Origin of the sequence: Vibrio sp. 10N.222.47.A9, from assembly GCF_963872585.1 — a bacterium.
Taxonomy (GTDB): domain Bacteria; phylum Pseudomonadota; class Gammaproteobacteria; order Enterobacterales; family Vibrionaceae; genus Vibrio; species Vibrio splendidus.
The window spans coordinates 57,672-115,342 of the sequence record NZ_CAWNBB010000002.1 but is presented as its reverse complement, the minus strand read 5'-3'; the positions used below and the strand labels follow the sequence as shown (position 1 = coordinate 115,342).

The window sequence follows — 57,671 nt, the reverse complement described above, 5'->3', positions numbered from 1 at the left end:
CCATTTTTATCGTCAATGTATTGTTATCTAGGTCGTATACCTGTTTTTGCGTAGTGTAATAGAAGTAAAGGATAGTTAATGCTTCTCGATCACCTTGCTCAGCTTTTGGTTGAATACGTTTAAGCTTACGATAGATTTGATTGTGAATTTGTTTCAGGTTCCACACATAAAGCGCTTCTTTAAAGTAATTATGCCCTTTCACACGGCTCGCAATAAACGCATTCAAGGCGACTGACAAAATCACCCCGAATACATTCAAATGGAAATTACCCGTCGCTTCCCCAGTAACGGATCCAGCTGAACCAAAAAGCTCAATCAGAATGCTACCGAATACGATAGCAAACAAGGCGAGTGACCCAACCAATAAAACCAACAGTAGGTTCATCTTCTTTCTATATTCTTCTTTATTAATCTTCTGTAACTTCATCGACTACTTCCTTATGTAAGTCACCTAATAATTTGCGCATACTATCTATGTAAACCTTGCTTCGCTTCAACCTTTACCATCTTGTAATGTGGTCACTCTCTATTTAATACTTAGAGTTCTTCTGGTCAGTACTATACATAACTCCATTTGACTTCATTAATAGAAAAGAGTTACATACCGCCATAATTTTTAGTTATTCATCAATTCATGCTGATAAAGTCTGTTTCGCTTTATCACATACTGACAAGGTACATTCCATGCGTTCATTTGTATTACGCGCTCGCGCAGCCCCTACAGAGAGCAAACTTATCTTAGAAGGTGTTGGGCAAGACGCTCATACTGAGATTCTGGCTCATACTCTGATGAACACGATCTTCGTTGCTCAATCTCACCGTGAGAATGTCACCGTGCACCTTGTGCTAGAGAGTACTAAAGACTTTTCTCGTACCATTACATTCGATTCAAATGAAATCACCAACATTGGTGGCTTTCATGAATCTGCACTGTTATCTGCGGTAATAAGAGCGGTTGACGCTTCTCAAGGCATGACAAAAGAACAGACACGTCAGGTAGAACCGGGCATCACTGTTCGCACTATGAGCTTTGAAAAGTTGGTCAAAGAACTGGCCGAAGACCACCAGCTGTACATGATGGATAAGAAGGGTGACTTTATCCGTGATGCAGAGATTGCTGAAAACCCATGTTTCCTTCTTACTGATCACATCCCTATGCCGAAGAAAAGCTACAATAGCTTGAAGCGTTTAGGGACAGAGAAAATCAGCTTAGGTCCAAACATGTTGTTTGCTTCTCAGTGTGTTGTGTTGATCAACAATGAGCTTGATATAAGGGGGTTCTAACCTCCGAACTAATAGTCTAGACAAAAAAAGAGCTCAACTATGTGAGCTCTTTTAATTGTCTATCTCTTGGTATCTGTGGTGTTATCTCAGAATCAGGCCTGATTAACCAAAGATGAAGCTGTATAGGAAGCCTGCACCCATCGCCATGCTTAGGATAACGAATAGGAATGCTGCAATCATTTGGTTCTTGAAGATTGATTTAAGTAGGATAACTTCTGTCAAACTTGCACCTGCACTACCGATAATCAATGCCATTACTGAACCCAACGCCATACCTTTCTGAACTAGAGCAGCACTTAATGGGATTACCGCTTCAGCACGAATGTATAGTGGGATACCAATTACAGCGGCTACAGGAATCGCATACCACATACCTTCACCAGCGTACTGTGCAATTAAGTCTGTAGGAATGAAGCCGTAGATGAATGAACCAATCGCGATACCCATCATCAGGTAAGGGAAAACTTGTTTGAAGTCTTTCCAAGTTGAGAACCAAATTCTCATCCAACGGCTAGGTTCTTTCTTCTCTACGATTTCAGCTGTTACGCTTCCATCCGCTGAACAGCATGAAACAGTGACTTGTGGTTCTTCTTTTTTCGAATCGCAGCAAGATGTCTCCTTAGTCATTACTGGTGCAGGTTCGCCACATACACTTGTACCACATGAAGATTCCGCTTTAGCTGGCGCTGCTTTTCGAGGAGCAGAGTCACCACAGCTAGTACCACAGCTTGAAGCTGAACCTGTTGATTCATACGCTTCAGGTTTTACGTAACGCTCAAAGCCAAGCTTCTCAAGTGCGTAACCAGCCACTACAGACACCGTCATTGCTACAAGGAAGTAGAACACAGCAACTTGCCAGCCGAAGGTAATCACAAACAAACCAATGATCACTGGGTTCAATAGCGGGCTACCGAATAGGAACACCATCATTGGACCGAAACCCGCTCTTGCACGCAGCAATCCTTTTAAGAAAGGAATGGTCGAACATGAACAGAAAGGTGTAATTGCCCCCAGTAGTGCTGCTACTACATAACCCTTACCATTACGTGAGCTCAGGATAGATTGAATCTTTTCTGGTGTAAGGAACTCTTGAAGAATCCCAACAATGTAGCTGATCGCTAAGAAAAGGATAATTAGCTCTACTGCTAAGAAAGCGAACATATCAAGTGCGTCTTTTAGCATTGTTAACATTTCATTGCTCATAATTAACTCCAAACTGGATTGAAGGTCGGGCTCTATGAGAAAAGTAACCAACCCTTAATTTCGAATATTCTCGAATTATAGGAATAAACAGCTCCAGATCAAGCTTTATTTCGATAAAAATCGAAATGATTTTCTAAAACACATTTTTTCAATGACTTACACAGCCACCGTTTTTAAATTTGAATTCGACATACATTTCGACTAATATCGAAATTAAATCTTGAGGAGTTAATATGAACTTAGAAGTCGTTGCGAAAGCACTTAAAGAGTTGGGGCACCCTATTCGCCTAACCATTTATAAGAGTGTCGTTAAAGCTGGCTATCAAGGCATTGCAGTTGGCGGCCTACAAGAAGAACTAGGCATTCCCGGTTCTACCTTGTCTCACCACATATCAAGCTTGGCGTCTGCGGGCCTAATCAGCCAAAGACGAGAAGGAAGAACTCTATTCTGCGTGGCGGAGTATGAGTGTCTAGAAGGCGTGATTGATTTCTTACAAGACGAGTGTTGCGTAAATGAACAGTGCAACTGATGCACCTTTGAACGGGGCACCTTTGAATAAGGCACCTTTAAAGCTCGAACAAGTCTGGGCCGAATATCAGCAAGCATTAAAGTCATTCCTGCATTCAAAGATCAACAATTCAGCGGATGTAGACGACTTGCTCCAAGATATCTTGATTAAGACCTATCAGAACTTAGACAAGGTACAAGATGCGAGCAGTGTTAAGGCTTGGCTGTTCCAGTTAGCCAACAACACCATTATCGACTTCTACCGTAAGCATGCACGCCAACAACGCGATAGCCAAATTGATGCTGAAGATCTGTGGTTTACCGATTTAGACCACGACTCTGAATTTAAGCAGAAGCTCTCATTGTGTATTGAACCTTTTATTCAGGCACTGCCAGAACAAAGTTCATCGCTACTGCTTGCTGTCGATATCAAAGGCCAAAGCCAAAAAGAGATCGCAGAGGCTCAAAACATCAGCTACTCAACCGTTAAGTCTCGTGTTCAGAAAAGCCGCGGGGATCTTAAGAACTTGTTTGAAGAGTGCTGTAACTTGTCCCTTGATCAACAAGGCAATGTGATTGATTGCGAGCTTAAGCGGGACGCTAGCTGCGGCAAGTGTTAATCGCTACATCGAACCCGTTATTTCAATAGAACAAAGCCAGCAATTGATGCTGGCTTTGTTGTTTCATAATCTGCAAATCACGCTTTGTTTATGCGAATCGAGTGCTTAAGCGAACCTAGTGCTTGATCGAACCGAACTATGCTGCTTCCGCTTTTACCACAGGTTGATAGCGCCCCGGTTTATGATTCATTGCTAGAATCAAGTTGGTGACTATCGCACCAAGCACAGACAGGAGAACCAATGACACATCAACAATGAACAGAGAAAGCACAACAATCGTGCAGTCTAGTGCCATCTGAACCTTACCTGCTCGAATCCCAAAACGTTCTTGTAAGAACAACGCCAGAATGTTGAAGCCACCTAAGCTCATCTTATGACGGAAAATCACCAACATGCCGGTACCAATCAAGCCACCACCAATTAACGCTGCATACAATGCATGTATTTCGGCAATCTGAATCACGTGATACAAGTGATCCACAGCGAACGAAACAATCGAAACAGCGATAAAGGTATTGATGGTGAAGCGCCAGCCCATACGAGCAACCGACAAAATATAGAAAGGTAAGTTAAGTGCGAAGAACACTTGGCCAAAGCTTAGGTCTGTTACTTTGGTAATGAAGATCGCTAGACCAGCCGTGCCTCCGGTGAGCAAACCGACTTGGTTGAAAAAGATAACGCCGAGTGAAACCAGTGCGCTACCTAAGAGCAGTGCCAGTAAATTTTCGCGAAGGTTATGATCTTTATCCATGTGAATGACTCTCCCTGAATCTTTTAACATCGCGTTTCAGTAGTTTTGAAACGATTTATGCCCAAATTTACGATGTTTGACAGATAAGTCGAGTGAATGGCCAATGTTGATTAGTGATTAGTTTGTATATTAGTTTTTACAGTTTTGTGAAATCTTCAATTAAACAGACAGTTACAATCTTGCATTTGAGCTTTCATTCTTAATTACATACTTCTATCTATTAACCAGTAAACTTCGAGTTTTCCTATTTATTGGTCACGTTTCGCCCCAATTCTAACGACGCATAAATCTATGCGTAAAACGCATAGACTAAATCACAAATGGTCATTTGATACATACCCTACTCGTCATTATGATGCGCGACTTCTTACAACATTGAGCGCATGTAAACACCTTATGTTTTCACAATCTCTTTTTGCCCAACTGGCCAGAATGACGCTATTTCTCGTCATTAGTTTGGTTATTGTGCATCACAGTCAGCCATTGATTGATCTCTTGGCTCAGCATGCCGTGAGCAGTGGCTGCCACCAGCAATCAGCGCATGAGCATTCTGGGCACGAACATCACCATGAGATGACTGACCAACATATGTCAGCGCAAGACCACTCACATCACCACCATTAATTTAAGAGTATTAGAATGAGCATTTTCCGTTTTCCTTTACTGGTATGGCTTGGGATCGGCACACTTATTATCAGTCTAGGGATCAGACAATCATTCGGCATTTTCATGATGCCAATTTCAGAGCATTTCGGCACGGGGCGAGACTTTTTCAGCTTCGCGATTGCGCTACAAAACCTATTGTTTGGCGTGTTCCAACCTTTTGTTGGTATGGCTGCTGACAAATGGGGAGCAAGACGCATCATTATTGCTGGCGCATGTGCTTACGGTTTGGGTTTACTTCTTACCTCTATTTCTACCGAATCAAGCATGCTTTACGTTTCACTAGGCGCACTGGTTGGCCTTGGGTTAAGTGCGACGAGCTATGTGATCGTATTAGGCGCGGTAGCAAAAGTAGTACCTGCAGAGCACGCAGCGAAGGCATTTGGTTTAACCACAGCAGCAGGTTCATTTGGTATGTTCGCGGTAATTCCGGGCGCGCAATACATGTTGAACGAATTTGACTGGCAGAGTGCGATGCAAGTATTTGGCGTACTTTGTTGTTTCATGATCTCTTTTGCGCTGTTTATGCGAGCGCCGAGATCGGCAACCAATAAACAAGTAGAAGACACTCAGACACTAAAAGAAGCACTGTCTGAGGCGTTTGCGAACAAAAGCTACTGGTTAATTCACGCGGGCTTCTTCGTGTGTGGTTTCCACGTAATGTTCATTGCGACGCACCTACCAAGTTACTTAGCAGACAAAAACCTACCGGCGAGCAGCGCAGCAATGGCACTGGCTTACGTTGGCATCTTCAACATCTTCGGGTCTTACTTCTGGGGTGTAATGGGCGATAAGTTCAGCAAACGCCACGTTATGTCCGCACTGTACTTAGTGCGAACTGTGGTTATCGGTGCGTTTGTTACTCTGCCTGTGACTGAATCAACCGCGGCTATCTTCGGTGCGGCCATTGGATTCTGTTGGTTGGGTACAGTTCCGCTAACGTCTGGCTTAGTTCGTCAGATCTTCGGTGCTCGTTATCTGTCGACGTTGTACGGTTTGGTGTTCTTTACTCACCAAGTGGGTAGCTTCTTAGGCGCTTGGGTTGGCGGTCGTATTTACGATTACTACGGTTCTTACGAGCCAATCTGGTGGTCAACCGTGGTACTTGCATTTGCGGCAGCGCTTATCCATTTACCAATCAATGACAAGCCGATTGAGCGACTGAAATTGGCAATGGCTTAACGTTTAACGCTGACTCCCCCACTAGCGTAAACAACAAGTCGTTCCAATAAAGCGAGTGAGTATTGAAGGGAAACATCCTGATATACTCACTCGCTTTTTTGTTAGTCACTATTTCACCAATTAAAACGGCCGATATTTGCATAAACCTCACTGAATAATAAGACTATCCTTTTCGTTTTAATTTATAGTATCCACTCGCTCCTTTAAAACTAATCCGCAGGCTTATGGAATACATAGATCAGACTGTCCTTATCGCAATGGCACTCATTTTTGCTGGCTCATTTGTGCAAACCGCAATCGGCTTTGGTTTGGCTATTGTTGCAGCCCCACTACTGTTTTTGGTTTCACCAGACTATGTACCTGCGCCTATCTGCTTGGTTGGCCTGTTTATCTCTTTATTCAACGCCTTTAAACACCGTGCAAACATTTCTATTGGCGGGTTAAAAATCGCATTGCTGGGCCGCATTCCAGGCTCACTGGCAGGCGGAGCATTATTGGTGATGGTTTCAACGAGCGTGTTGTCATTGTGGTTGGGCTTATTGGTGGTATTTGCCGTGATTGTTAGCCTACTGCCATTCAGGCTCGAACCAACCCCAATCAAGATGGGTATTGCAGGGTTCTTCTCTGGGTTCTTTGGCACTAGTTCTGGTATTGGTGGTCCACCGATGGCACTGCTACTCCAACACCAAGATGCCAATCAGCTTCGTGGTAACCTTTCTGCGTTTTTCGTGTTTAGTTCGATCATTTCGTTGGTTGTACAGATCCCAATTGGCTTCTTCACGCTACACCACTTGATCATCACTATACCTTTGCTGCCTGCTGCTTGGTTGGGTTACAAAGTGGCGTTAATGACGACACAAAGCATCCCTAAAGAGAAGATACGCATTGGTTCATTACTGCTATGTTCTCTCAGTGGCTTTACGGCAATCTGGCAGGGTTTAGCTAGCTAGTTATTGGCGATAAAGACCGAAAAAGACATCTTAGAAAACCAACACAGTTCAAACTCCCAATAGATAAAAGGACGCTCTATGACTTACGACGAATTCAATGCATTCTGCGAGTCACTGCCTGCAACCAGTTATGTGATGCAGTGGAATAACTCGCACGTTTGGAAAGTGGGTGGCAAGGTGTTTGCGATTGGTGGTTGGGGACCGAAAGATGAGCCTGCGTTTATCTTCAAGGCGTCCGATCAGAACTTCGACTTTCTGAAAGAGGAACCCGGTTATAAACCTGCTCCTTACTTTGCTTCGCGTGGTATGAAATGGATTCAGCTGTTTGAAAGCACGCCAGAAAAGGATGAGGAGCTGAGATACTACCTCACTGAGTCACACCGAATTGTGTCCTTAGGTCTAACCAAAAAGAAACAAGCAGAGCTAGGGCTCAATCAATAACGTTTATTACGTACTGCTAATCTGAGCCCTTCTTTTGCAGTGAGGAAGGCTCCCTAAGAAGTCTGTTTCAAAAATGCAGGTATATAGCGTTCTATTTTTTGCTCTGAGATAAGCGGCACCAATAAATAGATCAAACCCGCAAAGGCAATAGATCCGGCTAAGTCCTCTGGTCGATGCATGCCAAGCCAAACACGGCTATAGGCGACACCACCAGCCCAAGCCAGTAAACCACCGACTAGATAAAAGCGTTTCGCCTCTAGGAGAAGACCACCAAAGAACGCCAAGCACACACCGACGAAAATCATATGTCCAGATGGGAAAGAGTAGTCGGTTTCACCCAACCAGTGACGTGTTCGCCACTCGCTCACCTTATCTTGTACAGACTCAATCGCAGCATTCTTTTCAACCAATGGTAATTCGTAAAACACTTCCGGCATATCAACCACTTCCTGCGTCACCAAATACTCAGAATAAGGACGAGGGCTCTCAGTGGAATGCTTTAAGAAGGTTTTCGCTGCAAAGCTAAGCACCAACAACAAGCCGAGCTGCAGACAAAGACTGACTAACTTAGCTTTGGAAAACTTCATCGTGAACAATACTAAAGACAAAATAGCTAGCGTTACCAAGAATCCTTGATTGCCCGCAGAGTAAGTCACAAACGTTATGAAGGCTCCATAGAAAGGCAAAACAGCACTTCCAAGGTCGAAGTCAGATCCAAATATCAAAAAGGGTATGAGGGAATACAAACTTAGAACGAGCAGTAATAAGCCTTTGGATTTGTTAGAGAACAGAGAAGTCATGGCTAAGATCTTTTAGATAAAGTGGTCGGATGCTATCGCAGCTTAGCATCGTCAATATCAATTTTATGTCAAAACGGTCAGTCAGCCGTCATGGTGTAACAATATTCGATTAATGGACCTCTTGAGTATTGATTCGGTGAACAGCCACGCCAGCACCAATAATGTTCAACATCCATTTATGTTCATAGAGATAGCAAAAATCACTGAAACCAGACGAGACAAAGGCATCATCCCACTAATAGACTACCGGACGCGTTCTGCTGATAAAGTGAACACTTACCGGATTATAAGGCCAGAATCTTAAAAACTTTGCTGTCAGTCCTTTAAATCCACTATTGAAAGGATTACCATCTGGTCTGCTTTCAAAAGCAAAACAGGTTATTAATTTTTATTCTCAGGGCGGGGCGAAATTCCCCACCGGCGGTATGTCCTTAGCAAAATCTAAAGATAAGCCCGCGAGCGCTCGATTCGTCGAGGTCAGCAGATCTGGTGAGATGCCAGAGCCGACGGTTATAGTCCGGATGAGAGAGAATGAAAACACACTCGTTTAAGTTGGAAAGGCGCACCCATTTATTGGGTTCATGCCTCCAACTTAGGCGGGTGCATTTCGTTTTGGATAAAACCATAATGAGCTAAAGTTGACTTGTAATGAGTAGGCTTTGTTGTGCTCGGTTGAGATCCCTCATACAGCCCTGATTCTGGTGATATTTTAGGAGTTTAACCATGAATCAGTCTTCACTACTTGCCGAATTTGGCGAACCAATCACTCGCGTTGAAAACGCACTGCAAGCTCTACGCGAAGGTCGTGGCGTACTTCTACTTGACGATGAAGATCGTGAGAACGAAGGCGACATCATCTACTCAGTAGAACACCTGACGAATGCTCAAATGGCGCTTATGATCCGCGAATGCAGCGGCATTGTGTGCCTGTGTCTAACTGACGAGCAAGCGAACCAACTTGAACTTCCACCTATGGTTGTTGATAACAACAGCGCAAACCAAACTGCGTTTACCGTAACTATCGAAGCGAAAGTGGGTGTAACAACAGGTGTTTCTGCCGCTGACCGTGTAACAACGATCAAGACAGCTGCAAATCCAACAGCTAAGCCTACTGACCTTGCTCGCCCTGGCCACGTATTCCCATTGCGTGCTCGTAAAGGTGGTGTACTTGCTCGTCGCGGCCACACAGAAGGCACAGTGGATCTTATGCAAATGGCTGGTCTTCAATCTGCCGGTGTACTGTGTGAAGTAACCAACCCAGATGGCACGATGGCAAAAGCGCCAGAGATCGTTGCTTTCGGTAAAATGCACAACATGCCAGTACTGACCATTGAAGATATGGTTATGTACCGCACTGAGTTCGACCTTAAGCTTGCATAACGCTTAATCGTCAGTGTCCAGCGCTGGCGATAATTGGATCGCTAATAAATATTGAAAGGCCTAATTCTTTAATGCTGTTTCTAGTTAATAGCATTAAAGAATTAGGCCTTTTTAATTTCCGTATTTTGAGACGAGCTAGAGATTGATCGCCGAAGTGTCCCTACCTATCGAAACCTCCCCAGCCTAATCGCAAGAAAAGCGTAACCTCTCAAAAAATCCTGCAAAATATGAGAAACAGTCACTCAAATGGTGAAGTCATGCACCATTATTGATCACCCTCAATCACAGAAAAACCATAAATAACTGAAATATAACACTTATTTATTTTGGCACGGTGTCTGCACTACCACTAAGTAGGTATGCACATATTAGGAGTTAAATATGTTTGTAATTATTTCAGTTGGTTTATCCATAGCAGTACTTGCTGCCCTATTTCATTTCTCAAGAAAGAGACAAACGGCGCTATCACACAGGTTTGAAACCTTAGTTTTGCTCAGAGAGCTATTGTTGTTATCACGTAAACATCGCGCGGCAACGCATTACGCTCTGGCGTATAAATTGTCTAGCGACTCGATTCGTAAAGTGAACGAGATTTACGACAACATACTTGAGGTCTCTGAATTGCTTCAATCTCATGTTTCGTTTGATAGTCGCCCTATGTATCGCATCTATCACCTTAAGCTCATTGCCATGCACAGCGAATGGCAAAACCGCAGCTTGGTGCGCAACCAATCGATTCATGGCAAAACAATTCGCCACAGCATGTTCTTGATGGATGAAGTGATGATCATCTGGCTGATCCAGTCTGAGCGAGAAGACATGAGTAGTGAATACCACATGAATTGGCAACAGATCTTAGACTGCATGGAGATCTTGACCAAGCTGAGAATGTGCATACCTGATATGGAGAAGCCTGAGGAGTATGCGAGATTCAAATTCTACGCATCTCAGACACACCGCAAACTCAACCAATTATCGATTATCTGCCCTATCAGCAGTGGGTCGCCCATTTGTACACGTGCGATGCATGCACTTACCGAGATCGCATCAAGCACTGAAGCGACCCAACCAGCAGATAGCATGTACGAGTTAACCAGTGATATCTCTACTGTGGTATCGCAAGTCTACGACCAAGTATTATCAGACATTACCAAAAGCTTGTATCAGCCTTTACCTAGCATCAACGATAAGGCGATAAACACCCGATTATCCGTACATCATTACATGTAAAGACTTCGTGAGAGGAGAGCGTGCTGGAACTCTGAATTATTGAGTTCAAATCCGATATCACCTTTGATATCGGATTTTTGTATTTATGGGCTTATATATTTATTTGGTTCTATTTTAGGACGAGACAAGTTATGAGCGATGTAAGCTTAAACGTCTCCAGATTTGATATCGCTAGACCAAGCTTCTGCTGCAAAATCAATGAACTGACGAACAACAGGCAGCTGATAACTGCGAGACAAGTACACCGCCCAAAGCACACTACTCGGTGAAACAAAATCATCAAAAATTCGTTTCAGCTTCCCTTCAGCAATCAACGGATTCGCTAAATCACAAGGTAATCGAACAACCCCTTTGCCATGCTGTGCGGCGCGAGCTAACACCCCAACATCGTTGGCCTTAATAGTCCCCGACACCTCAACCGAATAATGTTGGTTATCCTTAACAAAATCCCACTTAGAGACACTCAAATGACGAAAACAATTGTGTTGTCTAAGCGCTTCAACCGTTTCAGGTTCACCGTGTTTGTCTAGGTAGTCTTGTGAGGCACACACCACCGAATCAATTTCCATTAGCTTTCGAGCAATCAAACTATCGTCAGGTTGATCGGTATAGCGCAGCGCAATATCGATTCTATCATCCACCAGCTGAGCAAAATGGTCAGAAGCAAATAGCTCTACCGTGATACTGGGATGAAGCTCTGTGAACTGTTCAACCACACTCAACAGCATATGTTGAGTCAAGCCAATTGGGGCTGCTATTCGAATGGTTCCGGAAAGAGCATCGGTTTGATTAAGTGCTGTGACTTCTAGCTCCGCCGTTTCATGGAGTATTTTTTCGCAACGTTGTAGCGCAATCTCCCCTGCTGTCGTCAAACTTACCTTACGAGTCGTTCTGTGCAGAAGCCTTTGTTTTAACCACCCTTCGATCTCTTGAACATGCCGTGAAACCTGTAAACGGCTCATGTCCAAATGCTCTGCTGCTTGAGTAAAACTGGCGCAATTTGCGACTTCAACAAAGCTACGCATCGCCGTCAACCTGTCCATCACACTCTCCCTTACCGACTTAACCAAGCCTATTAGATAACTGTATAGATACAATCTACATCATTTCACGATATTTATCGCAATCTAGTGAGCTATTAGACTGCAATGGCTGTCGAGAAACAGACTCAATAAATTAGATAATTGGAGAGACATTATGAAAATTGCAGTATTAGGCGCATCAGGTTGGATTGGTAGTCACATAGCTCAAGAAGCTCAATCTCGCGGACACGAAGTTGTTGCTGTTGTAAGAGATGCAAGCCGCGTAGAAATCAGCGATGTTGAAGTTCGTTCATTTGATTTACAAGATGAAGCGGCAAGTCTAGCGACCGCTTTCTCAGGCGTTGATGCTGTAATTGCTTCGATTGGTGGACGCGCTCTAGGCAATCACGACATCGTAAAAAACACAGCAGTTAAGTTGCTTGATACATTGCCAAGCATTGGCATCGAACGTCTACTTTGGGTAGGAGGTGCAGGCTCATTAGAAGTGGCGCCAAACGTACCGTTAGTTACCGTTCCTGACTTCCCTGCGGACTACAAAAACGAAGCGCTAGCACAAGGAGAAGCCCTTGAAGTGTTCAAACAATCTAATGACAAGGTTAACTGGACATTCGTTAGCCCTGCTGCGGAAATCTTCCCGGGCGATAAGCTATCAACCTACCGCACAGGTGGTGATCAACTGCTCACTGACGAAGATGGCAACAGCAAAATATCCGTCAGCGACTACGCTATCGCGATGATTGATGAACTCGAAACTGGCAAGTTCCCACGCCAACGCATTGGTGTCGCTTACTAGTCAGCTCATATATAAAAACTAAAAAAGCCGCTTGTTCAAAACAATGCGGCTTTCTCATCTTTATATGGAGCATTCCTTTAACCCAATGGCAAGTGACCCGTTTTCACTAGGATAACCGTCTCTTCTTCCACATAAGGGAAATGCTCGCTCATATGCGGGCTACGCATCCATGTGTGTTTTGGATACTCACCATGTTCATCTTTAAAAGTGCCTGACAACACAAAAATCTCTTCACCACCAAAGTGACGGTGCGGCTGAAAACGTTCGCCAACAGGCCACTTCACTAAAGCGACATGCTCGTGCTCGAATTCATGCAGTGGCATCACTTGTAAACCACCAATACCCGGAAGCCACTCTGTTTCTAGAGTATTAATGCGAACTTGAGTTAAGTCTTTCGCATCAAACTGGTTAAGCTTCACCAAGATCGTGCAGCCATTTTTGCTTGATGGAGAGTGCGCACTGCCCGGCGGATTACGGATATAAGTGCCCGCTGGGAAATCTCCAGTTTCATCAGAGAAAACACCGTCTAACACGAAGATTTCTTCGCCTTGCGGATGCGGGTGCTCAGAAAACGAAGATTCCGGTTCGTACTTCACAACACTGGTCGTGTGACCTGATTCTTTCTCTTCTCTTTCAAGCGGCTTACGCCATACCCCTTTGGCAGGGCTCGCGATCCAATCTAATATCTCGGTTTCTATAACCAGTCTCTTTGAAAAGTCCATGTTGAACATAATGGCGACCTTACTCTTGTTATCGTTTTAATTATTATTGTTGTCTTTCTCGTTTCTATTCTACGCGAATACTCATCAAGGAGGCCATTTCGCAGCTATTTGCCTACGCGACAGCCTCCTGAAAAGAAGCCTAATTAATTGCGGCCAGCGATCACACCGCCATCAACATCCCAGATTGCACCCGTTACCCAATCAGCACTGTCTGACAGTAAGAAAGAGATGCTATTGGCGATGTCTTTCGGCAAACCAACTCGACCAATCGGATGGAATGCGTTGAAACCTTCTAACGCTTGATCCACATCTTCAGGTTTGATGAAAGATTCGTAAATCGGTGTTTTAACCACAGCCGGGGAAACCGCATTCACACGAATGTTATGTTCAGCCAGCTCCATTGCCATGTGTTGTGTTAATGCGTGTAGGCCAGCTTTAGCCATTGAATAGGCAGAAGATGGCGTCGCTTTGATTGCTTGCTTACCCCACATAGAACCAACGTTAACCACACTGCCGCCGCCGTTCTTGATCATCAACTTGCTTATCGCTTGAGTAATGAAGAAGGTTGCTTTATTAAGCTGCATGTATTGCTCGTAATCAGATTCTTGGTGCTCAATAAACGCTTTAGGGTTGAAGTAACCTGCAGCATTAACAAGGTAACCAATACCTTCTTCGAGCGACTCTAAATGCGCAATAAGGCGAGACACACTCGCATCATCATAAAGGTTAGCTTGCCAACCAGAAGCGTTGCCTAGTGATTGAAGTTCTGACACCGCTTTATCTAACTTAGTTGGGTTATTGCCGACAACCAACACATGGATGTTTTGAGCGACTAACTGCTTCGCTGTTTCAAAGCCCATCCCGCTCGTGCCACCGATTACTACTGCAATACCATTTTTAGTGAAGTTCATTTTGTTATCTCCTAAGTCATGTGAACGTGGTAATCTTAGGCCTTGAACTAACACTATGAATAGTAAGTACAAATCGGTTAGGTAGGTACTTATTGGTACATCTTTATGAAAAATCAGGAAAACTTTTTTTCAAGAAAATCAGCACCAGAGCGCTCAGCTCGCATGGTAGAAACCATCTACGGCTGTAAATGGTCGCTAACGGTCTACCAATTGCTCGCAAATGGCATTAATCGCCCTGGTGAAATGGTGCGCTCGGTCGAAGGGTTATCGACCAAGGTATTGAATGAATGTTTGAAGCGAAATGTAGAATTTGGGATTTTAGATAAGCAAATGTTCAACGAACTGCCACCAAGAGTTGAATACCAAGTGACTCCGTTCGGCGAGAAGTTTTTGTTGATTCTAGACCAGCTAGAAAACCTACAAAACGAAATCGACGAGATGTAAGCCCACGCGAATCTGCTCTATTCCAAATAATGGTCAGCAAGCACTATTTAGCTGACTGGCATTTGCTCAAAACGGCCTTTCACAAAATCAATAAAGGTTCTAATTCGACTTGGTTGATAGCGGTCTCGATGGTAGATCGCTGAAAAGTCGACCTTAGGCACCACCCATTCTTCAAACACTTGCAGCAATTGCCCGTCGTTGAGTTCTTGTAAGCAATAGATGGTTGGTACACGAATAATTCCGTTGCCCGACTTCGCGCCCTGCACCAACACTCGGCCATTTTTACATTGCAGTCTACCCGTCACATGCACATCGACCGTTTTCTTGGTGTCATCTAGCGCTTGAAAGCTCCACTTGCGCACTGACCCCGTTAAGCAGTCATGGTGAATAAGATCTTTAGGGTGATTAGGCTTTCCTTTACGAGCAAAATACTCAGGGCTCGCGAGTGTTCCCATCTCAATGTCTAAAAGCTTTCTTGCGATAAAGCCCGCGTCTTCTAAGCTTCCCATGCGAAAAGCAATATCAAACGCGTCTTCAATCAAGTCGACTCGGTTACTACTGAAATCAAGACTGATGCTGATGTCTGGGTAGAGTTGCATGAACTCATTGACCAGGTCTGCGATGATCACCTCGCCCAGATAACCGCCAACACAGTTTACTTTTATGTCGCCGCGCACCTCTTCGACATCATCCACAGCAGCAATCAAGGCTTGGTCTATATTATCTAAGGCTTGTTCACACCTCGCGTACAGATCTTGCCCTGCGTGCGTCAGCCTCAAGGTTCGAGTGGTGCGGATAAACAGTGTCACACCCATCTGTTTTTCCAGGCTACTCACTTGGCGTGATACGTGGGAGCGCGACACATCAAGCTCCTCCGCCGCTTTAGTGAAGTTACCTAAACGAGCGATAAGCACGAAAGAACGAATATCAGATAGGTTAATTTGATTGAGCATGGTCGCCAGCTTAGTTGTGAGATTTTAAGATGATGAAGTAATAGAGAGCACATGTTCATTGTTGCACCACAGCAACAGTGTTTCAAGTAAAGCGCTATATATCAACAATGCTATTTTCCTTAATATACCTCCATCGCAACGAAGCAAGGCAACAAGCACTTGATTCGAATGCACTTAAACAATACGTCGTAGCCAACCGACGCAATAAAAGTACAGAGGAAATAAAATGAAAAAACTAATCGTAATTACAGGTGCAAGCTCTGGTATTGGTGAAGCAATCGCTCGTCGTCTAAGCGATGAAGGCCACCCTCTGCTACTTCTAGCTCGTCGTATTGATCGCCTTGAAGCGCTGAACCTACCAAACTCTCTATCTGTGAAAGTAGACGTAACAGACAAAGCGTCTTTTGATGCAGCAATCGCACAAGGTGAAGAGAAATTTGGCCCTGTGGACGCGCTTATCAACAACGCTGGTGCAATGCTTCTTGGTCAAATCGATACTCAAGACGCTCAAGAGTGGAAGACAATGTTCGACGTGAACGTAATTGGTCTGCTAAACGGCATGCAATCTGTACTTGCTCCGATGATGGAACGTAACACAGGTACTATCATCAACATCAGCTCTATCGCGGGTAAGAAAACATTCCCAAGCCACGCTGCTTACTGTGGTACTAAGTTCGCGGTACACGCTATTTCTGAGAACGTTCGTGAAGAAGTGGCGGCTTCAAACGTTCGTGTTACCACTATTGCACCAGGTGCTGTAGAAACAGAACTTCTGTCTCACACAACATCTCAAGAGATCAAAGACGGTTACGATTCTTGGAAAGAAGACATGGGCGGCGTATTGGCAGCTGACGATATTGCTCGCGCAGTATCATTCGCTTACCAACAACCACAGAACGTATGTATCCGTGAGATTGCTCTAGCACCAACTAAGCAACAGCCATAGGCCTTTGCTATCGTTACTAAACAAGCGATGAACTAAAAAGCGCCACTACTTATTCAGTAGTGGCGCTTTTGTTTTTATTAAGTCTAGCTACAAGCAGTAACCGTGATTAAAACTCAACGCGGTAAACTGATGTGCTGCCGCTCACTTCATTGCCGACCGCGATAAAGTGGTTACCAGAGCGAGTGAAATACTTGATTGACTCTGGACCTAAATCACCCGCTTTAGCGTTGTAAGTCTCGTTGTCGCAATCACCGTCTTCATCAACCTTAGTGCACACTGGCTGAGTAAAGTCGCGATTGTTCAAGTAGCTGATGAAACTTGCGTTTTTAGGCTGTGTTACGTCGTAAACCATGATGCCACCTTGGCGCTCAAGTCCAATAAATGCATAGTGCTTGCCGTTGATCTCAGCCACTTCGATAGCTTCAGGTTCAATCCCTTTATCATCACTGCGATCGTCACCACTTTGGTTGTTATCATTGGTGCTGTTGAAGTTTGCAGGATCTTGCTCAAGTACGATTCGAGCAAAATCATCGCCACTATCAAACACTAACTCACCCGACTCATCCCAGATAGAGAATGAGCGGCTACCGAATGCTTGAACCTTTTGGTCGGCGGCAAGTGTCCCTTGTGGCTTAATCACCTTAAGGCGAGCCAATTGATTATTGTCTTTCAATGCACCAGCCAATGGGTGGTTAGCATCAACGTCTAACTTCTTGCCACGCACTTCATCGACATAAGCGATACAAAAGTCTTTTTCTGTTGTGTAGTTTTCGGTGCCTTTATAGTCATCACCATCCCACTCAAAACCTTTCTCGTCACACATTTCTTGCGTGGTTTTGATGCCATACTCACGACCATCACCTTCATTCGCAGTCACAATATAGGTGTTGCCATCAACACTGTAGCTGGTGATGCTGTCTGGCATGTAAAGGCCTTCTAACATTGCGTAGCTTTGGAGATTACCGATGTTTTTGTCTTTGTTTGACGCATCTAGCTTAGCTTTATCCCAAGGCTTGCCGCCTAGTCCAAGAATCGCATCCACTTGTGCACTCACCACATCAATCGCTGCCAATGCGTTGTTCTCTTGAAGGGCAACGTAGAGTTTTCCGTTATCAGCAAACGTTAGGTATTCCGGTTCAAGGTCTTGAGCAACGGTTGCATTCGGCGCAGAGATTCGAACCTTGTCGGTCAGCTCTGCATGGCGAGGCTGACCTTGATTGAATGCCTTAAAATCAATTTGAGTGACTGTGGCTTGCAAAGGGCCATTGGTTAAATCCACTAGCGTTACTGAACCTTCAGGGTCAATGCTGTAATCCGCATTCGGCTCACCTTCATTTGCAGAGGCAATGTAGCGACCACCTTTCGAGAAGCTCACCATGTCCGGTAATGCACCAGCCGTATAAGTAGTGATCAGCTCTAGCGTGTCTGAACGATAAAGTGCAATGATGCCGTTCTGTTGCTTGTCAGCATTTTCAATCGCGACAGCAACTAATCCTTGATGAGTAGACACACTGTTCGCTGCACCAATATCAATACCAGCAGCTGCAGACGCTGATTGAAGATTAATCGAACCCGAAGATGTTGGTTCGCTAGCCGAGTTCATTGATAACACATCAACTTTCTGCGCTTGAGCGTTAACCACATATAGCTTATCGGTACATGAATCGTAGCTGACGATTTCGGCTGCTGAGGTATCAAACGGGGCGTCGGCAATAGCACGACCAACCAGACTGATTCCGGTTACCTCAACATTGGAAGCACTTGGCTGCTCGATGGACTGGCATTGAAGGCTAAAAGCATCAAGTGACGTTTGAGATGGGGTAGCAGTTGTTGATGGTGTTGCCGACGTTGAAGTTGACTGCGAACACCCGACTAGAGCAGAATTTACCGCAATAGGTAGTAATAGTGTCAGCTTATTAAATTTACGATTCATATATCCTCCATGATTTGAAACGCGATCATAGAGGGCTGTTATGACACTTATCTTTCTCTTTTATTAACAATAAATGACAACAATCAGTTTTCTTTACCCATAACAACAATAAGTTGGAGTGAGCATTTCATTAACAAGCAAGCAAAAAAAAGCGCCCAAGCTGGCTGGTGCTTGAGCGCCTTTAATAAACTGATTAAATGGCTTAGAAGTTGTAACCACCACCAATCATGAATACCCATGGGTCAATATCAACGTCTGTTGAGTATTGTGTTGTCGTCCCATTAACAGTCTGCTTGTACTTAGCTGTAGTACCAATATCTGCATACCAAACTGATGCGTTTAGGAACCAATCTTCATTGATCATGTAATCAATACCGATGTTAGCCGCCAAGCCCCAAGAATCGTCAAGAGATAGGTCACTTAAGCCTGCACTTTTACCCGTGCCATTCAAACTTTCATCGAAAAATACCGTGTAGTTGATACCCGCACCCACATAAGGACGGAAGTCGCTGTTCGCTTGACCGAAGTAGTACTGAACCATAAATGTTGGTGGAAGGTGCTTAGTGTCAGCAACTTTGCCTAAGCCATTTACAGAAATATTGTGTGAGAATGGGCTCGCTGCTAATACTTCAAAACTGATGTTGTCAGTGAACATGTAGCCGAAAGTAAGGCCAAGCTGAGTATCTGAATCTACTGAAAACTCTAGGTCTGGATTGTTAAGCACTGAGCCGCTGCTGTCGTTTGGAGATACCATTGCTGCACCTGCACGGATGATGAAATCACCTTCTTTATGAGCAAGAACGTTGGTTGACATAAGAGCCGCAATAACCGCAATACCACATACTGTTTTTTTCATTATAATTTCCTTTTGAGGGCTTAATTTTTATTGGTGAATGAGTAATCATTTCTTATTTTGCGTGCAAGGTAGCATATAATAACCCTACTTTATTGATGGAAATCAATTTGTGAAAAGTTGTGATTATTTATGTAAATTTATATCGACCCGATCACTTTATTCCTTCATTTTATTGACAGTTTTGTAATGCAACTTTCCCGTGCATCATCTTGTTAATTCACCTCCTCACTTTGCCCGGATCTCTTCGGATCAAAATAGAGCAAGCCAATATCTCGTACGCATCAATTTGGTGCAGATCTACAAGAATCAGCCTCACCTCGCTTAATATTCAATGAGTTACATTTGGCTTAGTGCTTGCAAGTCTATGTTCATAATCATAAATACATTGAGGTTCTGACCATGCAAGACACTCTAACAATCGTTCTGGCCGGCGGTGTTGGCTCTCGGCTTTCTCCCCTCACCGATAACCGTGCAAAACCTGCGGTGCCCTTTGGTGGCAAATATCGAATCATCGATTTCACTCTCGCGAACTGCCTGCATTCTGGGCTTCGCCAAATTCTGGTACTGACTCAGTACAAGTCTCACTCTTTGCAAAAACATTTAAGGGATGGTTGGTCGGTGCTTAACCCCGAGCTCGGCGAATACATCACCAATGTTCCCCCACAAATGCGAACCGGTGATAGTTGGTATAGCGGTACAGCCGATGCGATTTATCAAAACTTGTATCTGCTTTCTCGTAGTGAAGCTAAACATGTGGTGGTGTTATCAGGCGACCATATCTATCGCATGGATTACGCGCCAATGCTCAAGCAGCACAAAAAGAACGAGGCCGATCTAACCGTAGCGTGCATGGAGGTTTCGATTGACGAAGCCAAAGAATTTGGTGTGATGGAGATAGACGAATCTCTCGAGATCAATAACTTTACCGAAAAGCCACGTTACCCAGCATGTGTGCCCGGTAGGCCGACTCGAAGCATGGCTTCAATGGGTATTTACGTTTTTGATAAAGAGGTGTTAACACAAGCGCTACTGGCGGATGCCGAAGACCCGAACTCAAGCCACGATTTTGGTAAAGACATCATTCCTAAATTGGTCGGCAACAACAGTGTTTACGCGCACAAGTTTGGTGATGAAGAAGGCCGAGTGACCCAAGATGCGTACTGGAGAGATGTGGGTACTATCGACTCATATTACCAATCCAATATGGATCTGTTGAAACCGGCCTCGCCTATCGATTTATACCAACCGGATTGGGCGATTCGCACCTATGATCCGCAACTTCCACCTGCGCGAACCATTGCTTCTGTAGAAGGAAACCAAGGGATATTCATCAACTCGATGATCGCGAATGGAGTGGTGATTGAAGGGGGTTCGGCGCAAAACTCCATCTTCTTCCCTAAGGTCAAAGTCAGCAATGCCGCGATTGTGATTGATAGTATTCTGTTTGAAGACGTCGAGATTGGGCGAAACTGCCACATTCAGAACTGCATCATCGATAAAAACGTAAAAGTGCCAGATGGAACCCAAATCGGCATTGATAGGCTTGCCGACGCTAAACGCTTTCATATATCGAAAAAAGGCGTCATTGTGGTGCCCTCTTCTTACCAATTTGAAGAATAATCTTTGACGTTAGAATAGCTTTTCTTTAAACAAAAAAAGGCAGCGAATTCGCTGCCTTCTTATTTACTCACACGGCTTCAGTTAAGCCTTAACTGTCCATGCATTCGATTAAACAGAAACCTTAGAAAGGCCCTAGCTCAATCATTTGAGCAATCACAACGGAAATCAAAGCGCCCACTGACCAAAACAAGAACAGCGGTAAGAAGAAACGAACCCACTTGGTGTAAGGCACTTTTGCAATAGCCAATACCGCTAACAAGCCACCGTTGGTTGGGTAAATATAATTAGAAATACCATCACCCAATTGAGAAGCAAGTGCTGCTACTTGGCGAGTCACTTGACCAATATCTGCCAATGGAATGATGATTGGCATAGTGATCACAGCTTGGCCACTGCCCGACGGAATGAATAAGTTGATCGCAGCCTGCGAGAAGTAGATCCCTGCTGCTGCCACAAGTTTAGAGCTACCAGAAATGATCTGTGCAAGATAGAAGATAATAGAATCAACAATCTTCGCATCTTCCATAATGGTCAACACTGAGCGAGCGAAGAAGATGATCAGTACTGCCACCAATACATCGCTAACACCTTTGGTCCAATACTCACAAATCTTGTTCGGAGATAAACCCGCCACCAAACCCGGAATGATCGCCATTGCCACGAATGCACCCGCAATCTCAGTGAAACCAAAACCCATCGTCAGCGTACCGAAGATCATGTATGCGAATACACCCAAGAACGCGATGCCCGCAAGCTTTTCACGAGTAGTCAGTGTTTTCACTTCAACGCTAGATTCATAGTGGTAACCCGTACCATGCAACAAACCTTTGGTTGGATCTTGCTTAACTTTGCGCGCGTAATTAAGTACATACCAAGCCCCCGTTAACAACATGAACATGCCAACAATAAAGCGGTACCACATGCCTGAATACATAGGCAGTTCAGCAATAGTGTGTGCGATACCTGTGAAGAATGGGTTAGCTAGCGCAGCTGCAAAACCAGCACAACTTGCCAGTAAAACAACACCAAGTGCCGTTATCGCGTCATAGCCAAGTTTGATACAGATAGGGATCATCAAAGAGATAAAAATGACATCAAGCTCACGCATACCCGTGAAGGTGACGTTGAAGAAGATCGCCGTCATGATCACAGGTGCAATCACGTACAAGCCTTGCTTCTTTAGCTTAGTGGTTAGCGCAACGACGGATGCGTCTAACAAACCCATGTGTTTGATAATGCCGAAAGCACCACCAACGAATACCACAACACCCATCACACCAGAAGCGGATTTGAAGCCTTTAAAAAATGATTCGAAAAAAGAGGCTAATGTTGTTGGGTTACTGGCTAATAGTGTGTAACTGTCTGGGTCGATAACCGTGCGGCCATTCATGACCACTCGTTCAAACTCACCAGCAGGGATGAAGTAAGTTGCGATTGCAGCAACAATCACCATGATAACCAAAGAGAGAAACGGGTGGTTTACTTCTTTCTCTATCGGAGCTGTGTTACCAGCTTGAGATGTAGGTACGGACGTAGATACCGTAGTCGTCATATAGACTCCTTACTTGTCAGCAACTAAGGAGTACTTAGCCGCCGAGAGGGATTTTTGGAAAAACGAAACCCTTCACGCAGAACTAAGTTCGCGCTAATTTAGGCTGTTTCAAAAAGGCCTTTGATAGATGGTGCTCTCAAATGTACATAGTGAAGTAGTGAGTACTACTCTCTTTGCGTCCGAGCAAAATGCAGATGTTCAGCCAAGTCAGGCCAAACTGAATGAGGTCATTACGGCAGATAAACAAAGAAATCCGCTGAGTAATATGTTTTTTATCAATTACAAAGACAAGCGGCGCATGCTAACACAACGAGCGGTAAATTGTCAGAAAAGTGTGAGTTCCGTCATGTTTTGGTGGGCTTAAAAAAAGCGCCTAGCAAAAACTGGGCGCTTTTCTTACATTGAACTGAATTACTTAGGCGCTAGCTCATAGTTTTCTTGCATCTCATGAGGGGCAATCCCGTACTCATAATCCGCTAAGTAACCATCCTTATAGACCTTCATTCCCTTCTCATCCCAGCTCACTTTGATCATCGCCGTGTTGCCATCTTCACTGCCTAACAGCTCAAGCATTTCAGCATCGATCTTAATCGCTTTAATGGTTTTAATACGCTTAAAGGGCTTAAATTCAGTGGTCGAGGTTGGCAAAGATCCGTAGCTGCTGATCCATGTCTCTTTAGGTACTAGCCATTGGTTGAAAACATCATCCACAATCGCTTTCGGCATGCTTGCGATAACAACAGAATCTGTCATTACGTTATTTGTCTCGATGCTGTAACCGCCCTCACCGTCTGAAACATAGGTAGGGAAATCAATGCCAATTTCAGACTTTGCTGGCAAACGGCCTAGAGTGACCGACTTCTTAACGTACAGTTCTGCAGTTTCAAACTGCTGCATGATCTCAGGGATCTTCTGGAATTCAACTGGGGCAGCAAAGGCATTGAAAGCGAAAGAAAGGGAAGCTGCAATTGCAGCGAATTTAACAGGCATTTTCATGATAACGGATCCAAATAGAAGATGGCTGTTAGAGTATCCCGTACTAAAATTCATCTCAATATCTCATTGTTCTTTATATCAGTAATTGTGATATCAACAGAGCAAGTATGTTTTGTTCACTAAAATGGATGTGGATTTATAAAAGCAGACTAGAATAAGTATTTGGAGTGATGCGTGATTAGGGCGATAAAAACTAAGTTGACAGAGTGAATTGGAGTAATACTTCAAAGGTGAGGGGTTTTTAAACACGTTTGAAATTCACGAAACATAATATGCGACCAGTTCATCGGACTTTCAAGGGAGTAATGGGAGATTATTTGATAACACTGAAGTGAATCACACATGTGCTATTTCGCAGTTGGTTAAACTCACCGATGTTTGCTACGTTTAAATGACACAGTCATTGGAAAGGTATGATTTATGAAAATAAATGTTCAAACACATCACGTATCAATTAACGACGAGTCACGCAAAGACATCGAAAGTAAATTCGAGAAGATATCGAACCATTTCCCATCACTGATCAGTTGCGACATCATCATTACTAAAGAACACGGTCAACATCAGGTAGAAGTATTCACCAACTACGAAGGTGTACGAGTAACAGCAAAATCTACAGACGATGTTATGTACCCAGCTATCGCTGCAGCACTCAAGAAACTTGAAGCAGGCCTAAGTAACCGTAAGGGACAATTGAAAGCAGACCTACACGAGAAGCCAACGAGCACGAAGCCAGAAATCGCTTCGGACATCATCCAAGAGATGAAACTGGTATAACTCGACAAGTAGTTAAAGCGCACTAACAAATAGAAGCGCACAAGAATTTCAAAGCCAGCACATGTTGCTGGCTTTTTCGATCCCCCCTCAATCTCTTTATCAATCTATTACTTTGATTTTGACTATCGCGACGGCCTAACCCCTTCACTTCCCATCTTAGAACCAAGTCCAACTCTATATCGTTTTTAGCAAACTTATGTCACTGGCTGCTATAACAATCTCTAGTCGTATTTGGTACAGTTATAAGCAGAGATTTAGAGAATAAAGGAATGTTTATTATGAAAAAAATCGCGCTAATTCTATTTCTAGCGACTCAACTGATGGCTTGTACAGAAGTGGGCAGTGAAGCTTGGTGTACAGATATGAAAGAAAAGCCGAAAGGCGACTGGACTGCCAATGAAGCCGGTGATTTTGCTAAACATTGTGTTTTCTAAACACGGTTAAGCATTAATTAACGACACTTAGTAACACTGAGTGAAAGACGCTTTACGACGAACTGAGCACTCCACGCAACACAATAAACCCGAATAAGTGAGTTTGAGGATGGAACACCAACTAGGTAATGACTGGCAACACATCAACTGGGTATTAACCGACGTCGATGACACGCTCACTTGGCAAGGTTCACTCCCTCCAGAAACCCTGATTGCGTTACAAAAGCTGAGAGACAATGGAATCAAAGTGGTCGCAGTAACGGGAGCCTGTGCTGGTTGGTGTGACCATATTGCGCAGCTTTGGCCTGTCGATGCCGTGCTTGGAGAGAACGGCGCCTTCTTACTAGAGAAGCAAGATGGTGCATTACAACTCTCATCTGAAACACCTTTAGAACAAGTGCGTCAGAACCAAGCTAAGCTAAAACAAGAAGTTGAAGCGATCTTGTTGAGTTACCCCGACCTATCGCTAACTTTGGATCAATCTTACCGCTTGTGTGAGGTCGCGATTGATATCGGCCAAAACCGTAAGCCTGTTGATCCTGAAACTGTTCAAGCGGTACTCGAAAGAATACACGCTTTAGGCGCACACGCGACGGCAAGTTCGATTCATATCAATGCTTGGTATGGCGAACACTCAAAGAAAAACGCCGTGCACCGTTTCCTTACTAATAAAGGCTTATCGCTTGAGCAAATCCACAATCAAGCCTGCTATGTCGGCGATTCAATGAACGATCAACAGATGTTCGAATCACTACCACTCACCGTTGGCGTGGCAAACATTAAGCATTATTGGGATAAGTTAGATCATCATCCAAGTAAGGTGATGTCGCAGCCAGGTGGCTATGGGTTTGCAGAATTTGTGGATGCGCTGCTGGCAGTTAAAAGCTAGACACTTAAAAACGAGTCACGCCCTTCTACTTCTAACAAGGTCTTAGGTCACTCAATAGACATAAAAAAACGACCGCTAGGTAGACCGAAGTACCTAGGGTCGTTTGAGCTTCAAAATGCTAGATAAGCTCTTAACTTTGACACATCACACAAAACACGCTGCATTGCACCATATGTTTATATGAGTTTGTTACGGATGTGGATCACCACTGCTTCTGCAACGATAACCACTGCAAAAATACTCACCAACACCATTGATACTTTTTGCCACTCGAAAAGGTTCTGCGCATCGTTGAGCACTACGCCAATACCACCAGCGCCCACTAACCCCAATACCGCAGATTCACGCACATTGATGTCCCAACGGAACAACACGATGGAGTAGAATGCGGGCATAACTTGTGGCCAATACCCTTTAAGCAAGATGCTCATCCAAGAAGCGCCAGTTGCGCGCAGAGCTTCGATAGGCCCCATGTTCACTTCGGCAATCGCTTCCGCTAACAGCTTCCCTACAAAGCCGATACTGCGAATGGCAATTGCCATAATGCCTGCGAGAACACCGGGGCCAAATAGTGCGATAAACAACAAAGCCCAAACCAATGAGTTCACAGAACGTGAAGACACCAGAAAGAATTGAGCCACCCAGTTCAGCGCTTTGTTAGGTGTGATATTTGGCGCGTTCAACAACGCCAATGGAATCGCAAATATCAAGGTAAACAAGGTACCTAACGTCGCAATGTGCAGTGTTTCAATCATCGCTGCGTGGATTGATTCAGGGTAGAAAGCGTAGTCCACTGGCACCATACGCTCGAACATGTCAGCAAACTGCGCTGGCGCGTCGTATAGGAACTCAGGAATCACTTCAACCGTCTGCCAAGACCAAACAATCGCACACACTAAGCTCAGGTAAACGGCAAATCGAGCCACACGTTCGTTGGGTGTAAAACGCTGCCACTCTTTATCGATAGATGCAGTTGTCATTAGAAGATTCTCCTAACAATATTGGAAAGAAATTCACCCACAAGAATCAATGCGATAATGGTGATCAAAATAGCAGCGACGAAGTCGTAGTCAAAGCGTTGGAATGCCGAGAAAAGCGTACCGCCAAGGCCGCCCGCACCCACAATGCCAACCATGGTTGAGTTACGTAGATTTGAATCAAGCTGGTAACTAGCAAAGCCAATAAAACGAGTAAATACTTGAGGCATTACCGCATACAAAATGACGCTGATAAAACTGGCACCGGTTGCTTTAATCGCTTCAACCGGTTTAAAAGAGATCTCTTCAATCGCTTCTGCAAAAAGCTTGGCAATAAAACCAATCGATGCGAAGACCAAGGTCAGGATCCCAGCTAGGGCACCGAAGCCTACCGCTTTCACAAATAGGATTGCGATAATCACCGGGTGAAAAGAGCGACATAGTGCGATGAAACAACGTATTGGCGTCGATACGATTGAAGGCATCATATTTCTCGCAGCTAACAAGCCAAGAAACAATGAGATGACGATGCCGAAGAAACTCGAAATGATCGCTATCTGCAAGCTCTCCGCTAAGCCACTTAGCAGTAGATTAGTACGCGAGAAATCTGGCGGGAACATTCTTGATAGTAACCGCTCACTTTCACCAAAACCGATGACCAAACGATCAAAAGTCAGTCCTAACGTCGCAAAGCTGTAAAACAGGTAGCCAATGATTGCAGCGATGATTGCTCGGTTAGTCCATGAGGTTTTGAACGGGTTTTCATGCTTCGCTGGCGACTGGTTTGACGGTACGCTTGGCGATGAACTTGGGGTTAATCCAGCCATGACTCACCCCCGTAAATGATTTTTAGATCTTCTTCTGAGATCCCTTCAGGGCTACCGTCATAATGAACTTTACCGTTACACATGCCGATGATGCGCTTGGCATAACGCTTGGCTAAGTTCACATCGTGGATGTTAACCAACACGGGAATGCTTTTCTGTTCTGCGAATGTCTCCATCAACTCCATGATCTCAACCGCGGTTTTCGGGTCGAGTGATGACGTCGGTTCATCCGCCAATAAGATATATGGGTCTTGCATTACTGCGCGAGCGATACCGACACGCTGTCTTTGGCCGCCCGATAAACTGTCGGCACGTTGGTTAGCAAAGTCTTGCAGGCCAACAAATTCAAGTAACTCGAACGCTTTGGCGAGGTCTTGCGCAGAGTAGTTGCGACGCCATGCATTCCAAGCGGTCATGTAACCCAAACGGCCACTCAACACGTTCTCGATAACCGTTAAACGTTCCACGAGGTTATATTCTTGAAACACCATGCCGATATGTCGACGCTGTTTACGTAGCGCTTGGCCTTTTAGTTGAGTCAGGTCTGCGCCATCAAATATGATCTCACCTTGGCTTGGATCGTTGAGTCGGTTGATACAGCGCAGAAGCGTACTTTTACCTGTACCGGATGGGCCGATAATCGCGATGATACCCGGCTCATCGATATCAATATTGATGCCTTTAAGGATTGGCTTGCCTGCCACGTATTCGTGAAAAAGGTTGTTTATCTTTATTCCTTCATAGCTTGCTACGGCCATACTGCATTTCCTTGTGCGAATTTTCGAATGATCTATGCCCTACCCGCGAGGGCATAGATATTTAGTTGAAGTAGGTGTTTTTAAAGGGCTAAGTCTTTCTAAAACTTAGCCTTCCAACAGAACTAAGAACTAGCCGTTGTTTGCTTGTTTTGCTAGCTCAGCGGCTTTTTTCTTTGCGCGTTTAGCCGCATCTTTTTCAGCCAATTTCTTCAAGCCAGTTTTGGTGTAAGCCGTACCTGTCGCATGAGCGATATCACGAATTACATCCCACTCTTCTTTGTAGCTGATTGGCGAGAAACGGTCGGCACCTTTAAACGATGCGCTCATTTCTGGTGTAAAGCGGTAGCTAAAGAAAGCCTCGTTGATCTTCTCAACTAGCTCTGGTTTTAGGTTGTAAGCATAACCAAACGCAGACGTTGGGAAGCGTGGGCTACGGTAGATGATCTTCAGTTCAGAATCGTCAACACGACCTGCTGCTACCATACGATCGTACACGTCCGATGCCACAGGTGCTGCGTCATAATCTCCATTGAAGACACCTAGAATCGATTGGTCATGCTTACCTGAGTAAAGTACTTTGTAATCTTCATCTGGCACTAAACCTTTCGCTGGGAATAACGCACGTGGAGCTAGGTTGCCAGAGTTGGAAGATGCAGAAGTGTGTGCAACCTTTTTGCCTTTCAGATCAGACATTTTGTTAATGCCGCTGTCTTTACGCACAATCGTGATTAGGTTGTAGCCTTGGAAGCCAGACTCATCGCCCTTCACCGCAATTGGAACGTAACCTGCTAAGTTAACTGCGTAGCCTGTTGGGCCCGTAGAGAAACCTGCAACGTGCAATCGACCAGAACGCATCGCTTCTACTTGCGCAGAGTTCGAGTGAACTGTGTAGTAAATCACTCGCTTACCCGTGATTTTACTTAGGTGAGCTTGGAAATCCGCAAACGCATCTTTGTACAACGCAGGGTCTTCTACTGGCGTGTAAGTAAACACAAGCGTACTTGGGTCATTCCACTCATCTGGATTCTTTGGTGAATCGGCCACCAAATCTTGGTTTTCATCACAGTATCGATCGTCTAACACACCACGACTAGAGCAGTCGCTTGCCATAGCCATTGAAGGAAGTAGTAATGAGCTAGCGATTAACAGTCCTTTAACACTGATTTTCATATTCAAACCTTACTTTTACTTATTGTTGAAAGTCACCTTCACTATTGCAGCCTTTGTGCCACCTTTTTATATCTTTAATTTCAGTTACTTAAATAAAAACCCACACTTTCAAATTACTTTTGAGTCATTCGTGTCCAACTCAAAACCCATCATTTGGGTCATTTCTGTCTCGCCGATTTCAGTGGTAAAAAAAGAGCCCGAAGGCTCTTTGGTTCACTGCTTTTTCTCTTATTATTCTTTGGCTAAGCGCTCTCTATACAAACGCTATAATTAGCGACGTAACAGCGCTCTCAGAATCGCCTATGCGTCGCTGTCCATGCAGTTAGCGTAATAAGTTACCGTTGCAGGCCAATCGCTGAATACGCCCATCACACCAACATCTTGTGCCAACACATCAAGCATTTTCATCATATCGCCATCATTGTTGATGCCATCTTTCACACTCTTGTAATACCAACCACCGCCTTGCGCTAGCGGACCAGAACGTTCCAGTGTCCATGCGATAATGTCGAGGTCTGCATCCTTAGCCAGTTTCGCGTAGTTAGACGCCACTAATTCGTTGTTCTTATCAAGTTCAACCAAAGCAAACAGAGGTGGTGCGATGATATTCACGCCCGCATCGTGTAGCTCTTTCATGTTTTCAACAGACGCGACAAAGTCCGCTTGCTCATAAACACGGTCATCAAGATAAACCGCTTGTTTGCCGAACTTCGGTGTTTCGTTGATCCAATACTTCACATCATCCAAGTTGAATGACTGCAGGTAAGTCTCAGAAGGCTTGAAACCCGCCTCTTTCAGTTCATCCACCAACTTCTGCGCATACATCTCTTGGCTAAATCCATTGAAAGGCATATCTACCGCTGCTGATTTCAATTCAGGAGTGACCTTCACGCCGTGCTCTTTAAACAGTGCTGCACTTTCTGCGTGTGTCATCAGTGTACCACTTTGGCTGTAAAGATCGGTTCTCCAACCTGGAGTCCCGTTCATGTACTCTTCAACCGTGGTGGCTTTTGGGTTCGCACCATCCATTTTACCTTTGAGCGTCTTAAACTCAGCCAGCGTGAAATCAGAAGTACGGCACTCAACCTGAGCATCTTCGCCTGTCGCTGGATTAGCTGGTGTAAACGGGGTTGAGCACTTCTTCGCAAGATCTGGGTGTGCTAATACATCGGTCGTCGTGTGCAGATCACTTTGCGAGTGACGGCATACCAACGCCTTATCTTTGGTGAAGGTCACATCACACTCGACAACGCCTGCGCCCATTTGAATCGCCGCTAAATAAGATTCCTTAGTGTGCTCAGGAAACTGCATCGCAGCTCCGCGATGCCCAATAGAAAAATCACTACGATGAAAAGGTCCTTCGCTGCAACTCAACAGCTTAGTTTTCAAAGGGCTCTCATCCATATTGTTGACTAAAAAGAGGGGACGAGGTCCTAAGTTTGCTGGTTCTGCAGCGGCCCATGCCGTTATTGAACTCATGCCTAATATCAGAGCAATCGAACCTTTCAGTATTTGCTTCATGTTTGTATCTCCTTGCAACAAGCAATTATTTTTCTAATGTCCTTTATTCGATCATTCAATGTTGGATAGCTGTCATATATAGATAGCTGTCATATGTTTTTTGACTCAACACCGAATAACCTCGTGTGGGCTGACGCCACAATGTAGGGGTTGCACGCTTTGTGCCAGATGTTAAAGCTCTTTTATTACAATCACTTGAAACAGTTAGCCATTCGACTAAAAACCAAATGGGTCATTGTTGTCTTGTGCTTTTTCTTTTGGCTTTGGTTTTGCTTTTGATTTTGGTTTTCCATTTAACAAACACCTGAACGAATTAGGCTTTGAAACTCTCTTTATCTAATTGGTGTTTCTTCATTTTTCGATAAAGGGTTTTACGCGGTAAATTCAGCTTACTTGATACCTCGTTAATGTTACCTGCGCTTTCTATTAGCGCCTCCGTCAGTACATTCCTTTCGTACTGCTCCATCTGCTTTTCAAAAGCGAAATCTTCTCCGGACGCTTCACAAATTGGCGATTGAAGATCGAAGCCATCGCCGACGATACCCAACACAAATCGATCAGCGACATTACGTAGTTCACGAACGTTACCCGGCCATTCATGCCGACATAGCTGCTGTATCTGCTCAGGATAAATCGTTGATGGGCGCGTCTTATATTTGTGGCTCGCTTGAATCACAAAATGGCGAAACAGCACCTGAATGTCTTCTTTTCGTTGGCGCAGTGCCGGAAGGTTTAAGCTCGCAATGTTCAATCGATAGAAGAGATCGGCTCTGAATTCTCCAGACTCACTCAAGCTCACGAGATCGGCTTTACTGGCTGCGACCACGACGATGTCGACAGGTATCAACTCATTACCACCAACACGCTCAATCATTCGCTCTTGAATCACGCGCAGCAGTTTTATTTGTACCGCAATCGGCATGCTCTCAATTTCATCGAGAAACAGAGTGCCGCCATTGGCTTGTTCTATTTTGCCAATACGCTTCTTGTTCGCGCTAGTAAACGAACCCGCTTCATGGCCAAACAACTCACTCTCAATAATGCTCTCTGTCATGCCACCACAGTTAATCGCGACAAATGGCTTAGTCTTACGACGACTGAATTGATGCAGAGCTTGAGCTATCACCTCTTTGCCCGTTCCCGTTTCTCCGTTGATGATGGTGTCGACGCCAGTATGCGCTAAAGCGAGCACTTGCTTACGTATGGTATCCATCGCTTTTGATTGGCCAATAACCACAGATTCAATCGGTAAATCCTCTTGCTCATCACCATCCGAGGTTGACGGGCAGCTGTGCTGACACTGGGTAATCGCCAAATCAAGCTTCTCCACCAGCTCACTCGAATTAAGCGGTTTTTCTAGGAAGTCGAAAGCGCCCAACTTCATCGCTTCGATCGCCATTGGAATATCGCCATGGCCACTCATCAATAAAACGGGCACATTCGGGGCACGGTGTTGGATTGAGCTCAACAACGTCAAACCGTCCACTTTCGGCATGCGCACGTCACACAGCACAACCGACTGACTGTTTGCTTTAAGCGACTTTAGGCCAAGGTTGGGATCAGTAAAGGTGGTGACACTAAACCCTTCTAGCTCTAACATTTCGCTCACGGCTTCGACGACATCTATTTCATCGTCGATAAGAACTATGTGTTTTTCTGAAATCATGAACCTGTGCCTTTTGGTAGAGTGACGATAAAGGTGGTGCCTTGGTGTTCAACCGATTCCACGTGAATCGAGCCGCCAAAATCTTTTATTATGTTGTATGCGATAGACAAGCCTAGCCCAAGCCCCTTACCTGTTGTTTTGCTGGAATAAAATGGGTCAAACAAATACGGGATATCTTCTTCAGGTATGCCCAGTCCGTTGTCCTTAACCAAAATCTGAGTGGTGTTCGAAAGCACTTGCGTAGCAATACTAAGTTGAGGCTGCTCTTTATGCTCAATGGCATCCAGAGCATTGCTGATGAGGTTCACCAGCACTTGTTCCAAGCGTATGCTGTTGGCTCGAACCGTCAGGCAGCTTTGCGGTAAATACTGAATCGATACTGAGCTTTGTCTGGTTTCGAACAGATCAATCGCATCACCAATCACCTTCTCTAGTTCCACATTATCAATCTTGCCGTCGCTCTTACGTGAGAAGGCTTTCAAGTGACGAGTTATCGCTGCCACTTTATCTAACAAGACCTCGATCTTGTTAAGATTCTCTTGTGCTCTGTCTGGTCTATTTTTACCGAGCCAAAGCTGAGCACTTCGAACGTGGCTATTCACAGCCGTCAGAGGTTGATTAATCTCGTGCGTTATCCCGACACTGAGTTGCCCCAATGCAGCCAATTTTCCTGCTTGGATTAACTCATCTTGAGTCACTCGCAGCTTAGCTTCGGCTAGGGTGCGCTCTTCCACTTCAGCTTCTAATTTTCGGTTGGTTTGCTTAACGACTTTGGCCGTGGTTTGGAATACCTTTAGGTACTTGGCCATTTGCGTCACTTCGTCTTTGCCACGAATGGACACTTCGGTATCTAAATGGCCGGTAGAAATCGCAAACATGTTGTCTTTAAGCTGTAAAAGTCTTTCCAAAATGCTCTTACGCACGTAGAACCATGAAATAGCAGCGGCAGCCAACACGCTAAATAGAGAAAGGAAGAGAGAAATACGCTGGCTAGATTGCAAAGATTGCTGCGCCTGCTGAATCGATTGGTCAATATTGCTATTCACCTTGCTGGTGTTGCTTTCGATCTGCACGGTTAATTGGTTCAAATGCTCACGGCTGTTTTGCAGGAAGTATTGCTCTTGATAAAGATGATCGAGCGCTTTGTTTTTCATCCCATACAAGCTGCTATCGCTTGAGGCAAGGTTATAAATCACCGTGAGTTGATGATCTAATTGAGGAAAATTACTTCTTAAATCACCACTGACCCAGAGCTTCCACCACTCTTCCCCTACCTGCTCTAATCGCAAACTGGTGTAATCCAGTTCATTAAAACTGGAGTCGTTATACAGCTTTTCGACCAAGCCTAATTGGTAATAAAGCAGAGACTTGAGCTGTGTGTACTGGATTTGATCTTTGGCAGACTCAGGTAGGCTATCAAGTGAATCACTGGCCTGTTGCAGTAGCGGGTAAAAACCTTCGAGCAAATTACGAAGTTCTTGGTTGAGCTGTTCTGACTCAATTTCACTTTGATACAACAAGCTAAGGCTGTTATTAACTTGGGCGATAAGATCTTTAAAATAGGAGTGATAGTCCGGGAACTGAACCATAACGCTATTCATCACAGAAATAGCGTCTTCGATTTTTAGCATCGCCTGTTTGTGCTCTAAATTCGATTCAGCGTCACTGAGCTGAGAAGATGTTGTGATAATCACTCGCACCATATCATTTAGGCGTGCGGCATTATCTAAGGCCGGGATTTCACTCTCCTTTAGCTCAACAAGACGTTGGTTTAAATCATCGAAGGTAAAGCTGGAGACAACCGAGAGGAAGATAGTGGTCATCGATAGCATGGCTAACGCAAGTACCAAGCGCAGCTCAATACCTTTCCAACCAAACCACTTACGACGTGGAATTTTGATCGAGAACGGGCGCTCGAAACTATCCTTATTTTCTACAACCTCGGAGACATGACTACTCACTCGCCCCACCTTCTTCTCATCAAATAATCAACAGGAACTGTCAATGATTCAATCAGTTAGGGTGTGAGCCTTACTTGGGCTTGCATCGAATAGCTTTAGTGAAGCTATTAAATGAAGAGTAATCATTAACATTTCACATAAGATATCATAACAATTGTTTTATAAAGCTTGAGCTGTCTGTTTTGCGATAATAGAAAGTGACCGCACCGACAGAAACGTGATTACTTTATCAATACGCCCGTAAATTATACGAATAGCGCGCTCAATCAAGCAGTAAAAACCTTTGATTATTTAATAAGTTAAGGTCTAGAGATCTAAAAAATCGCACAAGCTTTCACTCATGCGATTTCATTTATGTCATGTCCATCGACTAACCCGAGGCTCAACGAACTTAGAGAATAATCATCCCATCGCGATAAGTCAGAGCAGGAGAAACGTCTTGGCCAAGTAAGACCGGGCCATCAAGGTCGACGATTTCAGATTGAACGGCGATAGGCAGAGCTGCACGCATCGCCAAAGAAGTTCCGAGCATACAACCAGACATCAGCGTAAATCCTAGCCTTTGGGCTTCTTCTGCAAGAACCAATGCTTCAGTCAAACCGCCCGTTTTATCGAGTTTGATGTTGACCATTTCATACTTACCCAACAGCGATGAGAGCTGTGAAGTGGTATGACAGCTTTCATCAGCACACAGTGGGATCGGGTGATTGATGTGTGCCAGTGACGCATCGTGCTGCTGTGGAAGAGGTTGTTCGATCATCGCAATATCAAATTCTGTCAGTTGATTAAACAACTCTTCGAGATTCAGCCCCGTCCACGCTTCATTGGCATCCAGTACAATCTGAACATCTGCCGCCGCTTCTCGTACCGCGCGAACACGCTCTACCACTTGCTCGCCATCAAGCTTCACTTTTAAGAGTTTTGCTCCATTTACGACATAGTCTCGAGCCTGAGTCGCCATCGCTTCTGGAGTGCCAATCGAGACGGTCATTGCTGTCACGATTTGATTCGGTAACTCAAACAGGCTATTTGGGAAGACCTGGTCATGTTGTTTGGCTTCAAGCTCCCAAAGCGCACAATCGACCGCATTTCGCGCTGCCCCTCCGGTCAATAAAGACTGAAGATGATCTCTTAGCTCTGCCGGATCGGTAACGCCTCGCTCAAACATACCTTCAAGTGCGCTAGACGCTTGTTGGATTTGCGCTAACACAGACTCCGATGACTCGCCGTATCGTGGGTAAGGGGTGCACTCTCCCTGGGCTTGTTTGCCATCATGTTCAATATAAACACGAACAACGTGACACTCAGTTCGACTGCCACGAGAGATGCGAAAAGCCGTTTGCATCGCGATAGTAATGGGTTCTGCTGTAATCTTCATAATTTCACTCGGTTGATGTTCGCTTTAACAAATGGAAACGTAGAAATGATGAAGTCGTTAAAGTGAATGTCGCAAATGATCAGTAATGTGTTGTACACCAAAACGCACAGGGTCCGTCACGGGCACTTGATAGAGTGTGGTCCATTCTTGGCATAATGTCTCAGCGTCTTCAATGCTAATTGCCGACGTGTTCAAGCAGATGCCAACCAATTTCACATCTGGATTCGTCAGTCGTGCCGCTTGTAAATTGGCTTCAATCGTCTGTTCTATGCTTGGCAATTGAGCGTGAGGAAGGTTACGAATATGTGGTCGCCCGACTTCATGACACAACACCAAAGCGTCGGCTTGTGCACCATGCAATAACCCCAAACTCACGCCTGCAAACGAAGGGTTGAACAAAGAACCCTGCCCTTCAATGATGTCCCACTCGTGGGTGGTAAATTCGGGGCTAATCGCTTCAACCGCGCCGGAAATAAAATCCGCAACCACAGCATCAATCGAAATTCCGCTGCCTTCAATCAAAATACCGGTCTGCCCTGTCGCTTTAAACTGAGCAGATGTTCCCGCTTGTTTAAGCGATTTTTCAATCGCTAATGCCGAGAACATTTTGCCTACTGAGCAATCTGTTCCGACAGTAAGCAGGCGCTTACCCTGACGAGGCTTACCGTTACCAACCTTTAGAGAACCATCAAAATGGCGTACATCATGAAGCTTAGTCAATCCTTGTTGCTGCATGTCAGCAAGCGGTGAAAATTCACTCAATCGTTGATGCATGCCAGATGCAATCTCAAATCCCATTTCTGCAGCGGCCATTATGGTTGACTGCCAAGAATCAGGAATGACGCCCCCCGGATTTGCGGTGCCAATCACTAGCGTTTTCGCCCCCTGCGCTTGCGCCTCTTGCAAGGTCATGTCCATTAAGCCCAGTGAAACGGTATCGCCCGTTAAACGCAGCTGGCCTAAGCAGATTTCTGGTCGCCATTGGTAAATACCACGAGCTGTTTTTGCGGCGAGTGGGTCAGTAACATCCCCAAGAAAAAGAAGGTAAGGTTGAGCGATAGACATAAGTGTTCCTAATTAATAAATCCTTGTATGGATTTACTTTAATTAGGAATTAGGTAGCTGCCGAATACCTATTTATGGCGAGCCTATAACCTTAAGTTATAGGGTGAATATGGCTCTTCAATGAAGCGATAAATTGCTTAACGGAAATTGACTGAGGGGTGTGCTCTGCACAAAGCATCGATACCGAGAATTGGATATCTGGTTGAAGTGGCAACACACAAACCGCATCGTCATTTTGATACTGCTCTGCCGTCCACGGGTCAACGATCGCAAACCCAGCTTGGTGCTTCACCAGTTCCGCCGCCGCGCTATATCCACGTACCGATATCGGATGGTGATAATGCTCATCGCGTGCAATAAGGCTTTGATGTAACAGGAGGCCTAATGGATCGCGGCTATCAAGCCCGATGATTGGCAGCGGATAATTGATAAGATCATCTAGCGTTAATTCTGCCGGTAACTGCTCAACCGTATTGGATGGAACCAAAACCTTGAGTGATTCAGTTAAGAGTGTTTCACTTAATATGGCAGGCGGTGTTTCATCGCCAAATGCGATAGCAATATCAAGCTCATGCTTTAACAGCCCAGCACACAGTTCATCACGGTTTGCTGTCAGTAACTCAAAAGAGAGCTCTTGTTTACTGGAATATTGCTCGCGAGACATTTGAGCAATCACTGGCGTCAGCAACTTGGTCGCCAGAATCGGTGGCGCACCAATACGTAAATGCTGATGGCCTTGCTTCACTTTGTTGGTCAGAGATCGAAATTGCCCCAGCTGTTGATAGACCTTTTCTGCTTCTGGTAATAAGGTTTTTGCTTCGACCGTTGGCACCAACCGACCTTTGACACGCTCGAACAATCCAAACCCAAGTTGTTGCTCTGTATGCGCCAAAATACGAGTCACATTAGGTTGTGACACATGCAGATTACGTGCGGCTCCAGATACGGTGCCGGTTTGCATGATGGCGTAAAAGACTTCCAACTGTCTTAGGTTCAAACTGATGTCCTTATGATTCACGAAAAACTAACAACTTCAGGCATAGAGCTAAAAGCTCAATTACCTATTAATAAATAGTAAGCAGTAAGTTTAGTTTAATAGCTCTTCAATCTTAGGCTGGAGCACTTTTGACCAAGCTTGATAAGCCTTCGCATTCAAATGCAAATCATCACATGAGTACGCATTCGACAAAAGCTGATTAGGTGACAATACAGAATTCACATCTAAGAACGCAATGCCTTGCTGAGAACAGTACTCGCTTATCTTGCTATTGAGCAGTTCCACTGAAGGGTTCAAACCTTGCAGTTTAGAACCGACATAAAGCGTTGATTGCACCAATATGCGAATATCGTTTTCTTGCCACACCTTAAGCATATCAATGTAGTTCTGGTAGATATGTTCGACATCATAACCTTGAGCTAAATCGTTTATCCCTGCCATAAAACATACAAGCTTTGGTTTCACATTCAACGTGGTATCAATACGGCGCAACATACCAGTTGTGGTGTCACCCGCTAAGCCGCGATTGACCATCGAGACATCGCGGAAAATATCCGCCCACGGTGCCCATTCAGTGATCGAATCACCAAACATCACTAAGTCTGCATTTGGAGAGAAATGACGGTGATTGTCTGATGTCATGATGTAACGGCTCATGCTGTGGCCTCGTTGCTGAATCTCAGACTGAAGACCAACTGCCTTGAGGATATCACTATCCGGCGTAGTGCCATCAAATTGAGCCAGTAACCCTTCGATGTGTGGCTTAAAAGGGCTAAGACGAGTACTCAGTTGGTGGTGTTCTTTAAGGGAAGATAACCTCTCTAATAGTGCGTATAGAGAACTATTTTGACCAACTTCTTGGAATAACTGATACAGATCGAGGACAGGGTGTTGTTGCAGCGCGGCAAGTAATTGCTTGTCTTCCATGGTGTTATCTAACCCTTCAATTATCTAATGATGAACCAAAGATAATATCCGATTGCTTACGGGATAGATAACACTAGAAGCAGAGCGTTACTTAATCTGAACAAGACACATACATGCTGAATAAAATTTATGGCCGTACAAATCTCAACTGGGACTCAAAAACCAGCACTTCATCATAATATGCATAAGAAATTAGCCACATATTGTGACCCCAGTCTCTCAGCCTACCGTCTACTCCTATTGCCACTATTTAACGGAGGATTTATAGAATATCAGGATGGTGAATAATAAGTTAAATCATAATAATAAGGACCTTAACGTGAAACTTTCTCTATCCAATACCGCGTTGGCCGTTACCGCCATCCTACTTGCAGGTTGCCAATCTGCACCTGAATCAGTTCAAGAACCAACGACATACCAATGCCAAACGAATACGAATGCCGACGTGAATGACTTGAGGATCTATCAAGTGATGGTCGAAAGCTTTGTCAGTGGCGATGACTCAATTGGTCATGGGACAGGCTACGGAACCAGTCACCATAACGGAGATATCCAAGGTATTATCGACTCACTTGATTACATTGAATCTCTTGGCATGAACGGTATTTGGCTAACCCCAATCTTTAATTCAGAGCCTATCGAAAACCAAGACCATTGGACTGATAGATTGGATGCAACCGGTTATTTTGCCACTGATTATTTCAATATCGACCCTAGATTCGGAACGATGGAAGAAGCTAAAACCTTAGTTGAAGAAGCGCATGCTCGAGGGCTTTACGTCTTCTTTGATGGCGTATTTGGCCACCACAAAAAAAACGTAGTGCCGTCACCAACAGGTAAGGTGCCCCAAGGAGAGGATAATCCAGTCGCATACCCTGAGAGCCTAGCCTTCTATCAAGAAGTTGCCGAGTATTGGATCAAAGAACTCAAAATCGATGGTTGGCGCTTAGATCAGGCTTATCAAGTGCCAAAAGAAGCTTGGAGTCAAATCAGAGAGACGGTAGACACTGCTTCTTCTCAAGTCGAATACGTAAACAGCGAAGGTAAAACCGTGAACCCTCTGGGTTATATGGTCGCGGAAATTTGGGCCGGTGAGAACCGTATTATAGAAACAGGTTACGGTTCAAATGAAGCACCGGCCTTATGTTCTGCGTTTGATTTCCCGATGCGCTACCGCCTAACAGAAACCTTTGCCGTAAACGAAGCTGGCGTGGGGAACAAAGGTGGAGAATGGCTTGCAGAAGGCATGTCTTTACATTCGTTATACCCAGACCACGCAAAGCCCAATTTGATGATTGGTAACCATGACCTTGTTCGCTTTGGTGACTTATTGCAGCGCGGTGATATCGCTTCTCCACAAGACAAAGAGTATTGGCAGCGCTATAAAGCGGCATTTTCATTCCAAGCGGCTTATACAGGCCCAATAACCACCTACTATGGGGACGAAATTGGCGATCAACTAGAAGGTTTTTCAGATAAAGTTTGGACTGATGACTGTGCCATTGATGGCTTGTGCGATGACCATGTAGCACGTACTAGCGGTAAAGTGGAAGGTGTCACAACTCAACTCAATACCAACGAAAAAGACTTAAAGCAGTACGTTACAAGCTTAATGAAATTGAGGGAAACGCACCCCGCTCTATCACAGGGTAAACGTACAAACCTAATCGCCAACGATATCGCATATGTCGATCACAAAGCCTATGAAGGCGATGCAGTTATCTACGCAGTGAACGTTACCAACAAAGAGCAGACCATAAAACTAACCAAAGAAAAAGCAGGCTCCAAAGCTGAGCTGACGGATATTGAATCTGAGCAATCTATATCAGCAATTGATGGTCATTACTCTATAGTTCTAAACCCTTTTGAAGCTCGTTTCTTGTCGATAACACAACCAAATAAAAAAGGTCCTATAGCAGCCATAATGGCGACAGGGAATGAAGTTGGACAAGGTTTCATGGCTAAATGTAATAATCCAACGATTAACGCTGAAGGGCCAATTTCAAGCCCACTTTATGTGGTTGGCAACTTTGCTGATTCAGGTTGGAAACACGTAGCTAAACGAGAGTTTGAGTATAAAGGTGGAAACACTTACCAAGTCGTTACCACTGAAAAGCCCGGTAGCTATCGCATGCAATACGCGTCTAAAGCTTGGTCACCACAATTTACAGCGGATGGGCTCAACCTAAAACTGGGACAACTAAACTCGTTAACTAAAGGTGGTTACGGGCAAGATACTGCTATTACCATCCGTAATCCAGGGCAGTATGTATGGAGCTTACAGTTCGATGAGGCGGGACAACCATTAAAAATTATGGCTTCCAAATGTGCTGAATAGCCAAACCTAAGTTCCAAGATCAACCAAGTAAAAACCCCTTATTCCTACGAATAAGGGGTTTTCTTTAATCGACATTGGATATTAAAAGACCACATACGATTAGAACGATATCTAGCCCTGCTTCACTTGCAAGTGATTACGGTTATCGCGGCTCTTTTTAATCAGCTCGTTGCTCTCATCCATTTCATCTGACTTTGCAAGGCGGTCATAAAGCAGCACGTTAACCGTCGCAGCCAAGTTCATGCAACCAACCGTTGGTACATACACAACGTGATCAGCTCTATCCGCAACATCTTGAGAAATTGAGCCATCTTCAGGACCAAAGATATAGATAGCATTTTCAGGGTGTTTAAAACGAGGCAGTGGTGTCGCACCTTCTGCTAGTTCTACACACACAATCTGAGTTTCCGCGTCAAGATTATCTAAAAATGACTCAGCGGCAGTAAGCGGGATCGTGCGCGCTGCGCTCTTCGTATCAGTGTGGAATTTAGCGGCTTTTTCGTAGCGTTGCCCTGTGTATTTAACTTCGTCGACTTGGTAACAACCAGCCGCACGCATAACAGCGCCAACATTCGTCGGGCTCTTTGGGTTAGTTAAACCAATAATCACATGGCTTTTGTTCATGAATATTTCTCACTTAACGAATAAACATAGCAAGGTGCTACAAAGGGCCGCATTCTACCAAAACAACGTCGAATTCAAAAGCATCGATACAAACTCGCTTTTTCGCTCTTAAGCCTTTAATTGCAAGGCTTCTCACATTAAAAACTTAACCGCCATCATGTTTATCAAACAAAAATATTCTAGGGTAACAATTAGACAACAAGCCCATTTACATTTTGAAACCACATTAATAATGTGTTGAAAATTGTATGAGAAAATCACACAGGAAGCGTGAAATGACCCTAACCATCAAAAACCGCCTTTATATTCTCTCTTTCATTCCTTTGCTACTAATGGCAATTGGCATGATGAGCGTGACGTATATGAAGAGCACCGAGCTAACCGCACAGCAAGTAGAATCGACGCGTAGCAATATGATGGCGATGAAAGAAAAGGAACTCAAAGCGTACCTGCAAATGGCCTACTCTTCGATCAGCCCATTTTTAGATAAAGGGGCAACACTAGAAGAAGCTCTACCAACATTGAAAACCCTAGAATATGGCGAATCAGGCTATATTTTTGGCTATGACTCTAAAGGTGTCCGAGTTGTGGTTGGACAAAGTAACGATGGTATTGGTAAAAACTACTATGACCTTCAAGACAAGCAAGGTAATTACCTAATCCGAGACCTGATCAAGAACTCAAAACTGGGTGAATTTACGACTTACTATTTCCCGAAACCGGGCCAATCTGTCGCGTTACCAAAACTCAGCTACTCAGTATTTGTTCCGCAATGGGACTTAATGCTTGGTACCGGCTTCTACACCGATGACATCGACGCTGTTATTGCCGAGATGAAAGAAAGTTCGAATATCGCGCTACAAAGTTCCCTGACTGCTATCGCGATTTTCTGCGGATTGATTGCCCTAGTGGTCGCTGTGTTTGCCGTTGCAGTAAACCGCACCATAATGCAACCTCTTGAGCAGTTCGATCGTTCAATTAGTGCCTTTGCAAGTGGCGAGGCCGATTTAACCGCTCGAATGGAAAAATTCAAAGCCCCTGAGTTCACTAAGCTCAGCGAGAACTTCAACGCCTTCGTTGCTAGCCTACAAACCATCATCCGCAGCGTGAGTGATGTTGGCCAGCAAGTCGTCGCTGAAACCAGCAGTATGTCTTCTCGCGCCGCTCAGGTTGATGAAATTGCCACAGGTCAGCGTGAAGAGACTGAACAAGTTGCAACAGCAATGACCGAAATGACAACAACAGCACAAGAGATCTCCAGTAACGCAAGTCAGGCGGCTGACTCAGCGAAGCTTGCAGAGGGTAATGCCAAAGAAGCGCAACAAATAGTGAACGCTGCTGCCAACTCTGTTGCTAGTCTTGCTAGCGAAGTGTCAGAAGCCAACACAGTGGTATCTAGATTAGAAGGTGATGTACAAAACATTTCGTCGTCACTGACGGTCATTCAAGATATTGCCGAACAAACAAACTTATTAGCACTGAATGCAGCAATTGAAGCCGCTCGTGCAGGTGAGCAAGGGCGTGGATTTGCAGTGGTTGCGGACGAGGTTCGTAAACTGGCAAGCCGAACTCAAGAAAGCACTGGCGACATCCATAAAATGATTCAGCAGCTAAAAGCCGCGTCAGATGCTGCCGTAAAAGCAATGGATTCGAGCCAAAATAAAAGTGCTCAAACGGTGGAAGAAGCGAATGCCGCAGCCGCAGCACTGGCGAAAATCCAAGAGTCGATTGATACGATCATGGACATGAACTCATTGATTGCTACCGCGACAGAGCAGCAAAACATTGTTGGCCAAGAGATATCTCAACGCATTGTGGTGATATCCGATCAAAGCTCACAATCGGCATCATTAGCGAATCAAAACCGTGCGGGTAGCCAAAACCTCAACAGCCGCGCAAATGAGCTGTACCACTTGGTTGATCGCTTCACGGTCTAGGACATTTACGGTCTATTAAATAGTAAATAAACGCTACTTATAATAGTAAGTAAACGCTGCTTATAAATAGCAAGTAAGCGCTACTTAACGTTAAGACTTTTCACACTAAATAAGAACGGGCTTCAGAATCTCTACTCTGAAGCCCGTTTCTAATTAAATGGGGTATTGATGTAAGGGAGCATATTGCACGGCTCTAAGACCCAAATTCAGCCTCAACACAACTTTGATTCAGAGGACAATGTTCACACTTGGGCTTAGGGTTACAAAACTGCTGACCATGTTCGACTAGCAAACCATGATAGTGACCGTACTTTTTAGTATCTAGAGGGATCACGCTTTCCATCAAGGTTCGAAATTTTTCATACGATTTAGGCACATCGAGTCCATTGCGAGTGAAGATCCTTCTTGCGTACGCATCAATCACAAAAGATGGTTTACCTATCGCATACACCAGAATCGCGTCAGCCGTTTCACCACCGATTCCTTTGACTTCCAATAGCTCTTTTCGCAGCTGATTTTTGTCCTGTTCTCGCACCACAGACATATCGTATTGGTACTTCGAAAACCACTCAGTCACAGCCTTCAACTTAATGGCTTTTTGATTGTAGTAGCCACTCGAACGAATCTTTTGGGCAAGATCATCAAGACCCATCTCGGCTACTGAGCTTGGATCGCACTTATCGCCTAAGTTGGTGAGCGCTTTCTCTGCGTTCTTCCAGTTGGTGTTTTGAACTAGAATAGCGCCCAAAACTATCTCGTAAGGGTCTTCCCTTTGCCACCAATCAAAATAGCCATAGTGCTGCTCAAGGGTGTCGAACACGCTAAGGATCAGCTCGGCTTGACCCTTTGAATTGTTGTGGCTTTGGGTCATAGAACTAATCCAATTGCTCAGACAGGAAGTCCACAAGCAAGCGAACCTTTGAAGACAGGTTACGGTTCTGAGGATAAAGCGCCCATATCCCTTCTTTGTCGTCTCGATAATCGGATAACACTTCGACCAACTCTCCCGACTCTAGATCTTCACTCACGTAATATTCTGGCAGTTGAACCAAGCCAATGCTCTGTTTAGCGGCGTCCAATAAGGCTAGGCCACTGTTACACCTAATTCGTCCATTAACACGAACCGAGCGAGGGCGTTTATTTTCTTTGAAGCGCCAATGTTCAAAGCCACCGACCAAACATTGATGGTGACTCAATTCAGAGAGCGTATGCGGCTCACCATAGCGTTCAATGTATTCAGGGCTTGCACATACATAAAGCTGTCGCTGCGATAACTTCTTTGCGACCAAGCTTGAATCTTCTAAGCGGCCAAGACGAATCGCCACATCAACACCAGAATCGATAAGATCGAGCTTTTGATTGGTCAGCATCAACTCAAGTTCTACTTGTGGGTAAAGCTTTAAAAATTGATGAAGTATTGGGGCGAGCTGGCGCTCACCATAAGTCACAGGCGCAGTGACTTTCAGTAAGCCTTTTGGTGTGGATTGCATCTGCGTGACCGCAAGCTCAGCAATTTCTAAGCCTTCAACCAGCAACTTACACTGCTGATAATAGAGTTGCCCAGCCTCTGTTAGAGAAACCTTACGCGTCGTTCGATTGAGCAGTTTCACCGCGAGTCGTTCTTCGAGGTTTGCTACTCTACGACTGATTTGAGCCACCGACGTAGCGAGCTTCTGCGCCGCACCGGTAAAGCTTTCACGCTCTGCCACTGCAACAAACTCACTTACCCCTTCCCAATTGGCCATGCTTTTACCTTATGCTAAACGATGGTTACCCAGACAGTGTATTGAAGATAGATATCAGTGTCACCTTGCTTGATATGCGCTGTTCATAAATCTTCGGCACCTATAGTCATTCCCTTACAGAAACATATTTTTGTCCTAACATTAATCTTATCCCCTATTGCTAGGGTGAGAATATCTAAAGCACTAGTACAACAAGGTAAGGTATCCCTATGAAGAAATTAATCATACTTGCATCATCTCTTGTACTCAGCACCACAGCGTTTGCAGCAACTAAAACAACGATTCAAGAAACAACGTTAAAATCTGACACATATGCTAGTGAAGCCGAAGCATACGATGCAGGCACCAACCTTATGGACGAGTTAAGCGCAAAGACACCTTTTGAGCTTTCTAGAGAACTGCCACAGTTCCAACAAACAACAAAATACGATTCGTTCAAGATTGATGACGCGAATATGGAAGTGAAGAAAATCACGAATATGAACGGCGACATTCATTACCAAGCGAACGTAAAAGTTGACTACCGTTACACATACAAAGACGGTCGCAGCAGCTAACACCGAATGATTGATTAGATCTAAAAACTGATCACCTAGTCAAAAAGAAAGCCCGCACTCATAGAGTACGGGCTTTTTTTCGTTCAGCGCTGATTAATGGAATTCAAACGAGCAACCATTATCAGCTCATATTCGTCTGTCTAATTTTGAAAATTACACTTCAAACTGAGACACAAGGCTATCTAGCGCTTCACACTGTTCGGCCAATGCCATACATGCATTTTCTGCGCTGCTCGCCATCTCAACCATTTGCATGGTGCTTTCAGCGATGCGTTGAACATTCTTATTCACTTCTTCAGACACTTGAGACTGTTGCGAAGCCGCCGTCGCGATTTGTGTGTTCATGTCATTCATCTTGCCGATTGAGTTGCGAATCTCACTCAATGAAGACGCCGCCGTTCCTGCCTGAACTATGGTTTTCTCGCCACTCACTTTGCTTTCAGTCATTACACCAACCGCGTGTTTCGCGCCAACTTCTAAGCGTTCAATCATTGATTGGATTTCGCCAGTGCTGTCTTGAGTTTTACTCGCCAACGCTCTTACTTCATCTGCGACTACGGCAAAACCACGGCCTTGCTCACCGGCACGAGCTGCTTCAATCGCCGCATTCAATGCAAGCAGATTGGTTTGCTCTGCAATGCCTTTGATCACGCCAAGAATTGAAGCAATGTTCTTCACATCGGTATCCAACTCCTGAACCACGCCACCCGCGTTCTCGATATCTTGCGCAAGGCGTTCAATAGAAGTCACGGTTAAACCCAGCGTCGTATCAGCCGATTCCACTTCATGATTGGCAACGTTACTTGCAGTTGCGGCATCCAGTGCATTACCACTGACCACTTCGCTAGTTGCTTGCATTTCATGAACAGCCGCAGCTACCACTTCACTTTCTCGCTGCTGATTTGAAGAAAACTCAGCAACACTTTGCGTGAGTGATTTGATGTTTTCCATCTCGCCACGTACTGCGTTCGATGTGAGAATAACTTGTTCCACGGTTACATGGATCTTGCCAACAAACTGGTTAAATGCGGAGCTTAAGCGAGCAATTTCGTCGTTGCCTTCAACCTTCATGCGTTGAGACAAGTTACCGTCGCCCGATGCGATCTCATTCATCGCTTTCTCTACGTTCTGGATTGGTTGGACGATAAAACGGTTAGATAACCACATCGCAAAAAGCGCAGCGAAAACAGCGACCGCCATACCCACTTCAATGATCAACTTACTTGATTCGATAGAGTCAGCAGCTTGCTGACGAAGCTCTTTCTGCTTCTGTTCAATCAGGGTTCTGATATCACGAAGCTGAACACGAATGATTGCAAACTCAGCGTCTAATGCTGGCGAGTAATTGATGTTGTATTGGTATGCGCTAGCAGGATCTGCAAACATTGGTTCATGCAGCGCCACCCACTTGCTCATCGCGTTCACAAGCTTTGACAACTCACTGCGAGAAGAAGGATCCAGCACGCCCGCTGTATATAAAGTTTCCACACTTTCAAAACGAGGAACCGCTTTGTAAGCATTATCTTTAAATTCAAATTTTTGGTACTCAATCGCCGCTTGGTCTTTCGCGAGTAATAGACCTTGAGCAGAAGCGATAACTTGGTAAATGTCACGATACCCATCTTCCAAATTGTCTAGCACGGGCTGAACCACATTATTCAGCTCATGGTTGATCGCAGCCTGAGCATTAGATCTAATGACATTAAGCACAGTAACAGTCGAGAAAACAATCACGATCACCATTAGTGGAATCGCAATTTTACTCTTAATAGATAGGTTGTTGATACTCATAAGGGGGTTAATAACCACACAGTAAATAGGGACGCGCGCATAATATACAGTATCAATATAAAAGCTAGCTAAAAGTTTGTGAACCTAGTCGCATAGCAAACGTTACCCTTGAATCGGCTGTCTATTATTCAACCAAAGGTCAACTTTAAAAAGTAGAGCCAAAGAGGTTTTTACACTTATTTACCACAGACATGCTCAAATACTGGAGAAGTAATGGAAATAGCACCATAATGTACGGCTCAAAAGTAAATAGGTATGAACATGAAAATTTGTGGTGTTGAAATCAAAGGTAACGATGCTGTCATCTGTCTTCTTTCTCTGTCAGATGGTGTATTTAATATCCCTGATTGCCGAGTTTCAAAGGTTGCGATTAGCGACGCAAACGACACGCAGAATATGAAAGACTTTCAATTCTCTTTTGCAAAGTTAATGGAAGATTACCAAGTAGACAAAGTTGTGATTCGTCAACGCCAAACTAAAGGCAAATTTGCTGGCGGTGGCTTTGGTTTCAAACTAGAAGCAGCAATTCAACTGATCGACGGCCTAGACGTAACCGTTGTATCACCGGCTGACATCAAGGAGAGCCTTAAGCGCAACCCTCTTATGATGAAGTTCAAAGAAACTGGCCTTAAGCAATACCAAGAAGCACCGTTTACAACGGCTTACGCTTGTTTAATGCAGCGCTAATCAATAGTCGCTAGCCAATATTTGATACAGAAAGAGCCTGAATATTCAGGCTCTTTTTTGTTTCTATCACTCGGCTTTAAACCCAGTTAATTTTGATGAAATACGCTTACCGCTCTAACGCTGTTCGCCTGCGAGCCTTAATCCATTCCGGCTTTTTCACCACCAGATAAACCGCAGCGGCAGACAAGGCGAAGCCCGTCGCGCCGTAGATATCGAACGACTCACCAAAGATAAGCCAGGCTTGAATTGCTGTCGTCGGTGGCACCAAGTAAAACACCGACGCCACACTTGAAGATGCACCGTGCTCTACCATGTAAAGCAGCAAAAGGATGGCAACACAAGACAGAACCACCACCAGCCAGGTTAGAGTCAACGTGAATTCTACAGTCCAGTTCACTTGCATCGTTTCGTAACGCATTGCGAACGGTAGAAACAGCGCAGCAGAAGCCAAGTATTGCACCATCGCACCGCCGACCATATCTGTCCCCTGACAGAAACGCTTCTGATACAAAGTTCCGCAGGTAATACCCACCAAAGAAACCAAACACAATAATGTTGCCAAGCCTTTTTGGTCGTCTGACTGCCATTCAATATTGCCCATCAACACCAAACTGATACCCGCAAAACCAAGCGCTAATCCCAACCACTGTGCAAAATTAAAACGCTGCGAAGTACAGCTGATCATAATCAATGCAGTCAGAATCGGTTGTAAGCCAACAAGTAGAGAACTTAACCCAGCGGGCATACCCATATCAATCGCCAGATAGGTGCCACCAAGGTAGAAACCATGAATCAAGATGCCGACCACACAAGCGTGGAAGAATGCGCGACCACGAGGGATACGACGCTTAAGGATTGCAATCAAAACCAAGAACAGCGCTACGTTGGCCACCATCCTCAGTGAGAGTAACGTTGCGGGTTCGGCATATTCAACACCAAGACGTGCGCCAACAAAGCCTGACGACCACAATATTACAAACACAAACGGAATCATTTTAATCAGCATTACAAACCTCTGGTCAACTCTTCATCAATGCTGTTACCTTAGTTGGGTACAGATAACTAATAAAGACACAGATATAACACTTTAAATGGTTACAGATTAAAAGTGAGCAACGAGGGAGAAAAACGTGGAAGCAGAACTCAGCGGCAATAAATATCTTGCTACCGAACAACATATTAAGGCTCAAATTGATAAAGGGCTCTTTCACCCAGATGATCGTCTTCCTTCGATCCGCCAGTTAAGCGAACAGCTTGGCGTAAGCAAAAATACCGTAATTCGTGCCTACCAAGAACTCGAAGCAACGGGTTGGGTTTACTCGGTACCTAAATCTGGCTATCGCGTAAAAACACCGAACACCACCAGCTGGGATACACCAAGCCAACCTCAAAAAGTGGACCTCTTATCCGTCACCAAATCGGTACTCTCTCGCCCGAAAGGCCGCCTAAAACTGTTGGCAGGCTCCGCGCACCCGAACATCAACAATCCTGCGATTCGAAGCTTGTATGCCGAAATCGGTCGCCATAGCCGTTTACAAACTCAGCTTCCCGGTTATTACCAACTGCCTCCTGGAGACGAGCAATTAGTAAAGCAATTGTTAAAGATCACCCATGATCTAGGCGTACCCGCGGGATCGAAAGAGATTGCGATTACTCATGGTGCTCAACAGGCGATCAGTTTGGCATTACGTGCGCTCACCAAGCCCGGTGACATCGTGGCGGTCGAGTCGCCCTGTTACTTCGGCAATCTACTTTTACTTGAATCACTTGGCTTGCAAGCCCTTGAAATCCCAAGCAGCGTTAGCCACGGTATTGATATCCCATCACTACAGAGTGCGTTGGACAAATGGGAAGTGAAAACCTTACTGCTAACGCCAAACTTTACTAACCCAACCGGCTCAAGAATGCCATTGGCGAATCGAAAAGCATTACTGGAGATCACCGGATCTTTACCAATTATCGAAGACGATGTGTTCGGTAGCTTGGCGTTCGATACACCAATCGCTAGCCTCAAAGAGCTTGATGACCAAGATAGAGTCATCTACGTCAACTCCTTGTCTAAAACCTTAGACTCACGCTTGCGAATCGGCTGGTTACTATCGGGTCGCTACCAACCTTTAGTCGAAAAGTACCTTTTATGCGACAACATGGGCAGTTCAAACCTGATGCAATCCGCGGTGGGTCAATTCCTCACCACAGGCAAATACCGCAGTCACTTATCCAAAATGAAACGACTCTACCAAACCAATCAAAAGCAGTTTCAAAGCTTGTTAATACAAGCATTGGATAGCTATCCTCATCTTGAAGGGCGTTATCATTTATCGAAGCCAGAAGGATCTTTTTTAAACTGGATAACGTTGCCAGAGTCGGTCGATAGTTATGCCGTCTACCAAGATTGTTTAAAGCATAAATTGGGAATTTTACCCGGTACTGTGTTTGGGACGAATGACCAATATAAACACTGCTTACGCTTCACTGTCGCCAATATTGAAGAGAACAAAGAGTGGAAAGAAGGGGTTGTGACATTAGCGAAGATAATCGCTAAGCACGTACGTTAGATAACCTTGTTAATTCCACATTCAATCCAAACAACAAAGCCCCACTCAACTGAGCGGGGCTTTCATCATTATCAGATCTTGGCTTACTTAAAAGCGATTAACCTTGCCAAGCGAACTGTTCAAATACTTTGTCTACTGGCGTTTTGGCAACGCGGTTTACGTAGTTGCTGATCACTTTCTGAGACAAGCCAAGAATCACTTCTAACACCTGTTGCTGACCGTAGCCCGCTTCGAAGAATGCGACCATTTCACTTTCAGGTACATTGCCGCGGTTGCGTACCATGCTCAGCGTAAAGTCATGCAGTGCTTGCAGCTTTTCAGTGGGTAGAGCCGTGCGATTACGAAGTGCTTCGGTGATTGCAGGATCAACCTTCATTGAATGTGCGATACCTGTGTGCGCAGGAACGCAGTAGTGGCATTCGTGTTCAACGTTGATGGTTTGCCAAACAACCGTCAGCTCTTCAGCATCGAAAGATGAGTCACTAAACGCCTGATGAAGCTGAGTGTAAGCCTTAAGTGTGTTTGGAGATTCAGCCAACACACCGAAAAGACCCGGTACTCTGCCCATCTGCTTTTTAGCACCTTCAAGAATAGGTTGGCTTTGTTCTGGCGCTGATTCTACTGAATGAATTTTGAAGTTGCTCATTGTTTTATCCCTATCAATTTATGATTCTAAAGTTATTCAATCACGGAGCAATTAATGACTATTCTCCGTTGGTGTGAAAACAATATAGATCAAACCAGAACGATCGTTCAAGCGTTATTTTGAACACTCGTTCAATTTCATTCTATTTATCGAATCAACAATTAAGAAAAAACCGATTTTATTTTAGATGGGCTAACCCTAACCCCATGATTAAAAATAAAAAACCCACCAGGCATCAACTGGCGGGCTCGCTTATAAGTCTGCATTCTTATTTCAATCAACGATCAATATCAACGGTACAAGCCTTCAGAACATCTAATTTCATCACAAGGTTAGACACTTTTCCCTTCAAATTGGTAAAGCTCTCTGAGCGTGTCTTTTAACCATAAAACGATGGGGTTGTAGGCATTGCGTTTGTGCCAAATCATGGTGAACGGGATCAGCAGCTTTTTGACGTTTTCTTCATCTAAAGGGATAGGTAGACAGGTAAGATTGGGGTGGAGTTGTTCAACGTAACGTCGACAGTAATTCGGCGCAACGGTAGTCATGGTGTGATTCGATTGAGCGGTCATAAATAACGACTGCTCAAAACCAGCTAAAGTCAGTACGATATTTCGGTCTAGTTGTAGGTCAGTAAGCACTTCATCTAGTGCCCATGTTTCACTTTTCTCCCACACAATATTGATGTGGGGGTATTTAAGGAAAGCCTCAAGATTCCACTCTTCTTTCAAGGCGGGATGATCTTTTCTCAAATACACAACCGGCAAGTCGTGAAACAAAACCTCGAAGTCGATGAAATAAGGTAGTAAGTCTAGGGATTCTTTCGAACGTGGATGGCTTTCTCTCCCTGAAAATCCAATATCCGATTCGCCACGTACGATGGAATCTATCGAATCGTAGTCCCAGTTACGCATTTTGATTTTCGCGTTGGGGTAACGTTGAGACACGCTTTGCGTCAACTCGTTAAGCATGATCAGAGATAAAGGAGATTCTGCCTCTAGATTCAAACGCACATCTTTTGGCGCTTCGTCACCACGAGTCGTCAGTATTTGGCTTCCAATCTGCAGCCAGTCTTGAAGATCTTTTACCATGCTCAGTGCAAGTGGCGTTGGCGTTAATCCCCTTGGCGTTTTCACAAACAAAGGATCATCAAACCAATCTCTAAGCTTGGTGAGTGATTTACTCACCGTAGAAGGCGTGACGTTCAGCTTTTTCGCTGTTTTTGAAACACTCTGCTCCTGCAACAGCAATTGCAGAGTGAACAACAGGTTCAGATCAAGACGGGCTAGTGGCTTCTTCATAATCACTTTTAACTTGAGAGGGACCTACCCATAGTATTAGAGCAATACTGATAACTCCACCAACAGCTAATATAAATATCAACATATTCAATGCACTTAGTCCAATAATGCCCATAAACCAGATAAACAATGCCGACGTACATATTTGAGAAACACCAAGAATCGAACTAGCCACACCTGCCCGCTGCGAATAACTGCTCAATGCTTGGCTCATCGCGACACCAAAGCCTAACGAGAATCCACCACACACGAAAGCGAAGCCGATTAATGTCACGTAATGTCCTAATCCACCATCCATCGAGGCTATTAACAAAATAGCAGCCACAATGAAGCAAGTTTGAGAGGTCAGTATTAAGCTTTTCTGCTTAAACACATTCAATGCAAATGGGGCTAAAAATGACACCAACATGCTCACCAAGGCGGTTAATGCCATGGTGTAAGAGTACTGACCTCTATCGAAGCCAAGCTCTGTCATAATCAACAGTGGAGAGACATTCACATAAGTGAGAATTGTGGTCACGCCGAAACTGGTCATGATCACTCGGCTAATAAACAACGGCTCTTTAAACGTTTCGATTGAAGTCGAATGAAGGGTTACAGGTTTCTCAGGTAAGCGCGATTTCTCAGAGAGAGAGGCTTTGGCTAACCCATTATCTTTGATGTTGAGCTTAGTCTCTCTTAGCACCAACACAGATAATAAGCACACCACTACACCCATGCCCGCCATGGTCGTGAACAAACTCGGCCATGGATAAACAGTCATGATTAGATGACCAATCACAGGCGCGAGTACTGGAACGATGCAAGTTATGCCATTTAACATCGACAGCACCTTGGCACGCCTTTTATCGTCTAAGACATCTCGTAAGATGGCGAACGCCACCACATAGCAAGATCCAGCACCAACACCTTGGAAAAAACGCACGATAAGAAACGGCTCAGCACTGCTCACAACCCCGCCCAACGTCGACGAGAGAGTAAAAACAATTGCACCGAAAATGGCGACGGGCTTCCTCCCTACGCTATCGGCAAATTTACCCGCGAACAACATAGTCGTTGCCATACCGGCCAGATAGATAGAAAACGCGGCATGGAGCTGAGCCTCAGAGGCATTTAAGTCCGCGGCGATTTGAGGTAACCCAACCAAGTACAGATCAATGGCCGTTGGATACAAAAGCACAAGTGCGAAACTACAAAATAGAAAACGATACATAACACCCCCACATAATTGATGTGAGGATAATAAGAGCGAAATGCAAAACTACCGAGTGGCATCTACGACAACGGATCTTTCCATTTACGACAAACCCCCATGCTCTCTCAAGAAGTCTATTGATTGGGGCTCATCAAATAGAGTGTGCTAGATATAAAAATCCGACAGAGATTCACTAAATAAGCAAGGTTTGGACTGAGTTTTGCTGAAATAAAGGCATCTCTCAATCAGAGGTGCAGTGCGAGTTATTGAACGTCGATTAATTTACAAAGGTTATAAAAAGGCTAAAACAATTCACCTGCCGAACACCTAATTCACCCAACCATACTCTTCGCAAATTGCTTCGTAATTTTTTTAGAGAAATTCAAAATTTATTAGAAATTAACCCCTAACTTTACTGAGTAATTTGTTAGTCTTGGCAACAAATATTTACAATCCAACTAAAAATTATTTGGATACTTCGAGGTTGTTTTCTTGAATATGAAATTATTCGGCAGTTCTTTGATTCTTTCAGGGACTGCATTAGGTGCGGGCATGCTGGCCATTCCGATGGTATTGGCTCAATTTGGTTTCATGATCAGCTCAGTACTGATGCTACTTATCTTTATCGGCACCACCTACTCTGCGCTTCTACTAGCGGAAGCTTGTACAAAAACGAAAGACAACAGTGGCATGAGCAGCGTTGCTTACTTAACGCTTGGCAGTAAAGGTAAACACTTCATCAATGCACTCTTTTACCTGTTGCTGGTATGCATGCTGATCGCTTATATCTTGGGTGTCGGTGACATCATTCACAAGCTGCTGCTCGACGTTGGCGTCGATGTGTCTACATCGGTTGCCTATACCATTTTCAGCCTATTAATGGGTGTAATTGTGGTGGCGGGTAAGTCGTATATCGACAAATTAAATCGAGGTTTATTCATCATGATGGTGATTATGCTGCTTATTGTTATTGCCTCTTTGTTTAGTAATATTCGTCTTGATTACCTGACTCAAACCAGCAAATACACCGCTAATGATGTGGTGCAATACAGCGCGGTTATCTTTACCAGTTTTGCCTCTATGGTGGTGATCCCGTCACTGGTTATCTACAACCGAGAAGCGACTCAAAAACAGATCCGCAATATGATTCTGCTTGGTTCTGTGATTCCATTAATTTGCTACCTCACTTGGTTATTCGCAATTATTGGCAATCTTGGCACAGACGCGATCAGTCAGTTCCACAATATATCTGAGTTGATCTCTGCGTTCAGCGGCCAATCTGCTTGGTTGAAAGTGGTGATTGCACTGTTCTCAGCACTGGCATTGGTAACCTCTTTCCTCGGAGTCTCGATGGCGCTTTACGACCAAAACAAAGATGCGGTGACCAACAACAAAGCGTTGGCTTATGCGTTGACCTTCATCTTACCTTTGGCATTAGCAGAGCTGTTCGCTAGCCAGTTTGTCAGCATGCTGGATTACGCAGGGATGGTATTGGTGTTCCTAGCAATCTGGGGACCACTTGCAATGGTGGTTAAGGTTCGTAGACCTGACTTCCCTCACCTACAAACCGAAGGCAGCTATACTGCAGCCGGTGGCGACACGGCACTAATGGCAACATTCGGCTTTGGTGCGTTGATTTTCGTATCTTGGTTTATGGGATAAATCCCAATTGAATAGACTATCTGTTGTCATTTAGAAGACAGCAGATACAAAAAGCCCGTTAGTCTTACTCGAATTAGCAATCGTAACTAATTAACAGTAGGACTAACGGGCTTTTTCGTTTTCTTATTATCATTGCCGAAAACTACAAGTACTTACTTGGTCAAATTGCCAAGCAACTGCTCACACTGTGCTTTTAGCGATTTAAGCTCATCTTCATTCATCTTAGAAAGACAAAGCATTTCTACTGGCACGGTCTGCGCTTGCTCTTTGAGCTCTACCCCTGCAGGTGTCAACGTGATAACTCGAACTCGCTCATCTTCAATACTGCGAGTTCTAAGCACATAACCTTTCACTTCCAAACGCTTGAGTAGTGGCGTCAAGGTGCCTGAATCTAAATGCGTTTTTGCGCCTAGCGCTTTGACATTTATCTCTTTTTCTTCCCAAAGCACCATCATCACAATGTATTGCAAGTAAGTAAGATCAAGTGCTTTCAGCAAAGGTTGATACGCTCTACTCATTGCATTCGATGCACTATACAGCGCGAAACACACCTGATTATCCAGCTTTAGATAGTCATCTTGGTCGCTCATGATCGCCTCACCAATAATTTAAATTGTGCACAATATACTTGCGCGCTCAAATTTTATCAATTAAGCTAGCTTCAAAATTAAGTTGTACACAATTTAATTGCACAAAATCATAATTAAGGACTAAAACAATGACAACACTCTACACAACTTCTGCAACAGCAACGGCGGGTCGTAACGGCCAAGTTTCTACTGATGACAATCTGCTTTCAGTGGCGTTGAGCTACCCTAAAGAAATGGGCGGAACAGGTGAAGCGACCAACCCTGAGCAACTGTTTGCTGCGGGCTACTCTGCGTGTTTCTCAAATGCTCTACTTCACGTTGCGAAAGAGATGAAAATCAAAATCGCATCGGCGCCAACCACTGCAACAGTCGGTATCGGACCAAATGAAAACGGTGGCTTTGCTTTAACTGTTGCTCTATCGATTCAACTGGATCTAGAGCAAGAACAAGCTGTTACGCTTGTGAAAACGGCGCACCAAGTTTGCCCTTACTCAAATGCGGTTCGTGGCAACATTGATGTGAAATTGTCGGTTAACGGACAAGCGCTTTAGTCTCAAAGTTAAACCAGAAAGATACGCTTATAGAGATGTCAGTAAACGCCTAAAATTGAGCCTTATCCCTAAGTTACTTTGCTTTGAGCGAGTAACTTGGGGATTGTTCATTAGTTAATAGCGAACAAGCTTTACCAAAACAAATCGATACTCAGATCCCGCAACGTCGGATTGGCAGACACCGTAACGCCAAATTGGCAGACACCGAAAATAGATATCGACATATTGCGATATCTTAGTTTCAAGGGTATATTTCATTTAAATCGGAAATAGCAGTCAAACACCATGTCAGACGTGAACGAAATTTTAAAATCCATCAACAACCCTGTACGCAGAGATATTCTTCATTGGCTTAAGTCGC

The 57,671-nt window shown here is 44.5% G+C and carries 56 protein-coding genes and 1 riboswitch (2 of these 57 cut by a window edge); of the genes, 23 read left to right on the top strand and 33 right to left on the bottom strand.

The window, feature by feature from the left end; genetic code table 11:
* A protein-coding gene (locus tag AACT19_RS01520) for a DUF3087 family protein (RefSeq protein ID WP_076644893.1) crosses the window boundary here: on the bottom strand, nucleotides 1-427 show its 5' portion. Its footprint begins 98 nt before the window's first position; the window shows 427 of its 525 coding nt (coding positions 1-427); it begins with the start codon at nucleotides 425-427; its stop codon lies off the left edge, out of view.
* Between the two features lie 257 nt (nucleotides 428-684).
* On the opposite strand from AACT19_RS01520, the gene trmY reads away from it, so the two are divergent.
* Nucleotides 685-1,284, top strand: coding sequence for a tRNA (pseudouridine(54)-N(1))-methyltransferase TrmY (trmY, locus tag AACT19_RS01515; RefSeq protein ID WP_076644892.1), 600 nt, complete (start codon nucleotides 685-687; stop codon nucleotides 1,282-1,284).
* A 102-nt stretch (nucleotides 1,285-1,386) separates the two neighbouring features.
* Here trmY and AACT19_RS01510 read toward each other — a convergent pair whose 3' ends face one another.
* Nucleotides 1,387-2,487 (bottom strand): permease, encoded by a 1,101-nt coding sequence (locus AACT19_RS01510; protein WP_065681115.1) that lies wholly within the window; start codon nucleotides 2,485-2,487, stop codon nucleotides 1,387-1,389.
* A gap of 233 nt (nucleotides 2,488-2,720) precedes the next feature.
* Here AACT19_RS01510 and AACT19_RS01505 point away from each other — a divergent pair, with 233 nt between their 5' ends.
* Together AACT19_RS01505 and sigZ are read left to right on the top strand one after the other, a co-directional pair.
* A complete protein-coding gene (locus tag AACT19_RS01505) occupies nucleotides 2,721-3,017 on the top strand; it encodes an ArsR/SmtB family transcription factor (protein ID WP_004733042.1) in 297 nt (98 codons plus the stop codon).
* Complete coding sequence (sigZ, locus tag AACT19_RS01500) at nucleotides 3,001-3,615, top strand: RNA polymerase sigma factor SigZ (RefSeq protein ID WP_054541540.1); 615 nt, start codon at nucleotides 3,001-3,003, stop codon at nucleotides 3,613-3,615. The genes AACT19_RS01505 and sigZ overlap by 17 nt, the downstream gene beginning before the upstream one ends.
* 136 nt (nucleotides 3,616-3,751) lie before the next feature.
* Here the strand turns inward: sigZ and AACT19_RS01495 are convergent, their stop codons facing one another.
* Nucleotides 3,752-4,366, bottom strand: a complete 615-nt coding sequence (locus AACT19_RS01495) for a YitT family protein (RefSeq protein WP_029222369.1) — start codon at nucleotides 4,364-4,366, stop codon at nucleotides 3,752-3,754.
* 460 nt (nucleotides 4,367-4,826) lie between these two features.
* The gene (locus tag AACT19_RS01490) at nucleotides 4,827-4,976 is read right to left on the bottom strand and encodes a hypothetical protein (protein WP_181257496.1); all 150 of its coding nucleotides are present in this window, start codon (nucleotides 4,974-4,976) and stop codon (nucleotides 4,827-4,829) included.
* Nucleotides 4,977-5,005: 29 nt separating this feature from the next.
* Between AACT19_RS01490 and AACT19_RS01485 the strand changes: the two genes are divergently transcribed.
* From AACT19_RS01485 to AACT19_RS01475, 3 genes are all read left to right on the top strand, one after another.
* Entirely contained in the window at nucleotides 5,006-6,211 is a 1,206-nt protein-coding gene (locus AACT19_RS01485) for an MFS transporter (protein WP_076644890.1), read from the top strand.
* Between the two features lie 224 nt (nucleotides 6,212-6,435).
* Nucleotides 6,436-7,161 (top strand): sulfite exporter TauE/SafE family protein, encoded by a 726-nt coding sequence (locus AACT19_RS01480; protein ID WP_198595040.1) that lies wholly within the window; start codon nucleotides 6,436-6,438, stop codon nucleotides 7,159-7,161.
* Between the two features lie 78 nt (nucleotides 7,162-7,239).
* Complete coding sequence (locus AACT19_RS01475) at nucleotides 7,240-7,602, top strand: MmcQ/YjbR family DNA-binding protein (protein ID WP_076644888.1); 363 nt, start codon at nucleotides 7,240-7,242, stop codon at nucleotides 7,600-7,602.
* 53 nt (nucleotides 7,603-7,655) lie between these two features.
* On the opposite strand, the gene AACT19_RS01470 is transcribed toward AACT19_RS01475, so the two are convergent.
* Nucleotides 7,656-8,402, bottom strand: a complete 747-nt coding sequence (locus AACT19_RS01470; protein WP_076644887.1) for a phosphatase PAP2 family protein — start codon at nucleotides 8,400-8,402, stop codon at nucleotides 7,656-7,658.
* A 386-nt stretch (nucleotides 8,403-8,788) separates the two neighbouring features.
* Nucleotides 8,789-8,939: riboswitch (FMN riboswitch) on the top strand.
* A 186-nt stretch (nucleotides 8,940-9,125) separates the two neighbouring features.
* Here AACT19_RS01470 and ribB point away from each other — a divergent pair.
* Together ribB and AACT19_RS01460 are read left to right on the top strand one after the other, a co-directional pair.
* Nucleotides 9,126-9,782, top strand: coding sequence for a 3,4-dihydroxy-2-butanone-4-phosphate synthase (gene ribB, locus AACT19_RS01465; protein ID WP_004733029.1), 657 nt, complete (start codon nucleotides 9,126-9,128; stop codon nucleotides 9,780-9,782).
* Between the two features lie 381 nt (nucleotides 9,783-10,163).
* Entirely contained in the window at nucleotides 10,164-11,012 is an 849-nt protein-coding gene (locus tag AACT19_RS01460) for a hypothetical protein (protein ID WP_076644886.1), read from the top strand.
* Between the two features lie 146 nt (nucleotides 11,013-11,158).
* Here the strand turns inward: AACT19_RS01460 and AACT19_RS01455 are convergent, their stop codons facing one another.
* The gene (locus AACT19_RS01455; RefSeq protein ID WP_029222234.1) at nucleotides 11,159-12,055 is read right to left on the bottom strand and encodes a LysR family transcriptional regulator; all 897 of its coding nucleotides are present in this window, start codon (nucleotides 12,053-12,055) and stop codon (nucleotides 11,159-11,161) included.
* Between the two features lie 154 nt (nucleotides 12,056-12,209).
* On the opposite strand from AACT19_RS01455, the gene AACT19_RS01450 reads away from it, so the two are divergent.
* On the top strand, nucleotides 12,210-12,848 hold the full coding sequence (locus tag AACT19_RS01450; RefSeq protein WP_076644885.1) for an NAD(P)-dependent oxidoreductase: 639 nt from the start codon (nucleotides 12,210-12,212) through the stop codon (nucleotides 12,846-12,848).
* A 77-nt stretch (nucleotides 12,849-12,925) separates the two neighbouring features.
* Here AACT19_RS01450 and AACT19_RS01445 read toward each other — a convergent pair whose 3' ends face one another.
* The gene (locus tag AACT19_RS01445) at nucleotides 12,926-13,579 is read right to left on the bottom strand and encodes a cupin domain-containing protein (RefSeq protein ID WP_076644884.1); all 654 of its coding nucleotides are present in this window, start codon (nucleotides 13,577-13,579) and stop codon (nucleotides 12,926-12,928) included.
* A 134-nt stretch (nucleotides 13,580-13,713) separates the two neighbouring features.
* Entirely contained in the window at nucleotides 13,714-14,481 is a 768-nt protein-coding gene (locus tag AACT19_RS01440; RefSeq protein WP_076644883.1) for an SDR family NAD(P)-dependent oxidoreductase, read from the bottom strand.
* 105 nt (nucleotides 14,482-14,586) lie between these two features.
* Between AACT19_RS01440 and AACT19_RS01435 the strand changes: the two genes are divergently transcribed.
* Entirely contained in the window at nucleotides 14,587-14,925 is a 339-nt protein-coding gene (locus tag AACT19_RS01435; protein ID WP_004733017.1) for a winged helix-turn-helix transcriptional regulator, read from the top strand.
* A gap of 47 nt (nucleotides 14,926-14,972) precedes the next feature.
* Here AACT19_RS01435 and AACT19_RS01430 read toward each other — a convergent pair whose 3' ends face one another.
* Nucleotides 14,973-15,878: a LysR family transcriptional regulator gene (locus AACT19_RS01430; RefSeq protein WP_048611619.1), complete on the bottom strand. Its 906-nt coding sequence runs from the start codon at nucleotides 15,876-15,878 to the stop codon at nucleotides 14,973-14,975.
* Nucleotides 15,879-16,104: 226 nt separating this feature from the next.
* Between AACT19_RS01430 and AACT19_RS01425 the strand changes: the two genes are divergently transcribed.
* The gene (locus AACT19_RS01425) at nucleotides 16,105-16,824 is read left to right on the top strand and encodes an SDR family oxidoreductase (protein WP_008216572.1); all 720 of its coding nucleotides are present in this window, start codon (nucleotides 16,105-16,107) and stop codon (nucleotides 16,822-16,824) included.
* Nucleotides 16,825-16,930: 106 nt separating this feature from the next.
* Here AACT19_RS01425 and AACT19_RS01420 read toward each other — a convergent pair whose 3' ends face one another.
* Entirely contained in the window at nucleotides 16,931-18,757 is a 1,827-nt protein-coding gene (locus AACT19_RS01420; protein WP_076644882.1) for a choice-of-anchor I family protein, read from the bottom strand.
* A 202-nt stretch (nucleotides 18,758-18,959) separates the two neighbouring features.
* On the bottom strand, nucleotides 18,960-19,613 hold the full coding sequence (ompW, locus tag AACT19_RS01415) for an outer membrane protein OmpW (RefSeq protein WP_076644881.1): 654 nt from the start codon (nucleotides 19,611-19,613) through the stop codon (nucleotides 18,960-18,962).
* Between the two features lie 399 nt (nucleotides 19,614-20,012).
* Between ompW and glgC the strand changes: the two genes are divergently transcribed.
* Nucleotides 20,013-21,233, top strand: a complete 1,221-nt coding sequence (gene glgC, locus AACT19_RS01410; protein WP_017087095.1) for a glucose-1-phosphate adenylyltransferase — start codon at nucleotides 20,013-20,015, stop codon at nucleotides 21,231-21,233.
* A 121-nt stretch (nucleotides 21,234-21,354) separates the two neighbouring features.
* On the opposite strand, the gene AACT19_RS01405 is transcribed toward glgC, so the two are convergent.
* Together AACT19_RS01405 and AACT19_RS01400 are read right to left on the bottom strand one after the other, a co-directional pair.
* Entirely contained in the window at nucleotides 21,355-22,785 is a 1,431-nt protein-coding gene (locus AACT19_RS01405) for a YfcC family protein (protein ID WP_076644880.1), read from the bottom strand.
* A 411-nt stretch (nucleotides 22,786-23,196) separates the two neighbouring features.
* Nucleotides 23,197-23,781, bottom strand: coding sequence for a hypothetical protein (locus tag AACT19_RS01400; protein ID WP_076644878.1), 585 nt, complete (start codon nucleotides 23,779-23,781; stop codon nucleotides 23,197-23,199).
* Between the two features lie 420 nt (nucleotides 23,782-24,201).
* On the opposite strand from AACT19_RS01400, the gene hpf reads away from it, so the two are divergent.
* The 3 genes from hpf to AACT19_RS01385 all read left to right on the top strand — a co-directional run bounded on the left by hpf (nucleotide 24,202) and on the right by AACT19_RS01385 (nucleotide 25,881).
* Nucleotides 24,202-24,558 carry a ribosome hibernation-promoting factor, HPF/YfiA family gene (hpf, locus tag AACT19_RS01395; RefSeq protein WP_004733000.1) on the top strand — a complete coding sequence of 119 codons (357 nt, stop codon included), beginning with the start codon at nucleotides 24,202-24,204 and terminating at the stop codon, nucleotides 24,556-24,558.
* 278 nt (nucleotides 24,559-24,836) lie between these two features.
* Nucleotides 24,837-24,992 (top strand): DUF3012 domain-containing protein, encoded by a 156-nt coding sequence (locus tag AACT19_RS01390; protein WP_004732998.1) that lies wholly within the window; start codon nucleotides 24,837-24,839, stop codon nucleotides 24,990-24,992.
* Between the two features lie 109 nt (nucleotides 24,993-25,101).
* Nucleotides 25,102-25,881: an HAD-IIB family hydrolase gene (locus AACT19_RS01385; RefSeq protein ID WP_076644877.1), complete on the top strand. Its 780-nt coding sequence runs from the start codon at nucleotides 25,102-25,104 to the stop codon at nucleotides 25,879-25,881.
* Nucleotides 25,882-26,057: 176 nt separating this feature from the next.
* Here the strand turns inward: AACT19_RS01385 and phnE (AACT19_RS01380) are convergent, their stop codons facing one another.
* The 11 genes from phnE (AACT19_RS01380) to AACT19_RS01330 all read right to left on the bottom strand — a co-directional run bounded on the left by phnE (AACT19_RS01380) (nucleotide 26,058) and on the right by AACT19_RS01330 (nucleotide 39,128).
* Nucleotides 26,058-26,861, bottom strand: a complete 804-nt coding sequence (gene phnE, locus AACT19_RS01380) for a phosphonate ABC transporter, permease protein PhnE (RefSeq protein ID WP_004732994.1) — start codon at nucleotides 26,859-26,861, stop codon at nucleotides 26,058-26,060.
* Nucleotides 26,861-27,685: a phosphonate ABC transporter, permease protein PhnE gene (gene phnE, locus AACT19_RS01375; protein WP_004732992.1), complete on the bottom strand. Its 825-nt coding sequence runs from the start codon at nucleotides 27,683-27,685 to the stop codon at nucleotides 26,861-26,863. Before phnE (AACT19_RS01375) ends, phnE (AACT19_RS01380) begins: the two co-directional genes overlap by 1 nt.
* Nucleotides 27,673-28,443 (bottom strand): phosphonate ABC transporter ATP-binding protein, encoded by a 771-nt coding sequence (gene phnC, locus AACT19_RS01370; protein WP_076644876.1) that lies wholly within the window; start codon nucleotides 28,441-28,443, stop codon nucleotides 27,673-27,675. Before phnC ends, phnE (AACT19_RS01375) begins: the two co-directional genes overlap by 13 nt.
* A 129-nt stretch (nucleotides 28,444-28,572) precedes the next feature.
* Entirely contained in the window at nucleotides 28,573-29,613 is a 1,041-nt protein-coding gene (gene phnD / locus AACT19_RS01365) for a phosphate/phosphite/phosphonate ABC transporter substrate-binding protein (RefSeq protein ID WP_004732989.1), read from the bottom strand.
* 300 nt (nucleotides 29,614-29,913) lie between these two features.
* Nucleotides 29,914-31,134, bottom strand: a complete 1,221-nt coding sequence (locus tag AACT19_RS01360) for a glycerophosphodiester phosphodiesterase family protein (protein ID WP_029222231.1) — start codon at nucleotides 31,132-31,134, stop codon at nucleotides 29,914-29,916.
* Nucleotides 31,135-31,447: 313 nt separating this feature from the next.
* Nucleotides 31,448-32,800: a sigma-54-dependent transcriptional regulator gene (locus AACT19_RS01355; RefSeq protein ID WP_017076895.1), complete on the bottom strand. Its 1,353-nt coding sequence runs from the start codon at nucleotides 32,798-32,800 to the stop codon at nucleotides 31,448-31,450.
* On the bottom strand, nucleotides 32,797-34,770 hold the full coding sequence (locus AACT19_RS01350; protein WP_076644875.1) for a sensor histidine kinase: 1,974 nt from the start codon (nucleotides 34,768-34,770) through the stop codon (nucleotides 32,797-32,799). Before AACT19_RS01350 ends, AACT19_RS01355 begins: the two co-directional genes overlap by 4 nt.
* Before the next feature lie 382 nt (nucleotides 34,771-35,152).
* A complete protein-coding gene (dgcA, locus tag AACT19_RS01345; RefSeq protein WP_076644874.1) occupies nucleotides 35,153-36,139 on the bottom strand; it encodes an N-acetyl-D-Glu racemase DgcA in 987 nt (328 codons plus the stop codon).
* Nucleotides 36,140-36,196: 57 nt separating this feature from the next.
* Nucleotides 36,197-37,204 (bottom strand): N-acetyltransferase DgcN, encoded by a 1,008-nt coding sequence (gene dgcN / locus AACT19_RS01340; RefSeq protein WP_076644873.1) that lies wholly within the window; start codon nucleotides 37,202-37,204, stop codon nucleotides 36,197-36,199.
* Nucleotides 37,205-37,295: 91 nt separating this feature from the next.
* A complete protein-coding gene (locus AACT19_RS01335) occupies nucleotides 37,296-38,201 on the bottom strand; it encodes a LysR family transcriptional regulator (protein WP_076644872.1) in 906 nt (301 codons plus the stop codon).
* A gap of 90 nt (nucleotides 38,202-38,291) precedes the next feature.
* Entirely contained in the window at nucleotides 38,292-39,128 is an 837-nt protein-coding gene (locus AACT19_RS01330; RefSeq protein WP_076644871.1) for an SGNH/GDSL hydrolase family protein, read from the bottom strand.
* 277 nt (nucleotides 39,129-39,405) lie between these two features.
* Between AACT19_RS01330 and AACT19_RS01325 the strand changes: the two genes are divergently transcribed.
* Entirely contained in the window at nucleotides 39,406-41,466 is a 2,061-nt protein-coding gene (locus tag AACT19_RS01325; protein WP_076644870.1) for an alpha-amylase family glycosyl hydrolase, read from the top strand.
* Nucleotides 41,467-41,577: 111 nt separating this feature from the next.
* On the opposite strand, the gene AACT19_RS01320 is transcribed toward AACT19_RS01325, so the two are convergent.
* The gene (locus AACT19_RS01320; protein WP_004732974.1) at nucleotides 41,578-42,090 is read right to left on the bottom strand and encodes an RNA methyltransferase; all 513 of its coding nucleotides are present in this window, start codon (nucleotides 42,088-42,090) and stop codon (nucleotides 41,578-41,580) included.
* Between the two features lie 275 nt (nucleotides 42,091-42,365).
* Here AACT19_RS01320 and AACT19_RS01315 point away from each other — a divergent pair, with 275 nt between their 5' ends.
* On the top strand, nucleotides 42,366-44,027 hold the full coding sequence (locus AACT19_RS01315) for a methyl-accepting chemotaxis protein (protein WP_076644869.1): 1,662 nt from the start codon (nucleotides 42,366-42,368) through the stop codon (nucleotides 44,025-44,027).
* Nucleotides 44,028-44,220: 193 nt separating this feature from the next.
* Here the strand turns inward: AACT19_RS01315 and AACT19_RS01310 are convergent, their stop codons facing one another.
* Together AACT19_RS01310 and AACT19_RS01305 are read right to left on the bottom strand one after the other, a co-directional pair.
* Nucleotides 44,221-44,898, bottom strand: coding sequence for an endonuclease III domain-containing protein (locus tag AACT19_RS01310; protein ID WP_076644868.1), 678 nt, complete (start codon nucleotides 44,896-44,898; stop codon nucleotides 44,221-44,223).
* Between the two features lie 4 nt (nucleotides 44,899-44,902).
* Nucleotides 44,903-45,772: a LysR family transcriptional regulator gene (locus AACT19_RS01305; RefSeq protein ID WP_065605854.1), complete on the bottom strand. Its 870-nt coding sequence runs from the start codon at nucleotides 45,770-45,772 to the stop codon at nucleotides 44,903-44,905.
* A gap of 209 nt (nucleotides 45,773-45,981) precedes the next feature.
* On the opposite strand from AACT19_RS01305, the gene AACT19_RS01300 reads away from it, so the two are divergent.
* Nucleotides 45,982-46,329, top strand: a complete 348-nt coding sequence (locus AACT19_RS01300) for a DUF3316 domain-containing protein (RefSeq protein ID WP_076644867.1) — start codon at nucleotides 45,982-45,984, stop codon at nucleotides 46,327-46,329.
* Between the two features lie 153 nt (nucleotides 46,330-46,482).
* Here the strand turns inward: AACT19_RS01300 and AACT19_RS01295 are convergent, their stop codons facing one another.
* Complete coding sequence (locus AACT19_RS01295; RefSeq protein WP_076644866.1) at nucleotides 46,483-48,120, bottom strand: methyl-accepting chemotaxis protein; 1,638 nt, start codon at nucleotides 48,118-48,120, stop codon at nucleotides 46,483-46,485.
* 261 nt (nucleotides 48,121-48,381) lie between these two features.
* On the opposite strand from AACT19_RS01295, the gene AACT19_RS01290 reads away from it, so the two are divergent.
* On the top strand, nucleotides 48,382-48,807 hold the full coding sequence (locus tag AACT19_RS01290) for a DUF3010 family protein (RefSeq protein WP_010432976.1): 426 nt from the start codon (nucleotides 48,382-48,384) through the stop codon (nucleotides 48,805-48,807).
* Between the two features lie 106 nt (nucleotides 48,808-48,913).
* On the opposite strand, the gene AACT19_RS01285 is transcribed toward AACT19_RS01290, so the two are convergent.
* Nucleotides 48,914-49,813, bottom strand: coding sequence for a DMT family transporter (locus AACT19_RS01285; protein ID WP_017087082.1), 900 nt, complete (start codon nucleotides 49,811-49,813; stop codon nucleotides 48,914-48,916).
* Between the two features lie 124 nt (nucleotides 49,814-49,937).
* Here AACT19_RS01285 and AACT19_RS01280 point away from each other — a divergent pair, with 124 nt between their 5' ends.
* Nucleotides 49,938-51,365 (top strand): aminotransferase-like domain-containing protein, encoded by a 1,428-nt coding sequence (locus AACT19_RS01280; RefSeq protein WP_076644865.1) that lies wholly within the window; start codon nucleotides 49,938-49,940, stop codon nucleotides 51,363-51,365.
* 97 nt (nucleotides 51,366-51,462) lie between these two features.
* On the opposite strand, the gene AACT19_RS01275 is transcribed toward AACT19_RS01280, so the two are convergent.
* From AACT19_RS01275 to AACT19_RS01265, 3 genes are all read right to left on the bottom strand, one after another.
* Nucleotides 51,463-52,011, bottom strand: a complete 549-nt coding sequence (locus AACT19_RS01275; RefSeq protein WP_017087080.1) for a carboxymuconolactone decarboxylase family protein — start codon at nucleotides 52,009-52,011, stop codon at nucleotides 51,463-51,465.
* Between the two features lie 332 nt (nucleotides 52,012-52,343).
* Nucleotides 52,344-53,312 (bottom strand): HTH-type transcriptional regulator YidZ, encoded by a 969-nt coding sequence (gene yidZ, locus AACT19_RS01270; protein ID WP_076644864.1) that lies wholly within the window; start codon nucleotides 53,310-53,312, stop codon nucleotides 52,344-52,346.
* Complete coding sequence (locus AACT19_RS01265; RefSeq protein WP_076644863.1) at nucleotides 53,287-54,525, bottom strand: MFS transporter; 1,239 nt, start codon at nucleotides 54,523-54,525, stop codon at nucleotides 53,287-53,289. The genes yidZ and AACT19_RS01265 overlap by 26 nt, the downstream gene beginning before the upstream one ends.
* 480 nt (nucleotides 54,526-55,005) lie before the next feature.
* Between AACT19_RS01265 and AACT19_RS01260 the strand changes: the two genes are divergently transcribed.
* Nucleotides 55,006-56,169, top strand: coding sequence for an amino acid permease (locus AACT19_RS01260; protein ID WP_076644862.1), 1,164 nt, complete (start codon nucleotides 55,006-55,008; stop codon nucleotides 56,167-56,169).
* Between the two features lie 152 nt (nucleotides 56,170-56,321).
* On the opposite strand, the gene AACT19_RS01255 is transcribed toward AACT19_RS01260, so the two are convergent.
* Nucleotides 56,322-56,759: a MarR family winged helix-turn-helix transcriptional regulator gene (locus AACT19_RS01255; protein ID WP_017092224.1), complete on the bottom strand. Its 438-nt coding sequence runs from the start codon at nucleotides 56,757-56,759 to the stop codon at nucleotides 56,322-56,324.
* A gap of 128 nt (nucleotides 56,760-56,887) precedes the next feature.
* Here AACT19_RS01255 and AACT19_RS01250 point away from each other — a divergent pair, with 128 nt between their 5' ends.
* Nucleotides 56,888-57,310, top strand: a complete 423-nt coding sequence (locus AACT19_RS01250; RefSeq protein ID WP_017076911.1) for an organic hydroperoxide resistance protein — start codon at nucleotides 56,888-56,890, stop codon at nucleotides 57,308-57,310.
* Nucleotides 57,311-57,595: 285 nt separating this feature from the next.
* On the top strand, nucleotides 57,596-57,671 hold the start of the coding sequence (locus AACT19_RS01245; protein ID WP_004732945.1) for an ArsR/SmtB family transcription factor. 233 nt of this gene lie beyond the right edge of the window; only the first 76 of its 309 coding nucleotides appear in the window; its start codon is at nucleotides 57,596-57,598; the stop codon falls past the right edge of the window.

Coding starts and splice junctions, on each gene's coding strand:
- trmY (WP_076644892.1), top strand. CDS start 685: ATGCGTTCATTTGTATTACGCGCTCGCGCAGCCCCTACAGAGAGCAAA.
- AACT19_RS01510 (WP_065681115.1), bottom strand. CDS start 2,487: ATGAGCAATGAAATGTTAACAATGCTAAAAGACGCACTTGATATGTTC.
- AACT19_RS01505 (WP_004733042.1), top strand. CDS start 2,721: ATGAACTTAGAAGTCGTTGCGAAAGCACTTAAAGAGTTGGGGCACCCT.
- sigZ (WP_054541540.1), top strand. CDS start 3,001: ATGAACAGTGCAACTGATGCACCTTTGAACGGGGCACCTTTGAATAAG.
- AACT19_RS01495 (WP_029222369.1), bottom strand. CDS start 4,366: ATGGATAAAGATCATAACCTTCGCGAAAATTTACTGGCACTGCTCTTA.
- AACT19_RS01485 (WP_076644890.1), top strand. CDS start 5,006: ATGAGCATTTTCCGTTTTCCTTTACTGGTATGGCTTGGGATCGGCACA.
- AACT19_RS01480 (WP_198595040.1), top strand. CDS start 6,436: ATGGAATACATAGATCAGACTGTCCTTATCGCAATGGCACTCATTTTT.
- AACT19_RS01475 (WP_076644888.1), top strand. CDS start 7,240: ATGACTTACGACGAATTCAATGCATTCTGCGAGTCACTGCCTGCAACC.
- AACT19_RS01470 (WP_076644887.1), bottom strand. CDS start 8,402: ATGACTTCTCTGTTCTCTAACAAATCCAAAGGCTTATTACTGCTCGTT.
- ribB (WP_004733029.1), top strand. CDS start 9,126: ATGAATCAGTCTTCACTACTTGCCGAATTTGGCGAACCAATCACTCGC.
- AACT19_RS01460 (WP_076644886.1), top strand. CDS start 10,164: ATGTTTGTAATTATTTCAGTTGGTTTATCCATAGCAGTACTTGCTGCC.
- AACT19_RS01455 (WP_029222234.1), bottom strand. CDS start 12,055: ATGGACAGGTTGACGGCGATGCGTAGCTTTGTTGAAGTCGCAAATTGC.
- AACT19_RS01450 (WP_076644885.1), top strand. CDS start 12,210: ATGAAAATTGCAGTATTAGGCGCATCAGGTTGGATTGGTAGTCACATA.
- AACT19_RS01445 (WP_076644884.1), bottom strand. CDS start 13,579: ATGTTCAACATGGACTTTTCAAAGAGACTGGTTATAGAAACCGAGATA.
- AACT19_RS01440 (WP_076644883.1), bottom strand. CDS start 14,481: ATGAACTTCACTAAAAATGGTATTGCAGTAGTAATCGGTGGCACGAGC.
- AACT19_RS01435 (WP_004733017.1), top strand. CDS start 14,587: ATGAAAAATCAGGAAAACTTTTTTTCAAGAAAATCAGCACCAGAGCGC.
- AACT19_RS01430 (WP_048611619.1), bottom strand. CDS start 15,878: ATGCTCAATCAAATTAACCTATCTGATATTCGTTCTTTCGTGCTTATC.
- AACT19_RS01425 (WP_008216572.1), top strand. CDS start 16,105: ATGAAAAAACTAATCGTAATTACAGGTGCAAGCTCTGGTATTGGTGAA.
- AACT19_RS01420 (WP_076644882.1), bottom strand. CDS start 18,757: ATGAATCGTAAATTTAATAAGCTGACACTATTACTACCTATTGCGGTA.
- ompW (WP_076644881.1), bottom strand. CDS start 19,613: ATGAAAAAAACAGTATGTGGTATTGCGGTTATTGCGGCTCTTATGTCA.
- glgC (WP_017087095.1), top strand. CDS start 20,013: ATGCAAGACACTCTAACAATCGTTCTGGCCGGCGGTGTTGGCTCTCGG.
- AACT19_RS01405 (WP_076644880.1), bottom strand. CDS start 22,785: ATGACGACTACGGTATCTACGTCCGTACCTACATCTCAAGCTGGTAAC.
- AACT19_RS01400 (WP_076644878.1), bottom strand. CDS start 23,781: ATGAAAATGCCTGTTAAATTCGCTGCAATTGCAGCTTCCCTTTCTTTC.
- hpf (WP_004733000.1), top strand. CDS start 24,202: ATGAAAATAAATGTTCAAACACATCACGTATCAATTAACGACGAGTCA.
- AACT19_RS01390 (WP_004732998.1), top strand. CDS start 24,837: ATGAAAAAAATCGCGCTAATTCTATTTCTAGCGACTCAACTGATGGCT.
- AACT19_RS01385 (WP_076644877.1), top strand. CDS start 25,102: ATGGAACACCAACTAGGTAATGACTGGCAACACATCAACTGGGTATTA.
- phnE (WP_004732994.1), bottom strand. CDS start 26,861: ATGACAACTGCATCTATCGATAAAGAGTGGCAGCGTTTTACACCCAAC.
- phnE (WP_004732992.1), bottom strand. CDS start 27,685: ATGGCTGGATTAACCCCAAGTTCATCGCCAAGCGTACCGTCAAACCAG.
- phnC (WP_076644876.1), bottom strand. CDS start 28,443: ATGGCCGTAGCAAGCTATGAAGGAATAAAGATAAACAACCTTTTTCAC.
- phnD (WP_004732989.1), bottom strand. CDS start 29,613: ATGAAAATCAGTGTTAAAGGACTGTTAATCGCTAGCTCATTACTACTT.
- AACT19_RS01360 (WP_029222231.1), bottom strand. CDS start 31,134: ATGAAGCAAATACTGAAAGGTTCGATTGCTCTGATATTAGGCATGAGT.
- AACT19_RS01355 (WP_017076895.1), bottom strand. CDS start 32,800: ATGATTTCAGAAAAACACATAGTTCTTATCGACGATGAAATAGATGTC.
- dgcA (WP_076644874.1), bottom strand. CDS start 36,139: ATGAAGATTACAGCAGAACCCATTACTATCGCGATGCAAACGGCTTTT.
- dgcN (WP_076644873.1), bottom strand. CDS start 37,204: ATGTCTATCGCTCAACCTTACCTTCTTTTTCTTGGGGATGTTACTGAC.
- AACT19_RS01330 (WP_076644871.1), bottom strand. CDS start 39,128: ATGGAAGACAAGCAATTACTTGCCGCGCTGCAACAACACCCTGTCCTC.
- AACT19_RS01325 (WP_076644870.1), top strand. CDS start 39,406: ATGGTGAATAATAAGTTAAATCATAATAATAAGGACCTTAACGTGAAA.
- AACT19_RS01320 (WP_004732974.1), bottom strand. CDS start 42,090: ATGAACAAAAGCCATGTGATTATTGGTTTAACTAACCCAAAGAGCCCG.
- AACT19_RS01315 (WP_076644869.1), top strand. CDS start 42,366: ATGACCCTAACCATCAAAAACCGCCTTTATATTCTCTCTTTCATTCCT.
- AACT19_RS01310 (WP_076644868.1), bottom strand. CDS start 44,898: ATGACCCAAAGCCACAACAATTCAAAGGGTCAAGCCGAGCTGATCCTT.
- AACT19_RS01305 (WP_065605854.1), bottom strand. CDS start 45,772: ATGGCCAATTGGGAAGGGGTAAGTGAGTTTGTTGCAGTGGCAGAGCGT.
- AACT19_RS01300 (WP_076644867.1), top strand. CDS start 45,982: ATGAAGAAATTAATCATACTTGCATCATCTCTTGTACTCAGCACCACA.
- AACT19_RS01295 (WP_076644866.1), bottom strand. CDS start 48,120: ATGAGTATCAACAACCTATCTATTAAGAGTAAAATTGCGATTCCACTA.
- AACT19_RS01290 (WP_010432976.1), top strand. CDS start 48,382: ATGAAAATTTGTGGTGTTGAAATCAAAGGTAACGATGCTGTCATCTGT.
- AACT19_RS01285 (WP_017087082.1), bottom strand. CDS start 49,813: ATGCTGATTAAAATGATTCCGTTTGTGTTTGTAATATTGTGGTCGTCA.
- AACT19_RS01275 (WP_017087080.1), bottom strand. CDS start 52,011: ATGAGCAACTTCAAAATTCATTCAGTAGAATCAGCGCCAGAACAAAGC.
- yidZ (WP_076644864.1), bottom strand. CDS start 53,312: ATGAAGAAGCCACTAGCCCGTCTTGATCTGAACCTGTTGTTCACTCTG.
- AACT19_RS01265 (WP_076644863.1), bottom strand. CDS start 54,525: ATGTATCGTTTTCTATTTTGTAGTTTCGCACTTGTGCTTTTGTATCCA.
- AACT19_RS01260 (WP_076644862.1), top strand. CDS start 55,006: ATGAAATTATTCGGCAGTTCTTTGATTCTTTCAGGGACTGCATTAGGT.
- AACT19_RS01255 (WP_017092224.1), bottom strand. CDS start 56,759: ATGAGCGACCAAGATGACTATCTAAAGCTGGATAATCAGGTGTGTTTC.
- AACT19_RS01250 (WP_017076911.1), top strand. CDS start 56,888: ATGACAACACTCTACACAACTTCTGCAACAGCAACGGCGGGTCGTAAC.